This is a genomic window from Microcella alkalica (genome assembly GCF_014137945.1).
Lineage (GTDB): Bacteria > Actinomycetota > Actinomycetes > Actinomycetales > Microbacteriaceae > Microcella > Microcella alkalica.
In genome coordinates this window covers 167,430-223,025 of record NZ_JACGWX010000002.1, presented here as the reverse complement: position 1 = coordinate 223,025, position 55,596 = coordinate 167,430, and the positions used below count along the sequence as shown (strand labels likewise).

At 69.8% G+C, this 55,596-nt stretch carries 56 protein-coding genes, 2 pseudogenes and 1 other annotated feature (2 of these 59 running past the window's edge); of the genes and pseudogenes, 26 read left to right on the top strand and 32 right to left on the bottom strand.

Annotation, left to right across the window (positions count from 1 at the left end; genetic code table 11):
- The 10 genes from FHX53_RS05450 to FHX53_RS05405 form a co-directional block, all read right to left on the bottom strand.
- On the bottom strand, positions 1–542 hold the 5' end (the start) of the coding sequence (locus FHX53_RS05450; RefSeq protein ID WP_182490337.1) for an ABC transporter substrate-binding protein. Its footprint begins 619 nt before the window's first position; the window shows 542 of its 1,161 coding nt (coding positions 1–542); the start codon lies at positions 540–542; its stop codon lies off the left edge, out of view.
- Positions 543–742: 200 nt separating this feature from the next.
- Complete coding sequence (locus tag FHX53_RS05445) at positions 743–1,639, bottom strand: hydroxymethylglutaryl-CoA lyase (protein ID WP_182490336.1); 897 nt, start codon at positions 1,637–1,639, stop codon at positions 743–745.
- The gene (locus FHX53_RS05440; protein WP_182490335.1) at positions 1,636–2,874 is read right to left on the bottom strand and encodes a CaiB/BaiF CoA transferase family protein; all 1,239 of its coding nucleotides are present in this window, start codon (positions 2,872–2,874) and stop codon (positions 1,636–1,638) included. The genes FHX53_RS05445 and FHX53_RS05440 overlap by 4 nt, the downstream gene beginning before the upstream one ends.
- A gap of 12 nt (positions 2,875–2,886) precedes the next feature.
- The gene (locus tag FHX53_RS05435) at positions 2,887–3,732 is read right to left on the bottom strand and encodes an aldo/keto reductase (protein WP_182490334.1); all 846 of its coding nucleotides are present in this window, start codon (positions 3,730–3,732) and stop codon (positions 2,887–2,889) included.
- A 16-nt stretch (positions 3,733–3,748) separates the two neighbouring features.
- Positions 3,749–4,540, bottom strand: coding sequence for an IclR family transcriptional regulator (locus FHX53_RS05430; protein WP_343050839.1), 792 nt, complete (start codon positions 4,538–4,540; stop codon positions 3,749–3,751).
- A 28-nt stretch (positions 4,541–4,568) separates the two neighbouring features.
- Positions 4,569–5,792, bottom strand: coding sequence for an FAD-dependent oxidoreductase (locus FHX53_RS05425; protein WP_182490333.1), 1,224 nt, complete (start codon positions 5,790–5,792; stop codon positions 4,569–4,571).
- Positions 5,793–5,845: 53 nt separating this feature from the next.
- Entirely contained in the window at positions 5,846–6,043 is a 198-nt protein-coding gene (locus FHX53_RS05420) for a ferredoxin (RefSeq protein ID WP_182490332.1), read from the bottom strand.
- Positions 6,044–6,054: 11 nt separating this feature from the next.
- Entirely contained in the window at positions 6,055–6,399 is a 345-nt protein-coding gene (locus tag FHX53_RS05415) for a hypothetical protein (protein ID WP_182490331.1), read from the bottom strand.
- Positions 6,396–6,920 carry a 3-phenylpropionate/cinnamic acid dioxygenase subunit beta gene (locus FHX53_RS05410; RefSeq protein WP_246335497.1) on the bottom strand — a complete coding sequence of 175 codons (525 nt, stop codon included), beginning with the start codon at positions 6,918–6,920 and terminating at the stop codon, positions 6,396–6,398. The genes FHX53_RS05415 and FHX53_RS05410 overlap by 4 nt, the downstream gene beginning before the upstream one ends.
- Before the next feature lie 59 nt (positions 6,921–6,979).
- Complete coding sequence (locus tag FHX53_RS05405) at positions 6,980–8,383, bottom strand: aromatic ring-hydroxylating dioxygenase subunit alpha (protein ID WP_220476214.1); 1,404 nt, start codon at positions 8,381–8,383, stop codon at positions 6,980–6,982.
- Positions 8,384–8,600: 217 nt separating this feature from the next.
- On the opposite strand from FHX53_RS05405, the gene FHX53_RS14005 reads away from it, so the two are divergent.
- The 3 genes from FHX53_RS14005 to FHX53_RS05390 all read left to right on the top strand — a co-directional run bounded on the left by FHX53_RS14005 (position 8,601) and on the right by FHX53_RS05390 (position 10,981).
- On the top strand, positions 8,601–9,551 hold the full coding sequence (locus FHX53_RS14005) for a TAXI family TRAP transporter solute-binding subunit (RefSeq protein ID WP_206495076.1): 951 nt from the start codon (positions 8,601–8,603) through the stop codon (positions 9,549–9,551).
- The gene (locus FHX53_RS05395; RefSeq protein WP_182490329.1) at positions 9,548–10,117 is read left to right on the top strand and encodes a VOC family protein; all 570 of its coding nucleotides are present in this window, start codon (positions 9,548–9,550) and stop codon (positions 10,115–10,117) included. The genes FHX53_RS14005 and FHX53_RS05395 overlap by 4 nt, the downstream gene beginning before the upstream one ends.
- A 99-nt stretch (positions 10,118–10,216) precedes the next feature.
- Positions 10,217–10,981: a class II aldolase/adducin family protein gene (locus FHX53_RS05390; RefSeq protein WP_182490328.1), complete on the top strand. Its 765-nt coding sequence runs from the start codon at positions 10,217–10,219 to the stop codon at positions 10,979–10,981.
- Between the two features lie 72 nt (positions 10,982–11,053).
- On the opposite strand, the gene FHX53_RS05385 is transcribed toward FHX53_RS05390, so the two are convergent.
- A complete protein-coding gene (locus tag FHX53_RS05385; RefSeq protein WP_182490327.1) occupies positions 11,054–11,656 on the bottom strand; it encodes an IclR family transcriptional regulator in 603 nt (200 codons plus the stop codon).
- On the opposite strand from FHX53_RS05385, the gene FHX53_RS05380 reads away from it, so the two are divergent.
- Complete coding sequence (locus FHX53_RS05380; protein ID WP_246335496.1) at positions 11,625–12,521, top strand: integrase catalytic domain-containing protein; 897 nt, start codon at positions 11,625–11,627, stop codon at positions 12,519–12,521. The genes FHX53_RS05385 and FHX53_RS05380 overlap by 32 nt on opposite strands.
- Here the strand turns inward: FHX53_RS05380 and FHX53_RS05375 are convergent.
- Positions 12,461–13,698, bottom strand: a pseudogene (locus tag FHX53_RS05375) (IS3 family transposase). The gene FHX53_RS05380 and the pseudogene FHX53_RS05375 sit on opposite strands and share 61 nt — an antisense overlap.
- Positions 13,307–13,420, bottom strand: a sequence feature (AL1L pseudoknot). Its footprint overlaps the pseudogene before it by 114 nt.
- An 18-nt stretch (positions 13,699–13,716) precedes the next feature.
- On the opposite strand from FHX53_RS05375, the gene FHX53_RS05370 reads away from it, so the two are divergent.
- The 6 genes and pseudogenes from FHX53_RS05370 to FHX53_RS05345 all read left to right on the top strand — a co-directional run bounded on the left by FHX53_RS05370 (position 13,717) and on the right by FHX53_RS05345 (position 17,584).
- Positions 13,717–14,088 carry a transposase gene (locus FHX53_RS05370; protein ID WP_182490326.1) on the top strand — a complete coding sequence of 124 codons (372 nt, stop codon included), beginning with the start codon at positions 13,717–13,719 and terminating at the stop codon, positions 14,086–14,088.
- A 67-nt stretch (positions 14,089–14,155) separates the two neighbouring features.
- Positions 14,156–14,920 (top strand): annotated as a pseudogene (locus tag FHX53_RS05365) (IS3 family transposase); the annotation flags it as partial.
- A 373-nt stretch (positions 14,921–15,293) separates the two neighbouring features.
- Positions 15,294–15,497, top strand: a complete 204-nt coding sequence (locus FHX53_RS05360) for an antitoxin VbhA family protein (RefSeq protein WP_182490325.1) — start codon at positions 15,294–15,296, stop codon at positions 15,495–15,497.
- Positions 15,490–16,248: a Fic/DOC family protein gene (locus FHX53_RS05355; RefSeq protein WP_182490324.1), complete on the top strand. Its 759-nt coding sequence runs from the start codon at positions 15,490–15,492 to the stop codon at positions 16,246–16,248. The genes FHX53_RS05360 and FHX53_RS05355 overlap by 8 nt, the downstream gene beginning before the upstream one ends.
- Positions 16,245–16,823, top strand: a complete 579-nt coding sequence (locus FHX53_RS05350) for a recombinase family protein (RefSeq protein WP_182490323.1) — start codon at positions 16,245–16,247, stop codon at positions 16,821–16,823. Before FHX53_RS05355 ends, FHX53_RS05350 begins: the two co-directional genes overlap by 4 nt.
- Positions 16,824–16,825: 2 nt before the next feature.
- On the top strand, positions 16,826–17,584 hold the full coding sequence (locus FHX53_RS05345; RefSeq protein WP_182490588.1) for an SOS response-associated peptidase: 759 nt from the start codon (positions 16,826–16,828) through the stop codon (positions 17,582–17,584).
- On the opposite strand, the gene FHX53_RS13550 is transcribed toward FHX53_RS05345, so the two are convergent.
- From FHX53_RS13550 to FHX53_RS05320, 5 genes are all read right to left on the bottom strand, one after another.
- Complete coding sequence (locus FHX53_RS13550) at positions 17,526–17,840, bottom strand: hypothetical protein (protein ID WP_182490322.1); 315 nt, start codon at positions 17,838–17,840, stop codon at positions 17,526–17,528. The genes FHX53_RS05345 and FHX53_RS13550 overlap by 59 nt on opposite strands.
- On the bottom strand, positions 17,834–18,256 hold the full coding sequence (locus FHX53_RS05335; protein ID WP_182490321.1) for a MarR family winged helix-turn-helix transcriptional regulator: 423 nt from the start codon (positions 18,254–18,256) through the stop codon (positions 17,834–17,836). Before FHX53_RS05335 ends, FHX53_RS13550 begins: the two co-directional genes overlap by 7 nt.
- Complete coding sequence (locus tag FHX53_RS05330) at positions 18,253–20,133, bottom strand: FAD-dependent monooxygenase (protein WP_182490320.1); 1,881 nt, start codon at positions 20,131–20,133, stop codon at positions 18,253–18,255. The genes FHX53_RS05335 and FHX53_RS05330 overlap by 4 nt, the downstream gene beginning before the upstream one ends.
- Before the next feature lie 165 nt (positions 20,134–20,298).
- On the bottom strand, positions 20,299–20,790 hold the full coding sequence (locus tag FHX53_RS05325) for a DDE-type integrase/transposase/recombinase (protein ID WP_182490319.1): 492 nt from the start codon (positions 20,788–20,790) through the stop codon (positions 20,299–20,301).
- Between the two features lie 356 nt (positions 20,791–21,146).
- Positions 21,147–21,323, bottom strand: a complete 177-nt coding sequence (locus FHX53_RS05320; protein WP_182490318.1) for a hypothetical protein — start codon at positions 21,321–21,323, stop codon at positions 21,147–21,149.
- A gap of 154 nt (positions 21,324–21,477) precedes the next feature.
- Here FHX53_RS05320 and valS point away from each other — a divergent pair, with 154 nt between their 5' ends.
- The 3 genes from valS (at position 21,478) to FHX53_RS05305 (ending at position 24,869) form a co-directional block, all read left to right on the top strand.
- Positions 21,478–24,084 (top strand): valine--tRNA ligase, encoded by a 2,607-nt coding sequence (valS, locus tag FHX53_RS05315; protein ID WP_182490317.1) that lies wholly within the window; start codon positions 21,478–21,480, stop codon positions 24,082–24,084.
- 93 nt (positions 24,085–24,177) lie between these two features.
- A complete protein-coding gene (locus FHX53_RS05310; protein WP_182490316.1) occupies positions 24,178–24,630 on the top strand; it encodes a GNAT family N-acetyltransferase in 453 nt (150 codons plus the stop codon).
- A 2-nt stretch (positions 24,631–24,632) separates the two neighbouring features.
- Positions 24,633–24,869, top strand: a complete 237-nt coding sequence (locus FHX53_RS05305; RefSeq protein ID WP_182490315.1) for a hypothetical protein — start codon at positions 24,633–24,635, stop codon at positions 24,867–24,869.
- 110 nt (positions 24,870–24,979) lie between these two features.
- Here the strand turns inward: FHX53_RS05305 and FHX53_RS05300 are convergent, their stop codons facing one another.
- Both FHX53_RS05300 and FHX53_RS05295 read right to left on the bottom strand, forming a co-directional pair.
- Positions 24,980–25,201 (bottom strand): hypothetical protein, encoded by a 222-nt coding sequence (locus tag FHX53_RS05300; RefSeq protein WP_182490314.1) that lies wholly within the window; start codon positions 25,199–25,201, stop codon positions 24,980–24,982.
- Positions 25,198–25,845 (bottom strand): helix-turn-helix domain-containing protein, encoded by a 648-nt coding sequence (locus FHX53_RS05295; protein ID WP_182490313.1) that lies wholly within the window; start codon positions 25,843–25,845, stop codon positions 25,198–25,200. Before FHX53_RS05295 ends, FHX53_RS05300 begins: the two co-directional genes overlap by 4 nt.
- A 133-nt stretch (positions 25,846–25,978) precedes the next feature.
- On the opposite strand from FHX53_RS05295, the gene FHX53_RS05290 reads away from it, so the two are divergent.
- Positions 25,979–28,009, top strand: a complete 2,031-nt coding sequence (locus FHX53_RS05290) for a M3 family metallopeptidase (RefSeq protein WP_182490312.1) — start codon at positions 25,979–25,981, stop codon at positions 28,007–28,009.
- Between the two features lie 16 nt (positions 28,010–28,025).
- Here the strand turns inward: FHX53_RS05290 and FHX53_RS05285 are convergent, their stop codons facing one another.
- From FHX53_RS05285 to FHX53_RS05270, 4 genes are read right to left on the bottom strand one after another with little or no spacing between them, the layout of a single operon-like run.
- Complete coding sequence (locus FHX53_RS05285; RefSeq protein ID WP_182490311.1) at positions 28,026–29,324, bottom strand: GNAT family N-acetyltransferase; 1,299 nt, start codon at positions 29,322–29,324, stop codon at positions 28,026–28,028.
- 9 nt (positions 29,325–29,333) lie between these two features.
- Positions 29,334–30,530 (bottom strand): benzoate/H(+) symporter BenE family transporter, encoded by a 1,197-nt coding sequence (locus FHX53_RS05280; protein WP_343050836.1) that lies wholly within the window; start codon positions 30,528–30,530, stop codon positions 29,334–29,336.
- Positions 30,531–30,536: 6 nt separating this feature from the next.
- Positions 30,537–30,857, bottom strand: a complete 321-nt coding sequence (locus FHX53_RS05275) for a thiamine-binding protein (RefSeq protein WP_182490310.1) — start codon at positions 30,855–30,857, stop codon at positions 30,537–30,539.
- On the bottom strand, positions 30,854–32,179 hold the full coding sequence (locus FHX53_RS05270) for a glycosyltransferase 87 family protein (protein ID WP_343050835.1): 1,326 nt from the start codon (positions 32,177–32,179) through the stop codon (positions 30,854–30,856). The genes FHX53_RS05275 and FHX53_RS05270 overlap by 4 nt, the downstream gene beginning before the upstream one ends.
- Positions 32,180–32,323: 144 nt before the next feature.
- Here FHX53_RS05270 and FHX53_RS05265 point away from each other — a divergent pair, with 144 nt between their 5' ends.
- Genes FHX53_RS05265 through FHX53_RS05255 form a run of 3 tightly spaced genes read left to right on the top strand, consistent with a single transcriptional unit; the run spans position 32,324 to position 34,823 of the window.
- Positions 32,324–33,169 carry an ABC transporter substrate-binding protein gene (locus FHX53_RS05265; RefSeq protein WP_182490309.1) on the top strand — a complete coding sequence of 282 codons (846 nt, stop codon included), beginning with the start codon at positions 32,324–32,326 and terminating at the stop codon, positions 33,167–33,169.
- Complete coding sequence (locus tag FHX53_RS05260) at positions 33,169–34,032, top strand: ABC transporter permease subunit (protein ID WP_182490308.1); 864 nt, start codon at positions 33,169–33,171, stop codon at positions 34,030–34,032. Before FHX53_RS05265 ends, FHX53_RS05260 begins: the two co-directional genes overlap by 1 nt.
- Positions 34,029–34,823, top strand: coding sequence for an amino acid ABC transporter ATP-binding protein (locus FHX53_RS05255; RefSeq protein ID WP_182490307.1), 795 nt, complete (start codon positions 34,029–34,031; stop codon positions 34,821–34,823). Before FHX53_RS05260 ends, FHX53_RS05255 begins: the two co-directional genes overlap by 4 nt.
- A gap of 380 nt (positions 34,824–35,203) precedes the next feature.
- Here the strand turns inward: FHX53_RS05255 and FHX53_RS05250 are convergent, their stop codons facing one another.
- Complete coding sequence (locus tag FHX53_RS05250; RefSeq protein ID WP_182490306.1) at positions 35,204–36,049, bottom strand: NAD(P)H-hydrate dehydratase; 846 nt, start codon at positions 36,047–36,049, stop codon at positions 35,204–35,206.
- Between the two features lie 60 nt (positions 36,050–36,109).
- Here FHX53_RS05250 and FHX53_RS05245 point away from each other — a divergent pair, with 60 nt between their 5' ends.
- Positions 36,110–37,204: an oxidoreductase gene (locus tag FHX53_RS05245; RefSeq protein ID WP_182490305.1), complete on the top strand. Its 1,095-nt coding sequence runs from the start codon at positions 36,110–36,112 to the stop codon at positions 37,202–37,204.
- 48 nt (positions 37,205–37,252) lie between these two features.
- Here the strand turns inward: FHX53_RS05245 and FHX53_RS05240 are convergent, their stop codons facing one another.
- From FHX53_RS05240 to guaB1, 3 genes are all read right to left on the bottom strand, one after another.
- Complete coding sequence (locus FHX53_RS05240; protein ID WP_182490304.1) at positions 37,253–38,302, bottom strand: hemolysin family protein; 1,050 nt, start codon at positions 38,300–38,302, stop codon at positions 37,253–37,255.
- On the bottom strand, positions 38,299–39,621 hold the full coding sequence (locus FHX53_RS05235; protein ID WP_182490303.1) for a CNNM domain-containing protein: 1,323 nt from the start codon (positions 39,619–39,621) through the stop codon (positions 38,299–38,301). Before FHX53_RS05235 ends, FHX53_RS05240 begins: the two co-directional genes overlap by 4 nt.
- A 136-nt stretch (positions 39,622–39,757) precedes the next feature.
- Positions 39,758–41,197 carry a GMP reductase gene (gene guaB1, locus FHX53_RS05230; protein WP_182490302.1) on the bottom strand — a complete coding sequence of 480 codons (1,440 nt, stop codon included), beginning with the start codon at positions 41,195–41,197 and terminating at the stop codon, positions 39,758–39,760.
- Positions 41,198–41,328: 131 nt separating this feature from the next.
- Between guaB1 and FHX53_RS05225 the strand changes: the two genes are divergently transcribed.
- Positions 41,329–45,099 (top strand): multifunctional oxoglutarate decarboxylase/oxoglutarate dehydrogenase thiamine pyrophosphate-binding subunit/dihydrolipoyllysine-residue succinyltransferase subunit, encoded by a 3,771-nt coding sequence (locus FHX53_RS05225; protein WP_182490301.1) that lies wholly within the window; start codon positions 41,329–41,331, stop codon positions 45,097–45,099.
- Between the two features lie 69 nt (positions 45,100–45,168).
- Here FHX53_RS05225 and FHX53_RS05220 read toward each other — a convergent pair whose 3' ends face one another.
- Both FHX53_RS05220 and FHX53_RS05215 read right to left on the bottom strand, forming a co-directional pair.
- Entirely contained in the window at positions 45,169–45,411 is a 243-nt protein-coding gene (locus tag FHX53_RS05220) for a zf-HC2 domain-containing protein (RefSeq protein ID WP_182490300.1), read from the bottom strand.
- Entirely contained in the window at positions 45,408–46,010 is a 603-nt protein-coding gene (locus FHX53_RS05215; RefSeq protein ID WP_246335522.1) for a sigma-70 family RNA polymerase sigma factor, read from the bottom strand. The genes FHX53_RS05220 and FHX53_RS05215 overlap by 4 nt, the downstream gene beginning before the upstream one ends.
- A 147-nt stretch (positions 46,011–46,157) precedes the next feature.
- Between FHX53_RS05215 and aroA the strand changes: the two genes are divergently transcribed.
- The 4 genes from aroA to FHX53_RS05195 are packed head-to-tail and all read left to right on the top strand — an operon-like array spanning position 46,158 to position 50,038.
- Positions 46,158–47,573 (top strand): 3-phosphoshikimate 1-carboxyvinyltransferase, encoded by a 1,416-nt coding sequence (gene aroA / locus FHX53_RS05210; protein WP_182490298.1) that lies wholly within the window; start codon positions 46,158–46,160, stop codon positions 47,571–47,573.
- Positions 47,570–48,616: a ribosome small subunit-dependent GTPase A gene (rsgA, locus tag FHX53_RS05205; protein WP_182490297.1), complete on the top strand. Its 1,047-nt coding sequence runs from the start codon at positions 47,570–47,572 to the stop codon at positions 48,614–48,616. Before aroA ends, rsgA begins: the two co-directional genes overlap by 4 nt.
- A gap of 30 nt (positions 48,617–48,646) precedes the next feature.
- Positions 48,647–49,522: an inositol monophosphatase family protein gene (locus tag FHX53_RS05200; protein ID WP_182490296.1), complete on the top strand. Its 876-nt coding sequence runs from the start codon at positions 48,647–48,649 to the stop codon at positions 49,520–49,522.
- A gap of 3 nt (positions 49,523–49,525) precedes the next feature.
- Entirely contained in the window at positions 49,526–50,038 is a 513-nt protein-coding gene (locus tag FHX53_RS05195) for a septum formation family protein (RefSeq protein ID WP_182490295.1), read from the top strand.
- 65 nt (positions 50,039–50,103) lie between these two features.
- Here the strand turns inward: FHX53_RS05195 and FHX53_RS05190 are convergent, their stop codons facing one another.
- Genes FHX53_RS05190 through FHX53_RS05180 form a run of 3 tightly spaced genes read right to left on the bottom strand, consistent with a single transcriptional unit; the run spans position 50,104 to position 51,789 of the window.
- Complete coding sequence (locus FHX53_RS05190; RefSeq protein WP_220476212.1) at positions 50,104–51,123, bottom strand: NAD(P)-dependent alcohol dehydrogenase; 1,020 nt, start codon at positions 51,121–51,123, stop codon at positions 50,104–50,106.
- Positions 51,124–51,163: 40 nt separating this feature from the next.
- Entirely contained in the window at positions 51,164–51,385 is a 222-nt protein-coding gene (locus tag FHX53_RS05185; RefSeq protein WP_182490294.1) for a helix-turn-helix transcriptional regulator, read from the bottom strand.
- Positions 51,379–51,789 carry a hypothetical protein gene (locus tag FHX53_RS05180; RefSeq protein ID WP_182490293.1) on the bottom strand — a complete coding sequence of 137 codons (411 nt, stop codon included), beginning with the start codon at positions 51,787–51,789 and terminating at the stop codon, positions 51,379–51,381. Before FHX53_RS05180 ends, FHX53_RS05185 begins: the two co-directional genes overlap by 7 nt.
- Positions 51,790–52,113: 324 nt before the next feature.
- On the opposite strand from FHX53_RS05180, the gene FHX53_RS05175 reads away from it, so the two are divergent.
- The 3 genes in view from FHX53_RS05175 to FHX53_RS05165 are tightly spaced (at most 23 nt apart) and all read left to right on the top strand, a layout consistent with a single transcriptional unit that may run on beyond the window.
- The gene (locus FHX53_RS05175; protein ID WP_182490292.1) at positions 52,114–54,399 is read left to right on the top strand and encodes a carbon starvation CstA family protein; all 2,286 of its coding nucleotides are present in this window, start codon (positions 52,114–52,116) and stop codon (positions 54,397–54,399) included.
- Entirely contained in the window at positions 54,399–54,647 is a 249-nt protein-coding gene (locus tag FHX53_RS13810) for a YbdD/YjiX family protein (protein ID WP_182490291.1), read from the top strand. The genes FHX53_RS05175 and FHX53_RS13810 overlap by 1 nt, the downstream gene beginning before the upstream one ends.
- 23 nt (positions 54,648–54,670) lie before the next feature.
- A protein-coding gene (locus FHX53_RS05165) for a sensor histidine kinase (RefSeq protein WP_182490290.1) crosses the window boundary here: on the top strand, positions 54,671–55,596 show its 5' portion. 313 nt of this gene lie beyond the right edge of the window; only the first 926 of its 1,239 coding nucleotides appear in the window; its start codon is at positions 54,671–54,673; its stop codon lies beyond the right edge, outside the window.

Here is a 55,596-nt window from a genome sequence, read left to right as displayed (position 1 = left end):
TTGACGATGGCCCAGCCGAAGACGTAGTTCGAGGAGCGCAGCATGTACTTGCCCTCGTCGTCCATCCAGGTGGGGCCGTCGCCGCCGACCCAGTTATCGGGGTCGGTGACGTTCGGCAGGATCATCTGCGCCTTGATGTCCTGCAGCAGTCCCTGGTCGATCATCCCCAGCTCGGTGCCGCCGCCGAGCGAAACGTCGATGCTCAGCTGGTTCGCCTGAGCTTCCTGTTCCATGGCGGTGTACCGCGCGCTGGACTCCCCCGCCGCCGACACGATCTTGATTCCAGTGTCCGCTTCAAATCGGGCCGCGAAGTCGGACTGCTGAAGCTCGGGAGACGAGTCGAGGACGACCTCCCCTTCGGCCTGGCCCTTCTCAAGGATCTCGGCCCACTCGGCCGGGGCTCCCTCCTGCCAGTCCGCGACGGGCGCGGCGTCTGGGCTCTCGGCCGGCTCGGCGGAGTCACCCGACGAACATCCTGCGAGGAGGGTGAGTGCCGCCACAAAACTGGTGACGGCAAGGAATTTAGGCGTCGTTGCCTTCATGCGTTTTCCCTTCATTGGGTTCGCTGTCGTTTCCCTTGGTGCGTGGGGAATCCCACGGCAGTTGAGGCGCCCCCAGATAGGAACCGAGACTGCGTTTCGGTCCGGATTATCTCCGGGCATTCGAGAGCCTATGTTTTCTGGGAGACAGAATCAAGCCCTACTCTAAAGAACACTTCTGCCACGAGGTGTGTGATCTTTCGTCATCGCGGAAAAGGCCCGGCACCGGCAATAGCCGAGCGTGGCGCCACGCCGAGCTGCGCGGCGACCGCGCGACCGGCCTCGAGTGCCGCCGAAACGCTGATCCCGTGCTTCAGTTCGGCCCGGTCGAGCATCCAAGCGAGGTCTTCCATAGCCACGTTCCCCGCGGCGCCCGGGGCAAACGGGCACCCGCCAAGCCCCGCGAGGCTCGCGTCGAAGCGCTGAACACCCTCGCCGAGAGCGGCAAACACGTTCGCGAGCGCCGTGCGGCGCGTGTCGTGGAAATGGGCGCGCAGCGGCACCGTGGTCTCCGCGGCGACCGCGTGGAAGGTCTCGCGCACCTGCCACGGGGTTGCCACCCCGATCGTGTCGGCAAGCGCGAGCTCCGCGACGCCGAACGAGCCCGTGACGTGCTTCGCGATCCGAGCGACGGCGTCTGGCGGCACAACCCCCGCGAAGGGGCACCCGAACGCGACGGCGATGGTCACCGTCAGGGGGATGGCTGCGTCGGCAGCCACCCGCGCCGCCGCGCCGAGCTCGGTCATGAGGCCGGCGACGCTCGAGTTTTGGTTCGCCTGGGCGAACGCATCGGTGGCCGGGATGACGAAGTTCACCTCGTCGACCCCGGCGTCTGCCGCCCTCTGCATGCCCCGCGCGTTGAGGACGAGCCCCGCAATCGTCACCCCGACGTGGGGGCCGATCCCTGCGAGCACCTCTTCGGCGCCGGCCATCGCCGGAACCAGGTCGTCGCGCACGAAGCTCACCGCCTCGATCCGCCTCGCGCCCGTCGCGATGATGCGTCGCACCAGCTCCGCTCTCGCGGTCGGCGACAAGACGGTGGCCTCATTCTGCAGGCCGTCGCGGGGGGTGACATCGATGAGCTCGACGGGGGCGCTCACCGTGCCACGCCCCGTTCGGTGAGACGCCGAATTTGCTCATCGTCGAAGCCGGCGTCGCGCAGCACCTGCCGAGTGTGCTCCCCCTCGGTCGGCCCGTTCGCACGAATCACGCCCGGGGTTGCCGAAAGCTTCGGCACGATGCCCGGATGCGTAACCGCGCCTAAGCGGGGGTGCGGCACCTCGACGAGCATGTCGCGCTCGCGAAACATGTCGTCGGCCGCGATGTCGGCGACCGTGTTCACCCGGCTGTTCGGCACTCCGTGCCGGTCGAGAACGGAGAGCAGAGCGGGGGTGGTGAAGCCGGCCGACCACTCAGCAACGATGGCGTCGAGCTCGTCTTGGTTCCGCCCGCGTGCCGTGTGGTCCGCAAACTTGGGGTCCGCGGCGAGCTCGGGTCGGCCCATCGCCTTGCAGAGTCTGGCAAAGACCGTGTTTTGGTTGGCCGCGATCACCACCCAGTCGCCGTCGCCCGAGCGGTAGATGTTCGACGGGGAGATGCCATCGAGCCGTGACCCCATGGCGTGCGGCACGCGGCCGGTCGCCGCATACTCCGGCACGGCCGCTTCAAGCATCGAGAAGCACGCTTCCGTCAGGGACACGTCGACGACCTGGCCCGTGCCGCCTCGAGCATCCCGCCAGTACAGGGCGGTGAGAATGCCCTGCACCGCGTAGAGCGCGGCGAGGCTGTCGCCGAGCGATATGCCGGCCCGTGGAGGAGGGGTGTCCGGGTACCCGTTGAGGTGGCGCAGACCGCCCGCCGCCTCCGCGACCGACGCATACCCCGGTTGCCCGGACCGAGGGCCGGTCTGCCCGTACCCCGACACGCGCGCGACGATCAGGCCCGGGTTGAGCTTCATGAGTTCGTCGGGCGCGCAGCCGAGCCGTTCGAGCGTGCCCGGCCGCATGTTCTCGACGAGGACGTCGGCTTCTCGTACGAGACGGCGAAACACCTCGTTGCCCTGCGGGTCCTTGAGGTCGAGCATCAGGGAACGCTTGCCCCTCGATTGCACCGCCCACCACAGGCTCTCGCCGCGTTCCACGACGTGCCCCCACGATCGCATCGGGTCGGGCGCGTCCGGGCTTTCGATCTTGATGACCTCGGCGCCGAAGTCGGCGAGGATTCGGCCGCTCATGGGGCCCGCGATCAGCGTCCCCAGCTCGAGCACTCGAATCCCGTCGAGCGGCCGCGGCGACCGGTTGGCGGTGTGCGGGTGGGCCGGCTTCGGTGCATCCATTCGTTTCGCCCTTCAGTGCCCGTTCGCCGGGGAGTCGGAGTCGCGCGCCGCGCCCTCCCCCTGGTCGAGGGAATTCAGCCGCGCCATCGCGTCGTCGTCGAGCTCGAACCCGAAGATGTCGGCGTTCTCGGCGATGCGCCCCGGGTTGGAGGAGCGCGGGATCGGCACGATGCCCGACTGAACGTGCCAGCGCAGGATGATCTGCGTTGGCGAGCGACCGTACCGTTGCGCGGCGTCGACGACGACAGGGTGTTGGCGCAGGTCGTCCCCTCGGCCGGTCGGGCTCCACGCGACCGTGACCGTGCCGAGGCGCTCGTGTGCCGCCCGCGGGCCAACCCGCGCGATGTCGGGGCTGAGCTGGATCTGATTGACGTCGGGCACCACCCCGGTTGCATCGACGATCCGCTGCAGGTGCGCGGGCTTGAAGTTCGACACACCGATCGCGCTTACTCGCTTCTCCTCCAGCAGGCGCACGAGTCCGCGCCACGCGTCCACGTAGCGGTCGAGCCATGGCACCGGCCAGTGAATGAGAAAGAGGTCGAGGTGGTCGACCTTAAGCCGCCGGGTGCTGTCGTCGAACGCGCGGAGCACGCCGTCGACACTGTGTGACTCCTTGTTGAACTTGCTGGCGATGAAGATCTCCGAGCGGTCCACGCCGGAGTTGCGGATGCCTTCGCCGACGGCCGCTTCATTGCCGTACTTGAACGACGTGTCGATCATGCGGTACCCGCACCGGATCGCATGTGCCACCGCGTCGGCGCACTCCGGGCCGAGCAGCGGCCAGGTACCAAACCCGAGCGGGGGAATCGAGTGGCCGTTGCGAAGCGGGATGCGATCGTTGATCTGGCGCGCTACCACCGGGGTGCCTTCCTGTTCAGGAGAGGAGTTGCGTCAGCCGCTCCGCGGCCGCCTTGAGTTCGGCGGCGACCGATTTCACCTTGCCGGCTGGGAGCCGGTGGATTGGTGCGGCCATGTTCAGCGCGTAGTGGCCGTTGCCGGTGAACGGCAGCGCCACCGCGACGGAGCCCACACCCTCCTCGCTCTCCTCGCGATTGACGGCGAAGCCGTCGATGCGCACCCGCTCGATCTGTCGCAGCAGCTCCGCTCGCGACACGATTGAACGTTCCGTTACCGGCGGCAAGTCTTCGTTTGGGTAGAGGCGGTACAGCTCCTCCGCGGAGAGTGAGGCGAGGAGCACCTTGCCGGTCGAGGTGGTGTGCGCGGGGATCTGCTTGCCGAGGCGCGACGCCACTCGCACGGCCGCGGCCGGTTCGGCCACGGCAAGGAAGCGAACCCGCCCGCCGTCGAGCGATCCGAGGTGCACGGTTTCGCCGAGCCGTTCCGTGAGTTCGTCGAGCACCGGTTTCGCGATGCGCGGCACATCCATTTTCTGCAGAATCGAGAACGCGATGGTCGTGAGCGCGGGTCCCGGACGGTACACCTTTAACGTGGGGTCCTGTCTGACGAAGCCGCGCCACTGCAGCATGGCCAGCAGCCGGTGCGCGGTCGAGGACGCGACGCCCAGATACTGTCGCACGTCGGTGAGCCGCAGCTCGGTGTTCTCCCCGAAGAGCAGCAGAATCTTCAGCGCGTTGTCGACGGACTCGATGGGGTACTGCGGAGGCGGGCCGGCCTCGGGCGTCTGGCCCATGTTCAGGTTCTGCACAACAGAAACGTACCTTACCGCTCATCGTTCAACCACCAGGCCGGGCCGCTGCGGCATGCTCGCGGAGCGCCTGGGCCTGCTCAACCATGACATCCCTGGTGCCCCCGCTGGCGATCGTGCGCCGCGCGAGCATCTGCAGACGGGGCCAGTTGACGGTGACGACCCCGACCAGCGAGCCGCCATCCGCGTAGAGAGCAACCCAGCGCTCGCCGTCGATCACGACGACGACGTCCTCCGCCTGGGTGTACCCAGACATCTGGATCTTCGAACCGAACTGGTCGCTCCACACGGCGAACGACGGATGGTGGGCGGCTGCGCCCCCCGGGTCGACCACGGCGCGCGCGACCACCTGAGACTGTTCGACGGCGTTCGTCCAGTGCTCCACCCGAACGTGGGCACCGCGGCCGGGCGCGAACCAGCGCGAAACATCCCCGACCGCAAACACGTCTGGCACGGGGTCACCCCACGCGTCGAGCGCGCGCCCGGACGCATCGCAGAGCACCCCGCCGTCGAGATGAATCGGGGAATCGAGGAGCCACTCCACGTTGAGCTCCACCCCGATTCCCACGAGCACGGTGTCGGCGTTCAGGCGCCGGCCATCGCTGAGCGTGACCCTCAGCGAGCCAGCTTCCGGTGATACGTCCGTGACGCCCACACCAAACTCGGTGGCGACCTTCGAGCGGTGCCAGTCGGCGAGGAGGGCCCCCACCTCGCTGCCCAGGATGCGGGCCAACGGCGTGGCGAGAGGATCGATCAGGGTCGCCTGCACCCCGGCCGCCTGCGCGGCCGACGCCAGCTCCGCGCCGATGAACCCGGCGCCCACGATCGCCACGGTCGACCCGGGTACCAGCCGCTCACGGATGGCCGCAGCGTCCGCCATCGACCTGAGGGTGAACACGCCGGTGAGACTCGCCCAGGCGGGTCTGCGGGCGCGAGCGCCCGAGGCGATCACGAGCTGCGAAAACGGGAACCGCTCACCGGACTCGCACACGACGGTGCGCGCTCCAAGGTCGAGCGAAACGGCACGTACCCCGAGCCGCAGGTCGATCTCGAGCTCGTGCGCCTCTCCCTCGCCGAACAGGCGCACGTCGTCGGCGGAGGCCGCGCCCGTGAGCAGGTTCTTCGACAGGGGCGGCTTGTCGTAGGGCTCGGCCGACTCCGCGTCGAGCATCGTGATCGTGCCGGCATAGCCCTCCGCCCGCAGCGCCTGCGCGGTGCGCACCCCGGCGACGGAGGCGCCGACGATCACCACGCCGGCACCGCGGTCGTCAGGGTGGGCCGGCCGGGATGCGCGCGTGTCTGCCATCACGCGTCCGTCACTCGCAGCGCCGAGACTGGGCACGACCGCGCGGCCGCTTCGACGCGCTCGCGCTGATCGTCGGGCACGTCGGTCTTCAGCAGCACCACGAGCCCGTCGTCGTCGATGTCGAAATAGTCGTCGGCGGCGACGACGCAGTTGGCGTAGCCCTGACACAGTGACAGGTTCGCTGTGACGATCGCCATGTCATCTCCCCTCAGTGGTTGTCGACGCCGGAGACCTCGGCGTCATACGTGCCGGCGCCCTCGACGAACAGCGGCTCGAAGGGCCGCGCGATCATCGCCGAGAACGTATCCGGGGTCTGCCAGGTGAGCGCCTCCAGCTCGATCGGGTCGATGGCAACCCATTGGCCGGCCCGCGGCGCGTCGATCAGCAGGCGCGAGCCGTTGCGCGTCTCCACGCGGCGCACCGTGATCTCGGCGAACTCATTCGCGATCGTGATCGGGTCGCCGACCTGGCCCGCGAGCAGCCGTTCCCGCTCCTGGGCGGCCCTGCGCGCGGCGTCGCGGTCGACGGCCTCGCCCTCCCATTCGAGACTCATAGGAAGATCGCCAGGTTCTGCGTGCGCAGCACCGACTCGTCGACGAGGATGTGGCGACGCGCGAGCATCCAGCGGCCGTCTACCTTGCGCAGCAGGTCGTCGCGGCCCGCGGAGATGAGCGAGGGCTCGTTGACATCGCCTCGGCTTCGAAACAGGAGCACGGCCGAGTCGACCGCAATCTCGTTCTCGACGTCGGTGCGGAAGGTGCGGACATTGGTGATGAAGTGGCGCAGCCGCGAGGGCGGGTCCTCGGTCCAGGCGTGCTCGGTCTGGAACCGGGCGACCCGCCGTTCGAGTGAGTACCGGTTCTCGTCCCAGTGGGCCATGCCGGGCGACGTGCTGTAGCCCGCCCCGAGGGCGGTGGTGACCCGCACGGGCATGAAGTAGTGCACGTCGTGCGCGATCGATTCCAGCCAGGTGCCGTAATCCTGCGCGTCGAGCAGATACGACTCGTTGACCAGCCACCGGTGCGCCTCGAGGTGCAGCTCGTCGCTAAACGACAGCGCCTCGCCTGTGCGCATCGTGGTGGGGGCGTGCCGAGCGAGCGGGGAAGAGTTTGCGTGCGGTCGAAGCTGCGCCATCATGCTCCCTTCGAGCTGTACTGGTCGAGTTGGCCGTTGGTGATGCCGACGGCATGGGAGGGAGCGACGACGGGCGGCTTCTCGAGATGGTCCGCCCACTCCTGGAGGAAGTTCCTCTGGTTGTGCTCGCTGTAGCCGACATAGGCGCTCCCCGCCCCCGAAAACTCCTCACGGGTGAGGGCGGGGACCACCGGGGTGCCGTCGTTGAGCATGCCCATCCGGCTGTTCAGCAGCAGCCGCCGCGCCATCGAGCCCTTCGCCGTGTTGGTAAGCGACACCCAGTTCTCGACGTCGTCCTGCTCGAACATCCCCGTCGAGCCGAAGCACATCAGGTATGCCTTGTACGAGAGCTCCTTGAACTCTTCCGGCGCTTCCGCGTCGACGGCGAACCACGACATGACCTCGGTCTCGTTTTCGCTCACCGGCTGCCACATGCGGAGCGAGATGAAGGGGACGACCTCATCGCCCTCCTCCTCGACCTTCGGCCAGTTGTGCACGAAGCTCATGTTCGGGAAGAGCGAGGCGGCCGAGATCATGAAGGCGTCCTCGCCGATCAGCTGCAACTGGTCCGTCGACCACAGCTGCTTCATCCTCTCGATCATCTCGGGCGGGTAGCCGATGTAGGCCAGCCGCTCCTCCAGGTCGCCGGGTGGCAACTTGTAGGTCGTGCCGCCGCCGCGGCCCGCCCAGTACGTCATGCCGTCCTTGCGCTTCTCGGCCTTCGGTTCGCGGAACAGGCCGATCTCGACGACGGAGGTGTGGGTTTGCGGCGTGTGGTACATGTCGCCCGCAAAGTTCTCGACCCCGATCTTCCAGTTCGCCTTGATGCGCCAGCGCTGGGGGCCGCGGAGCTCGATGCCCGAGGCGCTCTGCTTGGTGTAGTAGTCCAGGTAGAACTTGAAGTCGCCGAGGTACTCGTCGAGCGGCATTGCGTCCGGGTCCATGTTCACGAAGAGCAGCCCGTTGTAGTTGGCGAGGTTCGGGGCCGGCAGGAGCGTCGCACCCTTGCGAGCAAACCCCTCTTCGCCGCCGTAGGCCTCCTTGTGAAATGGCAGGCCGATGATGCGGCCGTCGTTCCGGTAGGACCAGCCGTGGTACGGGCACCGGAAGTGGGAGGCGTTGCCCATCTCGGCCCGGCACACCTGCATTCCGCGGTGCAGGCACATGTTGAACAGTGCGCGAATGGTTCCCTGCTCGTCGCGCGAAATGATGAACGAGTCCTCCAGGACCCGTCGCACGACGTAGTCCCCGGGCTGAGGAATCTCGGATTCGTGGCCCACAAACATCCAGGCGCGCGAGAAGAGCCGTTCCTTCTCGAGCTCGAAAATCTCGGCATCGTTGTAGATGTGGGCCGGAATCATCCCGCGCCGCACGTCGGCCAAGACCTGTTGAATGGTGTCCATACGTTCTCCACTGGGGTAGTCCCCGGATGCTGGGCTGCAGTCCAGAAGTTCTGATTGTCTGTCTTACAGAATAAGACTCTACACATCAGAATGCGGTGATGCCAGTGCTTGACTTATCTGCCTCGGAGAATTATATTCTGACAGGCAGAGTAGCCGGTCTTCGCTCTCTGCACCAGAGTGAGAGTAGGAGCACGACATCAATACGACTCCCCGACACGTGAGAATTCTCGCCGCCGGCCAAAACTGGATGGACATCGGCGGGCTTGTCGCGGTCGGCATGGCCGGCTACTACAGCAAGCTCCCGGACGGATCCACCGTGGCCGCCGTCTCCGGCAACCCCGGGGAATTCTGCATGGCGGCGCCGCGACTCGTCGCCGACGGCACCTACGACCTCGCCATCACGACACCAATTTGGTACGTCGACGCCGCAATCAAGGGAATTGCACCCTTCACGGAGCCCCTCCCGCTCAGCGTCATCGGGGTGTTCCCCCACGATGACCGCCTGATGTTTGCGGTGCGCACCGAAACGGGCATCCGCAGCCTTCATGACATCCGCGAGCGGCAGTACCCGCTCAAGGTCTCGATGCCGACGCCAGAGATGAAGCACCCGGCCGGCTGGGTGGTCGAGAAGATCCTCGCCCACTACGGCATCATGCCGGGCGATATCGAGCGCTGGGGCGGCGAAATCCTGAGCGACCGCCCGAAGAACATGAACTCGCCCCATGCGACCCCGGTCGACCCCCGCTTCGACGCGGTATTCGACGAGGCGATGATGACCCACCGTTGGAAGAAGATCACGGACGACCACGACATGACCTTCCTCCCCGTCGACGACGACGTGCTCGACGCGCTCGAACGGGACGGCATGCAGCGGGGCACGGTGAGCGTGGGCAGATTCCGCGGCGTGGAGGCGCCGGTGGCGACCGTCGACTTCAGCGGTTGGGCGATGATCGCACGCAACGACCTCCCCGACGAGGTCGCCTACCTCACCGCCGCCGCGCTCATCGAACGGGCCGACGACATCACCGCGCGTTTCCAAGGACCGCACGGCGCCATGACGTCGCCCCTCACCCTCGAGACCCTGACCGATACGTCCCTGCCCCTCCACCCCGGGGCCCTCGCATATTACGAGGAAGTTCGCCACAACAACGAGAAGGAAAACCGATGACAGAATCCACGCTCCAGAACCACGACGCCGCCCCGGGCACCCGCTTCGCCCGCACCGACAATCGGTTCGGCTTCACGGGCGTCGACCACGTCGCCCTGCCGGCGCTCGACATGGACCGCATGTATAAGTTCGTCCAGGAGGTGCTGGGCGGCGAGGTCTACTACGTCGCCGGCTACAACGACGCCGATGCGGAGCTCGGCCGCTCGAAGCATGTGTTCATGCGCGTCGGCACCACCCTCGTGCAGTTCGCGTCGCCCCAGGATGGCGTGCAGAAGGTTGGCAAGGACGACTTCAACTCCTGGCCGCACTGGGCTTTCGGCTGCACCGCCGAGGGCCTGCGCGACAACGTCGAGCGCCTGCGCGGGCTCGGCATCGGCGTATTCGGCCCGGTCGAGCACCGCGGGGTCGAGGCCGTTTCGGCATACTTCACGAGCCCGGAAGGTCACAAGCTCGAACTCGTCACCTTCGAGCCCGAAGCCACGGCGTATTCGATCGGCGTCGCCGGCGCCCCAGGGGTCGGCCACCCCAACTGGACCGAGCTGTTCCACTCCTGGCCTGACGCCTGACGCCTGACCCGCGAGCGCGAGAGGCCGCCAGCGTTGCCGCTGCGCGGCCTCTCGTCGCTTCCGGCGCGTTTCCCACCACTCATCCAAGGGTAGGTAGCAATGACCGCAACAGACCTCGAGCTCGCCTACGATCTCGCTCTCGCCAACCGGATCCTGGTCCGCCACGGCGTTCTCGACGCCTTCGGCCACGTGAGCGCGAGAGCCGCATCAGCTCCCGACCACTTTCTGCTGTCCCGCAACAAGGCCCCCGCACTCGTCGAGCCAGCCGACATCTTGCTGCACGGCGCGGACGGCAGCGCGGGCCAGGGGGAGCGACTGTATCTCGAACGCTTCCTGCACGCCGAGATCTACCGAGCGCGGCCCGACGTGATGGCAATCGTCCACAGCCATTCCCCGGCCGTCATCCCGTTCGGGATCGTCGAGGTTGACCTTGAGCCCGTCATTCACACGGCGGGGTTCCTCGCCGAGGGGGTGTCCAGGTTCGACACGCGAGCCGAGTTCGGCGAGACGGACCTGCTCATCCGTAACAGCAAGATGGGGGCGAGCCTCGCCGGCTCGCTGGGGGCGTCATCCGTCGCGCTCATGCGCGGCCACGGCTCGGTGGCGGTCGGCGCCAGCGTGCAGCACGCCACCTACCGGGCCATCTACACGGAGATGAACGCAAGGGTGCTCTCCACTGCGCTGGCTCTGGGTAGCGTCGCGACCCTCAGTTCGGCCGAAGGTCTCGCGGCAGATGTCACAAACTCGGGTCAGATCGAGCGGCTCTGGGCCGTGTGGGGCGCTGACGTTCGGTTTGCCGAGTATTACGACACGCTATCGCCGGTCGCCGCGAGCGAAGGCTTTCCCGCGGGCATGCCGTCGTAGCCCAGAAGGGCCGCCACCGGCGACCGCGAATTCCTGCGAACCAGCGGGGGGAGGGACCCGCCCGGGACTGCCCTACGCCTGCGGGACGGCGCGCAAGACCTCTTCGAGCCTCGCGGCCGCGGCGTGCAACTGGCGCGCCACGTGCACCTGGTCGCGTTGCGACATCCGCGATGTGGGCCCGACAGCGTTGATCGCCGCAACCGTCTGGTCGTTCTGATCACGCACTGTCGTGGCCATGGATACGACGTCGTCAGGGCGGAAGTTGAGGGCGTAGCCACGCTGACGAATCTCAGCAAGCTCAGCCCGCAGGGCCGGCACGTCGACCCCTTCTGCCTCGATCTCGGCGAGAATCGCCTCGAGTCGGTCGTCAGGAAGGTCGGCGAGCAATGCCCGCCCCGTGGCGCTGGTGTGCGCCGGCGTGACCTGTCCGGTACGGTCGGTCACCCGGAGCGCGTTGGCGCCCTCCGCCCCGATGAGATACCGCACATTCGCGCCCTCAAGTTGGGCAAGATGAACGGTCTCGTTGAGCGAGACCGCCAGGTCGGCGAGGATCGGCCGTGCGTGCACCCGAATGTCCATGCCGCGCACCGCAGCCAGGCCCAGGTCAACGAACACCGGCCCGGCCACATAGGTTCGATCTCCCTTGACCTGGCGGACGAAGTCATACGGCGCCAATCAGCCGCCAGGGCGGGCCGCCGCGACGGTCACGGTGCTCGACCGGCGCAAGACCAAACCCCGCAGGTACTCCTACGACGCCCTCATGGTGCTCCGGCGCATCTGGGCGGTCTCCGGCGGCCTGTGCGGGAAGTACCTGGCCGCCTCGATGGCCGAGTGGATCGAGGCGATGGAACGCCACGGCGCCCTGGTCGAGGGCCAGGACCGGTACTGCCCGGTGGTGCGGGCCGAGCTGCTGGCGATGAGCGCGGCCACCACCGACCGGTACCTGGTCCCGGCCCGGGCCAAGGACCCGGTGCACGGCAAGTCCTTGACGAAGCCGGGGTCCTTGTTGCGCACCTCGGTCACGATCCGCAAGGCCGGTGACGAGGTCGAGGACGAACCCGGATTCTTCGAGGTCGACACCGTCGCCCACTGCGGGCCCACGCTCAAGGGCGAGTTCGCCCGTTCGGTGAACTTCACCGATGTGCACAACGGCTGGGTATTCACCCGCGCGATCCGCAACAACGCCCGCGTGCACATCCTCGCTACCCTCCAGACCGGATTCGACACGATCCCGTACCTGGTCAGCGGCCTGGACTTCGACAACGGATCGGAGTTCATCAACCACGACGTGGTCAACTGGGCCGCCGACAAGGACATCTTCTTCACTCGCGGACGGCCCTACAAGAAGAACGACCAGGCCACCATCGAATCTAAGAACGGGCACCTGGTGCGCCGCTACGGGTTCTACTACCGGTACGACGCCCCCGCCGAGCTGGTGCTGCTGAACCGGCTCTGGCCCCTGGTTGTTGCGCCCCGGGTTCATCGGAGGCTCGCGGTAACCCGTTCGCTGTCTGCAACGGGCGCTTGGGGTGAATCGTAATGCTCCTGCTCCGCCTCGACCGGAGGGATCATCCCGATCGCGGAGTGCAAGCGGCGGTTGTTGAACCAGTCGATGTATTCAGCAACCGCGAACTCCAGATCATCGATCGATCTCCAGGGTCCGCGGTGGCGGACGAGCTCGGCCTTGAAGAGCGAGTTGAAGGCCTCGGCCAGAGCGTTGTCGTAGGAATCGCCCCGGGACCCGACCGAGGCGACCGCGCCGGCCTCGGCGAGCCGCTCGGTGTAGCGAATCGCTCGATACTGAACGCCCCTGTCGCTGTGATGCGTCAGCCCCGAGGTGCTTCGCCCCTCACGGCGCCTGGTCCAAATGCCCATCTCCAACGCGTCCAGGGCCAGATCGGTGCGCAGGCTGGTCGAGAGTTGCCAGCCGACCACGCGGCGAGAGAACACGTCGATCACGAACGCGGCATAGACCCAGCCGGCGAACGTGCGAACGTAGGTGATGTCGGCGACCCAGAGCTGATCGGGAGCGCACGCGATGAAAGCGCGCTCCACCAAGTCCAGAGGCAGCTCTGCAGGGTTGCCGGGAACCGTCGTGCGCGGACCTCGACGCCGTGTCACCCCGCGCAGCCCATCACCACGCATCAGCCGTTCCACCGTGCACCTGGCGAACGTATGCCCCTCGCGACGAAGCTGCGCATGCACTTTGCGCGCCCCGTAAACGCCGAGGTTCTCTGAGTGCACTCGCCTGATCTCGGTCAACGCGGTCTCGTCTTTCACCGCCCGCGCGGACGGCTCGGCGGTCTTGCGCGCGTAGTACGTCGATGGGGCGATCGGCAGTTCCTCGCAGATCGGCTCGACCCCGAACTCGTCCTTGTGCGTGTCGATGTAGTCGACCATCAGCTGTGTGGGCGGTCGAGCTCCGCCGCGAAGAAAGCCGATGCACTGCGCAAAATCGCGTTCGCTCGACGCAACTCGCGATTCTCCCGCTCCAACTGAGCGATGTGCTCCGCGTCGTCCGTCGATCGTCCAGCACGTCGGCCTTCGTCGACCTCGGCGCGGTGCACCCAGCCCCGCAGCGTGTCGCTCGGGATCCCGAGCTGCTGTCCGATCCGCGTGCACGCGCCCCGGCGGCCACCGCCTTCGTCACGGGCGGCGAGGACCAAGCGCACGGCCCGCTCCTTCAACTCCGGCGGGTATTTCCTCAGCTTCGGCATGCTCCTCATCCTTTCGGGATGTCAGGAGCCTCCACCAGACCCGGGGCGCAACAGGTCAACGACCGGCTGAACTACCTCACCCCCACAAAGAAGCCCGCCGGCTGGGCCACCGACGCGGTCGGGCGGCGCAAACGCCTCTACGACACCCCGAAAACCCCATACCGACGGCTGCTGGCCTCCGGAATCCTCAGCGACACCCAGCAAGCCGAACTCCGGGCCCACCACGACAGCCTGGACCCGGTGGCCATCGCCACCGAAATCGACCGGATCCAGCAACAACTGATCCGCCTGGCCGCCGAGAAGACCCGCGAACTCGAACGGGAAGTACAGGCCGTCACCGCCCACCCCAACCCCTCGGGCATCAAGCTCCACCGCCGGCAGGCCAGCTAGATTTCCCGGGGACTTTTATCTGAGGCACGGCCCACCGTTCCCGGGGAATTGACTGTAAGGCACTACGGTCACCAAGGCCGAGCTGGCCGAGGCATACCGGGCCAACGCGCTCCTGGACGCCCACCACAACGATCCCGAGTTCGGATACCGGCTCCTCGTCGGCGAAGCCGCAGACGCGGGCGAGGCGATGTGCGAGCGGACCGCGTGGCGGATCTGCCGCGACAACCAGTGGTGGTCCGTCTTCGGCAAGAAGCGCGCCAAGAACGGCAAGCGTCCGGGACCACCGGTCCACGATGACCTGGTCCAGCGCGACTTCTCCGCCGATGACGTCAACGAGCTGTGGCTGACCGACATTACCGAACACTCCACCGACGAGGGCAAGCTCTACCTCTGCGCCAGCAAGGACGTGTTCTCCGGCCGCATCGTCGGCTACTCGATCAGCGACCGGATGAAAGCACGGCTCGCGGTGAACGCCCTGGACAATGCTGTTTCCCGACGCGGCGACGCCGCCGGATGCATCGTGCACTCCGACCGTGGATCGCAGTTCCGGTCCCGGAAGTTCGTGCACGCCCTGAACCGTCGTCACCTCATCGGATCCATGGGCCAGGTCGGTGCTGCCGGGGACAACGCCGCGATGGAATCGTTCTTCTCCCTTCTGCAGAAGAACGTCCTGGACCGCAAGCGCTGGCACACCCGTGAAGAGCTTCGGATCGCGATCATCACCTGGATCGAGAGGACCTACCACCGCCGTCGTCGGCAGGCCCGCCTGGGCCGGTTGACCCCCATCGAATACGAGACCATCATGAACCCGGCCGTGAGCCTCGCGGCCTGAAACCCGAACTGTCACCTGTTCGTGCGGCAGCCCCCACAGATCAAAACCGACGCTCAGTTCTAGGCGAGAAAGGAAGCTGCTGGCGCACCAGAGTGCAGCAGCTGCGGAACTGCCCGTCGCTCTCTGCCCCAGCCGAAACCCTCTGCCAAAACCCGGTTACGACCCACCTTTATGGCGGGCCCGATGAGGCGCACTGCAACGATCCACCGAAAACGATCGATTCTGAGCAGGCCGAGCAACGCGCGGTACACACCGCGAGATGTCGGGGAAACTTCGGTGCTCAAAACCCTTGTCAAAACCCTATTCTGCGCAAAACCTCTACTATAGGTTTTTGAGCAAGTCGGGTAGACTAGAAACAACGAGGGAGGCCACCATGAGCGTCAAGACCGCCAGCACCATCTCCGCGGCCGAGCGCGAGCTGCGCGAGCGCGTCGTGGCCGACGCCGCCCACAGTTCCGCGATGGAAGGCCTCGCGGCCGGCGCTGAGTACCGCGCCGACGCGGCCGCCTACGCGGCGGGGGAGTTCGACGTCGACGAGCTGGGACGCCGCACACGGGCCCGCTGGGGCCTTGCCTGATTTCGTCGACCCGTACCTCGAGCCCGCATCGGGCATTCTCCGCAACCGGCTCGGCTTGACCGACCGCGCCACGCTGGATCGCGCTGAAGCGGAACTGACCGAGTGGCGACGGGCCGAGATGATCACCCGCCCGGTGAAGGTCACCGGAGATCTCCGACAGCTCCAGGCAATCCACCGGCAGCTCTTCCAGGACGTCTACGACTGGGCCGGCCAGCTGCGCACCGTCGACATCCGCAAGGGCACCGACCCGGGCGCGGAGTTCTTCATGCCCGTGTCTCGGCTGGAGTCCGGCGCCGGGTTCGCGTTCGCGGAGCTCGCGGACGAGCACCAGCTGCACGGCCTGGACCGTGACCGGTTCGTAGATCGCCTGGCGCACCACTACGACCAGGTGAATTACCTCCACCCGTTCCGGGAGGGCAACGGCCGCACGCAACGAATCTTCTGGACACAGATCGCCGCCGGCGCCGGATTCGACCTCGACTGGAGCCGAGTCACCGGGGCGGAGAACGACCAGGCGTCACGTGCCGCTATGGAACGCCAGGACTTCACCGAACTGCGCGGGATCTTCGACCGCATCGTGCAGCCCGCCGCGGGAGGCCGGCTCACCCCGGAACGGATGGAGCAGCTGCGCGCGTTCGCCAACTTGAGCAGCAGCGTCGCGCCGGGACGCTCCGCACCGTCGACGTCGACGGGCCGCTCGCGCCGGCCGACGACACCCGGCCGAGAAGCGGAACAGGGGAGGGACCTATGACCGTCGTCGGATATGCCCGAGTGTCCAAGCGTGAGCAGAACCCGAAGGCCCAGGAGGCCGAGCTGCATGCGGCAGGAGCGGAGCGCGTGTTCGTCGACCACGGCGACTCCAGCCGGGTCAAGGATCGCCCGCAGTGGGTCGCATGCATGGACTACCTCCGCGCCGGCGACGTGCTGTTGGTGCGCCGCCTCGATCGGCTCGGCGGGACCGAGCGCATCCTGATCGAGACGCTGCACGAGCTGGAGGACAAGGGCGTCGACATCAAGAGCCTCACCGAACCGGTGATCGACACCACGACCCCGATGGGACGCGCCCTGTTCGGCATCGTGGCCGTGTTCGCGCAGCTGCGCGTCGACACGATCCGGGAGAACACCCGGCTCGGTCTGGAGTACGCACGCGCCCAGGGCCGCGTCGGCGGTCGCCCCACGGTGATGAGCGCCGAGCGCGTCGAGGTCGCGCGCCAGATGCGCGCTCAGACCCCGCCGGCGACGTGGGAGACGATCGCCAAGACCTTGCACGTCAGCTCCGCCTCCGTCCGCCGCGCGCTGGCCCAGACCGAGAAGGTGAGCAGGTAGCCATGTGTGGGCGTTTCGCGATGAACAAGGAGACGAACGAACTGATCGAGCAGTTCGTCGCTGAGGGCGGCCGCGCACAGGACTGGCGACCGTCATATTCGGTCGCGCCCACATCGGACGCTCCGATCGTTCGGGAGTGGGCCGGTGAGGACGGCACCGTGAACCGGGAGGTCACGCTGGCCCGCTGGGATTGGCCGAAACCTCCCAGTCGCCCTGCCGGGGCGCCGATCATCAACGCGCGGATGGAGAAGCTGCCGACCGGTTTCTGGGTGGGCGCGTTCTCGAACGCGCGGTGCATCGTTCCGATGCTGGGCTACTACGAGTGGACCGGGCCGAAGGGTGACAAGCAACCGCACTTCATCCACAGCGACGAGCTGCTGGCGGCCGCCGGCCTGACATGGACGATGGACGTTGCGGGGGAGCGGCGACGAGTGTTCGTCGTCGTCACGCGCGAGGCCCGTGACGCCAGCGGAGAGGTACACGACCGGATGCCGGCGTTCCTCACCCCGGACCTCTGGGACGAATGGCTGAGCCCGGTATCGCTCACTGTGGACGGCGACACCACACAGTCGAAAGCGCACCGCGCCGAGCTGCTGGCCGACCTCGGTCACGCCTCGTCTGCGATCGCGTCGACGATGCGCACATACGAGGTCGACCGGCGGGTGAACAACTCCCGCACGGTCGACCCCCGTGACCCGTCTCTCATCGAGCCGACGCCGTTGCTGCCTCCTCGATCACCGATTCGCGGGCGTAGCGGATGAGTCCCCGACCGAGGTCGTGGAACGTGGGCCCGACGTTCTGGCCACGCCACCGCCGCAGCTCTGCCACGTCGCGGCCGAGGATGACTGCCGCCTCGTCGGGGGTGAGCAGAACGGGCGCGAGGTCCAGGGCCCGATGGATCGTTCGGATCGCGCGCCCTTCGTCCGTGCTGTGCCCGGTATAGAGGTGCGACATCCCCATGCAGCCCAACCCGATCGAGGAGACGGTGAGATCGCCGAGCCGGATGTACCTCACCACTCCAGTATCCGTTTCAGCAGCGTCCTCAGGTTCTCCAGCTCGGTGGCGCTCAGCTGCTCGGTGAGCTTCGCATTCGCCTCAGCGACCAGCGGGCGCAGCCTGCCGACCTCCGCCAGGCCGGCGGCGGTGAGCCTTAGCGAGTATCGGCGCCGATCGCTCTCGTGCGACGAGCGCTCGATGACGCCGCGCCGCTCGAGGCGGGCGACGATGTCGGCAATTGTCGAACGGTCGAGGTCGAGGTCGGCGCCCAGCTCACTCTGGCTCGCCCCAGGCATCCGCTCGAGAACCGCGAGCACGGCGTACTGCACGCTCGAGACCTCTGCCGACACCTGCTCCTGCCACAGTGCAGCATGCCGCTGCTGCGCGCGCCGGAAGAGGTGACCGGTGTACCTGAGCGGCTCGGGCTCGTCGGTCATTTGGCCTCGAGCAAGAATCCGGCCAAGAAGGCATCGAGTTCGTCGAGGGCGTCGAGCGAAATCACATGCGCAACGTACTGGTCCGGGCGCACGATCACCAGCGCACCCGCCGTGCGATCGACACCGCGCTCGTCGAAGATGTCGATCCCGGCCTTGGTGTCGGTCGCGAAGGCCTTCTCGTAGTCGCGCAGGCCCAGCCGGCCCCGCTGGGGGCGCAGCACCTGCGGCAGGTCGATGACATTGAGTTCACGGTGCCCCTGCGGGAAGATGGCGCGCACATCCAGGACGGCATCCGGAGCGGCTCCCGCGGGTGTGAACCGCGGCAGCACGACGCGCTGCAGATGCTCGAACAGGGCCGCGGCACGCGACCCGCCCGCATCGGCGAAGGCGTAGAGGCGCCAGCGCCCATCCGCCTCGTGGGTGTGTCCGAGCTCCACGTTCTTGGCATCCCCGATGCGCACGACCGGTGCGGAGTGGAAGCGCATCCCGAGGGGGAACCCGGTCGCGAGCGACTGGTGCACTGCCTCGCCCGTGAGCACGGACGGCTCGTACTGCGTCGCCAGTCCGGCCGTGTAGCGGCCCGACTCGAGGAACGCGGCCTGCAGCTCGCCCGCTTCGATCCCGCCGAGTTCGGGATGAGCCGGATCGATGGGCTGCCGCGCGATCGTGGCCGACCACGCCTTGTCGAAGTCGATGAGGTCCTGCGCGATCGCCTGGCGCTCGGCCGAGTAGGTGTGCAGCAGGTCCGGAGCGCTGCGTCCCTCGAGTACGGCGGCGAGCTTCCAGCCGAGGTTGAAGCCGTCCTGCATCGACACGTTCATGCCCTGGCCGGCCTTCGCGCTGTGCGTGTGGCAGGCATCCCCGGCGATGAACACATGCGGCAGGCGCGAGCCGACCTCCGCGGCAGGCACGTCGTCGAATTTGTCCGTGAGGCGCTGGCCAACCTCGTAGACCGAGAACCAGACGATCTCGCACACATCGAGCTGGTAGGGGCTCAGTACCTGCTGCGCCGTCGCGATGACCTGGTCCGAGGTGATCTGCTTGTGCTCCTCGCGATCGGTCACCTCGCCGAGATCGACGTAGAGCCGCACCATGTTCCCGCCCTCGCGGGGGATGAGCAGGATGTTGCCGGCATGAGCCGACTGGATAAAGGACTTCATGCGCCAGTCGGGGTAGTCCGTCACTGCGAAGATGTCGAGCACCCCCCAAGCGTGGTTCGCGGCATCCCCGCGCAGTTGCCGCCCGATGGCCGTACGCACGGCGCTACGGGCCCCGTCGCAGCCGACAACGTACTTCGCCCGCACCTGGAATTCATCGTCGCCGCGCCGCAGGGTCACGAGCACGGGGTGGTCGCCCGTCGGCTCGACCGCGAGGGTCACGAATTCGACGCCGTAGTCGGGCTCGATGCGGGTGGGTGACTTGCGCATCCGCTCGAGGAGGTATTCCTGAAGCCGCGCCTGGTTGACGATGAGATGCGGCATCTCGGACAGGCCGTCCTCGGTGTCCTGCACGCGCCCCGTCCGAACGATCCGCGAGGGATCCGCCTCATCCGGGCTCCAGAAAACGCTTTCGTTCACCCAGTACGCCTCGGCGAGCATGCTCGTGGCGAGGCCGAAGGCCTGAAACATCTCGACGGTGCGGCAGGCGACGCCGTCTGCCTGCCCGCGCAGCAGCGGCCCCTCGCGGCGTTCGACGATACGTGTGCGGATGCCCGGGAACGCGGCTAGCTGTGCCCCGAGAACGCAGCCAGCGGGCCCCGTGCCCACGACGAGCACGTCCACTGTCTCCGGAAGGGGGTCGCCCGGGGTGTAGGCGCCGGGGGCGGCCGGGAGGAGTTCCGGGTCGCCGGGGCGATAACCGTCGAGGTAGAACTGCATGTGGGTTCCTCTGCTCTGTTGAGCCCACTATATTGTCAGCACCCCAACGATTTCAAGTGAGGTGAACTCGGCCTTCGCCGCAGCTTTACCCAATCTTCTCGATCCTCGTCGGGACTGCTGAAGGTTTGGGGGACTCTTCTTAGGCCGTTGACGCGGCCCGTGTGGTCATGATCGCTTCGAGCTCCAGCGGCGGCTGTTGCGAACTAACTTCTGCAGCAGCGCGAAGAACGACTCCATCGCCGCCTTGCCGCCCGCCGCCCCGACCCGACCCATCGTTCCGACCAAGCCGTGACGATCGAGTTCTTCATGGAAGCGCCTCGATCGGAACTGGCTGCCACGATCGGAGTGAACGATCGTGCCGGTCGGGTTGCGACGCTGGATGGCCATCCGCAGCGCCGAGACTGCAAGCTCTGAGGTCATCCTGTCCGCGATCGAGTTTCCGACGATGTGGTTGGAGAAGATGTCCTTTATCGCGCAGAGATACAACGTCCCCTCGCCGATTGGATGCTCAGTGATGTCGCACAACCAGAGCGCATCAGGGCGAGCCACGCTGAACTCGCGGTGGGCGAGGTCGTCGCGCACCGGCGGGACCACAAGGCCGTTCTTGCCGCGCTTCTTGCGCTCGAACGCGCTGGTGATGTCGATCTGCGAGCACAACCGCCAGACGCGCCGCTCCGACGCGGTGAAGCCGGCCGGCGAGCTCGTCAGCTATGAACCGATACCCGAACGCTGGGTCATCGAGCACGTCGATCGCGGCATTGTCAGCCGCGCCTCGTCCCAGTCCCGCTGCGAGACAGGATAGGCGATCCACGTGTAATAGGGATGCCTGGGGACGTCAACACCCGGCTCGTTACCGCGACGGCGATGCCATCCGCGGCGAGTTCACTCCCGAGCGGGTAGAGCCTTTTGGGCCCGAAAGATGCGCTGCGACAGATACGCCGCCGCCGGCGCAGGGTCTCATTCTCCTGCTCCAGCAACTTCACGCGGCGTCGCAGCTCACGGTTCTCGACCGCCTAGCTGGAGGTCACGCCCGGCCGGCGGCCCCCGTCGAGTTCGGCGATCTTCACCCATCGCTGAACGTCTGATTGGGAGATCCCGAGATCTTTCGCGATGTGCGCGATCGAGACTTCCCGCTTCAGCGCGATCGCGACAACGTCGTCCCGGAAGACCATCTGAGACGCTTTCGGCATTGTGCCCATCCTCTAGCAGGGACTCTCGTCGCTACAGGTCAGGAGTCACCTAGACCTTCAGCAGACCTACCTACCCCCCGATACGATAAAAGTAGATCCCACACCCAGGCACCCTTACCTCTGACACGGTGCCGCCCATACGGAGCGAGAACCCATGAGCAACGCGATCCCAGACAAGCCCGCCCTCGAGGGTCTCGAGCCGAAGTGGGGCGAGGTGTGGGAGTCGCAGGGCACCTACCGCTTCGACCGCGACGCCGCGCTCGCCGCCGGTTCCGATGCCGTCTACGCGATCGACACTCCCCCGCCGACCGCCTCGGGCTCGCTGCACATCGGCCACGTCTTCAGCTACACCCACATGGATCTCGCCGCGCGGTTCCAGCGCATGCGCGGTCAGCACCTCTTCTACCCGATGGGCTGGGACGACAACGGCCTGCCGACCGAGCGCCGGGTGCAGAACTACTACGGCGTGCGGTGCGAGCCGGCGCTGCCCTACGACCCCGACTTCACGCCTCCCTTCGAGGGCGGCGGCCAGGGGGGCGGCAAGCCCGCCGACCAGGTGCCCGTGAGCCGTCGCAACTTCATCGAGCTGTGCGAGCGCCTCACCGTCGAAGACGAGAAGCAGTTCGAAGACCTGTGGCGCGCGCTCGGCCTGAGCGTCGACTGGACCCAGACCTATCGCACGATCGGTGAGGAATCGCAGCGCGTCGCGCAGCGCGCCTTCCTGCGCAACCTCGCGCGCGGCGAGGCGTACCGAGCGGATGCGCCGACCCTGTGGGACATCACGTTCCGCACGGCGGTCGCGCAGGCCGAGCTGGAGGACAAGGAGATGCCCGGCGCGTACCACCGGGTGAGCTTCCACAAGCCCGACGGCGGCACGATCGAGATCGAGACCACGCGCCCCGAGCTCATCGCCGCGTGCGTCGCCCTCGTCGCCCACCCCGACGACGAGCGCTACCAGCCCTACTTCGGCACGACCGTGCGCACGCCGCTCTTCGGCGTCGAGGTGCCCGTCGTCGCCCACCACCTCGCCCAGCAGGACAAGGGCTCGGGCATCGCGATGGTCTGCACCTTCGGCGATGTGACCGACGTGGTGTGGTGGCGAGAGCTCGACCTGCCGACTCGCCCGATCCTCGGGAAGGACGGCCGCATCCTCGCCGATGCCCCGGAGGGCATCGAGGGCGACGCGCTCGCGGTCTACGGCGAGCTCGCCGGCAAGACCGTGTTCAGCGCCAAGGCCCGCATGGTCGAGCTGCTGCGCGAGTCGGGCGACCTGCACGGCGACCCGCGACCCATCACCCACCCCGTGAAGTTCTTCGAGAAGGGCGACAAGCCGCTCGAGATCGTCACGACGCGCCAGTGGTACATCGCCAACGGCGCGCGCGACGAGGGCCTGCGCGAGCGGCTGCTCGAGAACGGCCGACAGATCGCCTTCCACCCCGACTTCATGCGCGTGCGCTACGAGAACTGGGTCGGCGGGCTTTCGGGCGACTGGCTCATCTCGCGCCAGCGCTTCTTCGGCGTGCCCATCCCCGTCTGGTACCGCCTCGACGAGAATGGCGAGCAGACGGGCGACCCGATCGTGCCGACCGAGAACATGCTGCCCGTCGACCCGTCGTCGATGCCCGCGCCCGGATTCGACGAGGCGCAGCGCGGGCAGCCCGGCGGCTTCATCGGCGAGGTCGACATCATGGACACCTGGGCCACCTCGTCTCTCACCCCGCAGATCGCCGCGAAGTGGGAGGACGACCCGGAGCTGTTCGACCTGGTCTTCCCCTACGACCTGCGCAGCCAGGGTCAGGACATCATCCGCACGTGGCTCTTCTCGACCGTGCTGCGCGCCGAGCTCGAGCACGGCACCGTGCCGTGGAAGCACGCTGGCATCTCGGGCTTCATCGTCGACCCCGACCGCAAGAAGATGTCGAAGTCGAAGGGCAACGTCGTCACCCCCCAGGGCATGCTCGACGAGCACGGCAGCGACGCGGTGCGCTACTGGGCGGCCTCGTCGCGCCTCGGCACCGACGCGGCCTTCGACCCGCAGAACCCGAAGCAGATGAAGATCGGCCGACGCCTCGCGATCAAGGTGCTCAATGCCGCGAAGTTCGTCTACTCGTTCCCCGTTCCGGCGAGCGACGCGGTCGTCACCGACCCGCTCGACGTCGACATGCTCGCGACGCTCGCCGAGGTCGTGCGCCAGGCGACCAAGGCCTACGAAGAGTACGACCACGCTCGCGCCCTCGAGGTCACCGAGCAGTTCTTCTGGACCTTCTGCGACGACTACCTCGAGCTCGTGAAGGAGCGCGCCTACGGCTCCACGCCCGGCGATGAGGGCGACCGAGTCGATGGCCAGGCGAGCGCCGTGACCGCGCTGCGGCGGGCGGTCGACGTCCTGCTGCGCCTGCTCGCGCCGGTCATCCCCTTCGCCACGGAGGAGGTGTGGAGCTGGACCCACGATGCGGACGGCCCGAGCGGCAGCGTGCACCGCGCGCACTGGCCGACGATCGCCGAGCTCGGCGTCGACGCGGGCCCGAGCGGCCTGCTGCCCCTCGTGTCTGAGGCGCTCATCGGCATCCGGCGCGCCAAGACCGACGCGAAGGCCTCGCAGAAGACGCCCGTCGCGCACGCGACGATCTCGGCGCCGCTGCTGCTCGCCGAGGCCGCGGGCGACCTCAAGGCCGTCGGGCGCATCGACGTGCTCGACATCCAGCAGGGCGACGCGGTCGAGGTGCTCGCGATCGAGCTCGCGCCCCTGCCCGAGGCGTGAGCCGCCAGCGTTCGCCGCAGCGCTGAGTCTTCGTCGACGACGCGCGCCCGGCCGTGTCGACGGCTCGGGCGCGCGTCGTGGTTCACTGAGCCCATGACCGTTCGTCCCCTGACGATCCGTCGCATCGAGGCGGCGGATCACGAGGCGTGGCGCCGACTGTTCGTCGACTACGGCGTCTTCTACGAGACGGCCTTCGGCGACGACGTTCTCGAGGGCGTCTGGGCGTGGCTGATGGATGCCCGGCACCCGCTGACCGCCTTCGTCGCGGTGCACGACGGGGCGGTCCGCGGCTTCGCGCACGTGCGAGAGCAGCCCGACACCTTCACGGCCGGCCCCGGCTGGTTCCTCGACGACCTCTACGTCGACCCCGAGCTGCGCGGCAGCGGAGCGGGCACGGCGCTCATCGACGCTCTCGCCGCGCATGCCGAGGCGCACGGCGGCGGCACGCTGCGCTGGATCACCGCGCACGACAACGACCGCGCTCAGCGCGTGTACGACCGGCTCGCGACCCGCACGAGCTGGGTGACCTACGAGAAGGAGTGCTGAGCATGCAGCTCGGAACCCGATGGGCCGTCGGCGGCGAGCCGCCCGCCCGAGTGAGCCCCGCCGTGCGCGCGGCGATCCGTGCCGTCGAGGGCGATCTGCTCGGGCGCGACACGACGCAATGGCGCTGGACCCTCACGTGGCTCGAGGGCCGCCCGGTCGTCGAGCTCGACGACGGCACGATCATCCGCGAGGCGCACGACGGCTCGGTCACGATCTCGGCGCACGACGACGCGGAGTAGGCGCGGCACTCTGAACGCACGAACGGGCGCGCCGACCAGGAGGGATCGGCGCGCCCGTCGTTCGTGCGGCGTGGTGAGTGAGTGCGCGGCTGGGCCAGCGCACTGGTGAGCTACTGCACGAAGCCGTAGCGCAGCTGCTCGTGCGTGCGGCGCACCGCGTTCTCGGTCTCGATCGCTCGAGCCTGCTCGTCATGCCCGCGAGCCGAGGCGCGCGCGCCCGACCAGGTGAGCAGCGCGAGGCCGGCGCTGAGCGCGAGACGACGGAGAACGGGGGTGCGGCGCCGCGGCAGCTGGATGGTGATCATGCCGGTGTCGATGCCGATGGCGGTCATGCTCGGTCCTCCTTCGCGGTGTCGGTGTCGGTGGCGCCGGGGGCGCCGTCGTCGTCGGGGATCTCGACCCCGTCGACGACCGGGAAGGCGAAGAACTGCACGAGCACGGGTCGCGATCCGGGCACGCGCTGGCCGCGGTGCTTCTCGACGAACGCCATGATCGTGTCGTTGACGTCGTGGTGCAGCTGCTCGAGCTGCGCGGCGGTGACATGCACGTTGGCCATGTTGATCGAGGCCGCGTTCTGCCACTTCTCGCTCAGCGCGGTGGCGCCGTGGTCGATGAAGTCGCGCAGGTACTGCTCGCGATGGTGGGCGAACTCGCGCATGACGATGCGCGAGACCTCGCGGCCCGTCTCGGTGCCCATGGTCTCGTCGTCGCCGAGGTAGATGGGCGCCTGCACGCGCTGCCACCAGCGCTCGCGGCCGGTGCCGCGGTCGGCGACCTCGTGCACGTAGCCGTGCTTCTCGAGCTGGCGCAGGTGATAGCTCGTCGAGCCGCTCGATTCGCCGAGTCGCTCGGCGAGCATGCTCGCGGTCTGCGGCCCGTAGGTCGAGAGCGCGTCGATGATCGTCACGCGCAGAGGGTGCGCGAGCGCCTTGAGGCCTTCGAGGTCGGCCTTCGCGTTCGGATCATGGTGTCCCATAACCGCAAAGATACACTTGCAAACACACCTTTGCAAGTACATCTTTGCAGAAGAGTTTTTGCAGACGCCTCTTTGCAGAGATTTGTTTGTGGATGCTCGCCCCACGCCGCACGCCCGACCTAGGCTGGCGGGCATGAGCAATCCCTTCCTCTCCCCCAGCACGCTGCCGTACCAGCTGCCCCCGTTCGCCGAGATCGCCCTCGAGCACTACGCGCCCGCGATCGAGGCCGGCATCGAGGAGCAGCGTCGCGAGATCGCGAACATCACGCGGCGTCGCGACATGGCGACCTTCGAGAACACGATGGTGCCACTCGAGCAGAGCGGGCAGACCCTCATCCGCGTGCTGCGCGTCTTCTTCAACCAGTCGTCGGCCGATTCGAGCGACGAGCTCGCCGAGCTCGAAGAGCGCTTCGCGCCCATCCTCTCGGCGCACGACGATGCCATCGAGTTCGACAGCGCCCTCTACGCGCGCATCCGGCACCTGCACGAGAACCTCGAGTCGCTCGGCCTCACCGACGAGCAGCGCTACCTCGTCGAGCGCCGCTTCACGCGCATGACGCTCGCCGGCGCCGGCCTCGACGACGAGGCGAAGGCGCGGCTGTCAGAGCTCAATCAGCGCCTGTCGGTGCTGCAGACCCGCTTCGAGAAGAACCTGCTCGCCGACACCAACGACCTCGCGGTCGTGATCGATGACGTCGCCGAGCTCGATGGCCTGACCGCCGGTGAGATCTCGGCCGCGGCGCAGGCCGCCGCCGACCGCGGGCTCGAGGGCAAGCACCTCGTCACGCTCGTGCTGCCGACGGGGCACCCGTGGCTCGCCTCGCTCACGAACCGCGAGGTCCGCGCCCGGATCATGGCGGCATCCCGCGCCCGCGCCGCGCGCGGCACCGCGAACGACAACAGCGACGTGCTGCTCGAGATCGTGCGGCTGCGCGCCGAGCGCGCCGAGCTGCTCGGCTTCGAGAACCACGCCGCCTTCGTCACCGCCGACGGCACCGCGAAGACGCCGGCGCGCGTCGCCGAGATGCTCGAGAAGCTCGCGCCCGCCGCCGCCCGCAACGCGCGAGCCGAGCAGGAGAAGCTCGAGGCCCTGGCCGGGCACAGAATCGAGGCCCACGACTGGCCGTTCTACAGCGAGCGCGTGCGCACCGCCGAGTTCGACGTCGACACCGCGGCCCTGCGGCCGTACTTCGAGGCCGAGCGGGTGCTGCAGCAGGGCGTGTTCGCCGCGGCGACCGCGGTCTACGGCATCACCTTCTCCGAGCGCACCGATCTGCAGGGGTACCACCCGGAGGTGCGCGCGTTCGAGGTGCGCAACGAGGACGGCTCCGAGCTCGGCCTCTACCTGCTCGACCTCTACACGCGCGACACGAAGCGCGGCGGCGCCTGGATGAACGAGCTCATCGGCCAGAACGAGCTGCTCGACCACCCCACGATCGTCGTCAACAACCTCAACGTCTCGAAGCCCGCGGCGGGCGAGCCGACGCTGCTGACCTTCGACGAGGTCAACACCTTCTTCCACGAGTTCGGCCACGCCCTGCACGGCCTCTTCGCGCACGTCGTCTACCCGAGCTTCACGGGCACGAACGTGTACCGCGACTTCGTCGAGTTCCCCAGCCAGGTGAACGAGATGTGGATGCTCTGGCCCGAGATCGTGGGCGACTACGCGGTGCACCACGTCACCGGAGAGCCGATTCCCGGCGAGATCCTCGACCGCATCCGCGCGAGCGAGACCTGGGGCGAGGGATTCGCGACGAGCGAGTACCTCGCCGCGGCCCTGCTCGACCAGGCCTGGCACACGCTCAGCGCCGCCGAGGCCGCCGCCGTGACGGATGTCGCCGCCTTCGAGGCCGCGGCGCTCGCGCGCGTGGGTCTCGACAACCCCGCGGTGCCGACCCGCTACAGCTCGACCTACTTCGCGCACGTGTTCTCGGGCGGATACTCGGCCGGGTACTACAGCTACATCTGGAGCGAGGTGCTCGACGCCGACACCGTCGAGTGGTTCAAGGAGAACGGCGGCCTCACGCGCGCCAACGGCGACCGATTCCGGCAGTACGTGCTCGGGCTCGGCGGCGCGGGCGACCCGCTCGAGGCGTACCGCGAGTTCCGCGGGCGCGACGCGGTCATCGAGCCGCTGCTGACGCGTCGCGGGCTCGCCGCGTGAGTCGACCGCTCAGCCGCTAGAACCAGAAGCCCAGGCACGGCGGCACGGGAGTGACCGCCATGCCGTGCAGGCGCTCGACCGCCGCCGCGTCGCCCTCGAGGCGGCCAGCGGCGGCGAGCGCGATCGGGCTCGCGCCGCCGAGCAGCGCCGAGCTGAGGGCCGCGACGCCGAGCGTCAGGTCGGGCGCCTCGTCGGTCGCCGTCACGCGCGCGGCGCCCGCCTCGTCGACCTCGAGCGCGAACCGCCCGCCCGCGAGATCGAGGTTGTCGGCGACGTCGAGCACGAGTCGGCCGGAACGCTGCCAGGTGCGGCCCTCGAGACACCGGGGCACGTCGAGGATGCGCGCCCACAGATGGTCGGTGACCGACCTCGTGCGCACGGCCCGGGCATCCGACACCATCCACGTCACGGGCTCATCGACGCTCCGCTGGTGCGCGACGACCTCGTGCACGAGGTCGAGCTCGAGCAGGTAGCGCCAGAGCGCGGCGTAGGCGTCGGCCGTGGCGGCGACGAGGTCGATGACCTCCACGGGGTGCCTCGTGAAGTCGGCGCCGGCATCCTTGACGCGGTACGCGGCGAAGCCCCGGGGCTCGCCCGCCTCGTCGTCGTAGCGCACGGCGCGGATGTCGGCCGACTTGCTCGCTTCGGAGCGGCGCAGGCCGAGCTGGCGATCCCAGTGCCCGCGCCAGGTCGGAATGCCGCCCGCCGCACGGGCACGCTCCTCGATGCCGAGCGCCGCATCGCGGATCGCCTCGCGTGAGACGAGCTGCACGCGACCGGCGGGAGTCGGCCCGACCCAGCGCGCGCGCTTCGTGTCGATGGCGAGCTCGGCCGACCACGTCGCCGGGCCGAAGCCGTAGCGGCCGTAGATCGTCGACTCGCTCACGGTGAGGATCGCGAGCGGCGTGCCGTTCGCGACCGCCGCACGCAGCTCGCCCTCGAGCAATCCGCGCGCTATCCCTCGTCGCCGGTGCGTCGGAGCGACCGTCACGACGCTGATCGCCCAGGCCTCGAGATCGCGGCCGCCCGGCACGCGCAGCGGCGTCGGCCAGCTGTCGACCGTCGCGATCGGGATCAGCGGTTCGGCCGCGGAGTCGTCCCAGACGCCGATCGCCCGGCGCTCGCGCGACGACTCGCGCATCTCGACGAGAGCCTGCTCATCGGGCGCTCCGCCGTGGAACCCGCGCGCGACCGCCTGCGAGAAGGCGTCCTGCCGGCCCTCGTCGTCACCGACGAGCTCGTAGCGCAGCCCCTGGTCGGCGAGTGCGGCGGCCGAGGCGGGGTCGGCGGGCAGGGAGCGAAAGTCAGCGTGCATGCGCCCAGGCTAGTGAGAGTCGATGGCTCCCGACACATCCTTCGCGGCGGCCCGGCGCCGCGGGCGCCCCGTCGTCACGAGCAGAACGATCGCGCCCGCCACGAGCCCCCAGAACGCGCTGCCGATGCCCGCGACGACGACGCCCGACGCGACGACGATGAGCGTCGCCGCGGCCGTCAAGCGCGTCTCGGGCGCCTCGAACGCGCTCACGAGGCCGGTCGTGAAGGCGCCGAGCATCGCGAGCCCCGCGACGGCGATGATCAGGATGGGCGGGGCGGCCGCGACGACGGCCGTCGCGACTCCGGCAACGAGGCCCAGGAGCACGTACGCGACGCCGCCCGCGATCGGAGCAACCCAGCGGCGGCGAGGGTCGGGATGCGAGTCGGGCCCCGCCATGAGCGCCGCCGACAGCGCGGCCAGGTTGAGGGTGAAGCCGCTGAAGAACGCCGTGAGAACGGTCATGCCTCCGCTCGCCACGAGGATCGCGCGCGCGGGCACGGGCTCGTAGGCGAAGGTGCGCAGCACGGCGAACCCTGGAACGTTCTGGCCCGCCATGGTGACGATGTAGAGCGGCACTCCGAGCGAGAAGATGACGAGCGGGTCGAGAACGGGGAGGGTCAGCACGAAGGCCGGCGCGACGCTCGCGTCGAGCATCCGCGACTGCGAGGCGGTGAGCGCGATCGCCGCGACCGCGACGACCATCGCGGCCGGCACGGCCCACCGGGGCGCGAGCCGCACGAGCACGAGCCAGACCAGCACGACGGGGATCGCGAGCAGCGGCTCGTCGACGACCGCCGTCACCGGGGCGAGGCAGATGGGGAAGAGGATCCCCGCGAGCATCGCCCCGGCCAGAGGCATCGGGATGCGCGTCATCGCCCGCCCGAGCGGCCCCCAGAGCCCCGTCAGCACGATGAGCAGACCCGCGACGATGAAGGCGCCGATCGCCGCGGCGTACGAGCCCGTCGTGCCCTCGGCGGCGATGAGCAGCGCGGCACCCGGCGTCGACCACGCGAACGACAGCGGCAGCCGGTAGCGCCACGACAGCGCGATCGCGACGAACGCCTGCCCCAGGCACAGAGCGAGCAGGCCCGACGCCGCCTCGGCGGGCGTCGCGCCGACGGCGAGGAGGCCTGCGATGACGAGGGCGAACGAGCTCGCGAAGCCCGTGACGGCGCCGATGACTCCGGCGAGGATGGGCTGCAGCACGCCGGGCTACGACTCCTGGCGCTTCAGCGCCTGCTCGAGCCGCTCGACCTTGCCGTCGAGCTCGCCCACGTGGCCGGGTCGGATGTCGGCCTTGAGCACGAGGGACACGCGCGTGCCGTACTGCCCGACGGCCTCGGTCGCGCGCCGCACGACCTCCATGACCTCGTCCCACTCCCCCTCGATCTCGGTGAACATCGAGGATGTCCGGTTCGGCAGCCCGGACTCTCTCACGACGCGCACGGCGGCCGCCACGGCGTCGTGCACCGAGTCGGTCGAGGTGCCGGCTGAAGTGCCGCCCGAGGGGGCGACCGAGAAGGCGACGATCATGCGGAGCGCTCCCTGTCTGTCGTGCGGCCGACGCGGCCGTCGTGCTCCAGGGTGCCACGCTCGTCGCCCCCGCCCTCGACGGTTCGGCACAGGCGCACGAGCGCGACGAGCGCCCAGCCGAGGAGGACGACCTCGAGCGCATTGCGCGCCGTGAGCGCGACGACGATCGGGGTCTGCAGACTCAGGAGCCCGCCGTACTGGAACGGATAGACGAGCTGCGTGAGCCCGGCGATGACGAGGGCGAGCGCGGCGGGCACCGCGAACGACGCCCCGCCGCGCGCTCGCCACAGCAGACCGAGGATCACGGGCGCCGCGATCCACGCCACGAACTGCGGAGACCCGACCTTGTTGACGACGATGAGCGCCATGACGAGCGCCAGGGCGAGCACGGGCACGAGCCGTGCCTCGTCGGCTCCCGCATGGCGGGCGAGGAGCCCGAGCAGCACGATCACGACGACCACGAGCGCGAGCAGCGGCGTCGCGATCGCGGCCGCCTGGTCGGCGCCGTCGCCCATCACCTGCCAGGTGAGGATGTCGCGGTCGTAGTACACGCGCGCGCTCCACTGCCCCGCCCACGCCGCCCAGAGCCACGGCGTCGTGAGCGGCGCCTCGACCTGCAGCCCGCGCCCCGACTGCTCGGCGAGCGGCGACAGCAGCGACGCCCCCGCGCCGACCGCGAGCCCGCCTGCGACGACGAGCATCGTGACCGCGACGGCCGCGAGCACGACCCTGGCTCGCTCCCTCAGAGCGATGACGGCCGCGAGGAGGATCGCGGCGGGCCACACCTTGATCCATGCGGCGGTCGCGAGCAGCGCCCCCGCCGCGCGCGGGTGGCGGGCGAGCACGGCGACGGCCGCGATGGCGAGCGGCGCGGTGATCGAGTCGATGCGGCCGAGCGCGATCGGTCCGAGAACGGCGAGGAAGAGCATCCACCACCAGCAGGCGACGACGTGGCGCACGCGACGCGAGGTTCCCGCGATGACGAGCAGGGCTCCCGCGTTCAGGAGCATGACGAGCGTGAGCCACACGACGGGGTACGGGTCGGGGCCGAGCACGTAGGCGGCGAGCATGGGCAGCAGGGCGATGATCGGGTACACCCACGAGACGTCGACGCCGACCCAGTCGTTGCCGATGAGGCCCTGCTCGACCCAGAAGCGGTAGACGAGCGTCACATCGCCGAGCGGCAGGCCCGGCCCGAGCAGATTGAGCCCACCGAGCCACACGTGGACGACGGCGAACGCTGACCACAGAGCGGCCGGATGCGCCGCGATGCGCTCGAGCCGACCGCGCGGGGCAGGGGTCGCGATCGCGGGCTCGGTCACCGGGCCAGCGTAGTGGCGAGACTTGCTCGCCGTCGGCCGCGGAACCTGGCGTAACAATCGGGTTGACGATCAGCGAACGGATGCCCGGGCGCGCGATGATGGAGGCCGCAGCCGTTCTCCCGCCCGTCACCGAGGAGCACCCCCATGACCCGACCCCGCACCCTTCGCCGCGCCGCCGCCCTCGTCGGCGCCACCGCCCTGCTCGCCGGCCTCGCCGCGTGCGCGCCGGCCGCCACCGAGCCCGGCGCCGCCGACTCGGAGTACGTCACCGAGGGCAAGCTCACGATCGCCACGGGCGAGCCCGCCTACTACCCCTACGTCATCGACGACGCCCCCGAGTCGGGCGAGGGCTTCGAGGCCGCGATCGCCTACGCCGTCGCCGAGGAGCTCGGGTTCGCCGCCGAGGATGTGGTCTGGGTGCGCACGACGTTCGAGGCCGCGATCCAGCCCGGCCCGAAAGACTTCGACTTCAACCTGCAGCAGTACACGATCACCGACGAGCGCGCCGAGAACGTCGACTTCAGCTCGCCGTACTACGCGACGCCGCAGGCCGTCATCACGATCGAGTCGTCGCCCGCCGCGTCGGCGACCTCGCTCGCCGACCTCGCCTCGCTGCGCATCGGCGCCGCGACCGGCACGACGAGCTTCCAGGTCATCGAAGAGGTCATCGCGCCCGAGGCCGGCGCCCAGGCCTTCAACTCGAACGACGACGCCAAGCTCGCCCTCGAGAGCGGACAGATCGACGCGATCGTGGTCGACCTGCCGACCGCGTTCTACCTCACGGGCGTCGAGCTCACCGGAGGCGTGCTCCTCGGCCAGCTGCCCGACACCGCCGGCGTGAGCGACGAGTGGGGCCTCGTGCTCGCGAAGGACTCGCCCCTCACCGACGCAGTGACCGCAGCGGTGGATGCTCTGCGCGAGTCCGGCCGCCTGGCCGAGATCGCCGAGCAGTGGCTCGGTGCCGACGCGGGCGCGCCTATCCTGCAGTAGTGCCGACCCGCGACCCCGACGACGCCGCGCCGAGCGCCGTCGAGCTGGATCGGCGCGCCTACCGCCGCCGCCAGACGACGCGCTCGGTGCTGGTGTCGCTCGTCTCGACGATCGTGTTCGCGGTCGTCATCTGGTTCGCCGTCGTCAACACGCCCGGCTTCGATCGCGTGCGGCAGAGCTTCTTCGACCTCGACGTCGCGATCGCCTCGTGGCCGCGCGTCATCGAGGGCCTGTGGGTCAACATCCAGGTGCTCGCGGTCGCCGTCGTGGGCGTCGCGCTGCTGGGCACGCTCCTCGCCGTCATGCGCACGCTGCGCGGACCCGTGTTCTTCCCGCTGCGGGCGCTCGCGGCCGGGTACACCGACCTGTTCCGCGGGCTGCCGCTCATCATCGTGCTGTTCCTCGTCGGGTTCGGCGTGCCGGGCCTCGAGCTGTTCCCCCGCAATTCTGCGCAGTTCTGGGGAACGATCGCGCTCATCCTCACCTACTCGGCGTACGTGAGCGAGGTGTTCCGCGCCGGCATCGAGGCCGTGCATCCGTCGCAGCGGCTCGCCGCCCGCTCGCTCGGGCTCAGTCACGGGCAGACCCTTCGCATCGTCGTGCTGCCGCAGGCCGTGCGCAAGGTGACACCCGCTCTCATGAACGACTTCGTCGCGATGCAGAAGGATGTCGGACTCATCTCGGTGCTCGGCGTCGTCGACGCCGTGCGCGCCGCCCAGATCGAGACGGCCCAGAACTTTAACTTCACGCCCTACGTGCTCGCCGGGCTCCTGTTCGTGCTGCTCGCGCTGCCGATGATCCGGCTGACCGACTGGTACACCGCGCGGCTTCGGGAGCGCGAGCAGATCGGATCGATCGTATGAGCGGGGCCGACGTCGGAGACGGCGCCGCGGGCATCCCCCCGCACGGAGACGCGGTGCTGCGGGTCGAGGGTCTGCGCAAGTCGTTCGGGACGACGCCCGTGCTGCGGGGCATCGACCTCGAGGTGCGCGAGCACGAGGTCGTCGCGCTCATCGGGGCATCGGGGTCGGGGAAGTCGACGCTGCTGCGGTGCATCACCCTGCTCGAGAGCATCGACGACGGGCAGATCTTCCTCCGCGGCGACGACATCAGCGACCCGCGCGTCGACGCGGACCGCGTGCGTGCGCGGATGGGCGTGGTGTTCCAGCAGTTCAACCTGTTCCCGCACATCCGGGTGATCGACAACGTGACGCTCGCGGCGCGGCGCGTGCTGCGAGTGCCGCGCGCCGAGGCGGAGGCGACCGCGCTCGCGCTGCTCGAGCGCGTCGGGCTCGCCGACAAGGCGCGCGAGTACCCCGATCGACTCTCGGGAGGGCAGCAGCAGCGGGCCGCGATCGTGCGGGCCGTCGCGACGAACCCCGAGGTGCTGCTGCTCGACGAGATCACCTCGGCGCTCGACCCCGAGCTCGTCGCCGAAGTGCTCGACCTCGTGCGCGAGCTCGCCGCCGAGGGCACGACGATCGTCATGGCGACCCACGAGATGGAGTTCGCGCGCGACGTCGCCGACCGCGTCGTGTTCCTCGACGCCGGAGTCGTGCTCGAGCAGGGCCCGGCCGCCGACCTCTTCGCGCACCCGCGCGAGGAGCGCACGCGCGCCTTCCTCGCGCGCTTCCGCGGCGGCCGCGACGCCTGAGCGCGCGTGCTGCGCGGCTGCGCGCCGCGCAGATCGCGGGCGCTCACCGTCGTGCGGCTCGCCGACGCTCGCGCCGAGAGCCCGGGCGAGTCGCTGCTGCGCGCGAGCCTGCACCTGCTCGGGCTGCCGCAGCCCGAGCTGCAGTGGGAGATCCGCGGCGACTCGGGGCGGCAGTACTTCGTCGACTGCTACTGGCCCGACCAGGACTTCGTGCTCGAGTTCGACGGCAGGGCGAAGTACCTCGATCCGGCGCTGCGCGGCGGTCGCACCGCGGAGGAGGTCGTCGCCGCCGAGAAGGAGCGCGAGGACGAGATCCGCGCGCAGGTGCGGGGCAAAGTGCTGCGTTGTCATCGAAGTGGCGCGGGGCGCGCGGCGGCGGGCTACACGGGCGGGCGGGTGCTCACGAGCTGCGCGATCGTCGGACCGAGCTCGCGGCACAGGTCGAGCACCGTGAACGGGCCGCCGGCCGAGGCGCGCTGCGCCGCGAGTCCGTGGATGACCGCGGCGGCCGCCGCGAGCCGCCCGAGCAGCGCCGGCTCGTCGACGACGGCGTCGCCGTGCGTCGCGACGAGCGCTCCGAGGATGCCCGCGAGGGCATCCCCCGCCCCCGCGGTCGCGAGCCACGCGGGCGCCGTCCGCGCCACGAGCTCCTCGCCGGTGGCGCCCACGACGTGCGTCGTGTGCCCCTTCAGCAGCACGCTGACCCCGAAGCGCTCGGCCGCGCGCCGGGCGGAGCCGAGCGGGTCGGCGCGAACCGCGTCCGCCTCGACGCCCATGAGCCGGGCGAGCTCGCCCGCATGCGGAGTGATGACGGTGGGCGCCGTCGACGATGCGGCGAGGTCGAGGGCGCCGGCGTCGAGCACGAGGGGGCGCCCCGACTCGAGCGCGTGGTGGAAGCGATCGCGCGTCGCGGCGTCGCGGTCCGCGCCCTGGCCGGGCACGGGCATCCCGCTGCCCAGAAGCCACGCCTGGACGCGCCCCGACTCGGTGACCGCCTCGGGGCGCCGCTGCAGGACGAAGTCGGAGGCGCGAGCGGGCCCGAGGTAGCGCACCATGCCGACCCCGGTGCGGAGGGCCGCCTCGACGCCGAGCACTGCGGCGCCCGGGTACTGGGCCGAGCCCGTGACCACGCCGAGGACTCCGCGTCGGTACTTGTCGTCGTTCTCGCCCGGCACGGCGATGAGCTCGGCGGCGTCGTCGGGGAGGAACTGCGTCGGGCCGGTCACGCGGCCACCCTATCGACCGCGCTAGGAATACCGCAGACCGCCCTCGGCTTGCACTGACTCGTGACCTCTGCCCTGTTCTCCCCGCTGACCGTCCGCTCCCTCACGCTGCGCAACCGGCTGTGGGTCGCCCCGCTGTGCGAGTACTCCGTCGTCGAGCGCGACGGCGTGCCCACCGACTGGCACCTCGTGCACCTGGGCTCGTTCGCCCGCGGCGGCGCGGGCCTCGTGATCGCAGAGGCCACGGCCGTGACGCCCGAGGGTCGCATCAGCCCGCACGACACCGGCATCTGGAACGACGATCAGGCCGACGCCTGGGCGCGCGTGGTCGACTTCATCCACTCGCAGGGCTCGGCCGCGGGCATCCAGCTCGCGCACGCGGGCCGCAAGGCGAGCATCTACCCCGAGTGGGGCGAGACGCGCGAGGGCTTCTCGGGCCGCGGCACGATGCCCGCGAGCGAGGGCGGCTGGCAGACGGTCGCCCCGTCGGCGATCGCCTTCGACGGATACGACACCCCGGCGGCCCTCGATGAGCAGGGCATCGCGGATGTCGTGGCCGCCTTCGCCGACGCCGCCCGCCGTTCCGTCGCGGCGGGCTTCGATCTCGTCGAGGTGCACGCCGCGCACGGCTACCTCCTCCACCAGTTCCTCTCGCCGCTGTCGAACACGCGCGACGACGCGTGGGGCGGCTCGCTCGAGAACCGGGCCCGCATCGTGCTCGACACGGTGCGCGCGGTGCGCGCGGCCGTCGATGTGCCCGTGCTCGTGCGCTTCTCGGCGACCGACTGGACGGAGGGCGGCTGGGACGAGCAGCAGACCGCGCTGGTCGCCGCCTGGTCGCTCGAGGCGGGTGCCGACCTGTTCGACATCTCGAGCGGCGGTCTCGTGCGCGCGAAGATCCCCGTCGGTCCCGGCTACCAGGTGCCGCTCGCGGCGCACGTGCGCTCGGAAGGCGACGTGCCGGTCGCGGCCGTCGGGCTCATCACGGAGGCCGCGCAGGCCGAGCAGATCATCGAGACCGGGCAGGCCGACGCCATCCTCATGGGGCGCAAGTGGATGCGCGACCCGCATGCGGCGCTGAGCTTCGCGCGCGACCTCGGCGATGAGGCCGCGCTGCAGGAGCTCGTGCCGCCGCAGTACCGTCGCGCGTTCTTCTAGGGGCGCATCCCCCGCACGGACGAGACAGGGGCGGGGCTTTCCGCCGGCCTAGAGGCGGCGCCGCGTGGCGTCCTGCACCTCGCCGACGAGCTCCTCGATGATGTCCTCGAGGAAGAGGACGCCCGTCGTGCGACCCTCGGCGTCGACGGAGCGCGCGAGGTGCGCCCCCGAGCGGCGCATCACCGCGAGGCCGTCCTCCAGGTCGGCGCTCGCGAGGATCGACACGAGGCGACGGATGCGCTTCGGGGGCACGGGGTCGTCGAACTCGTCCTCGTCGAGGTCGATGACGTCCTTCAGGTGCACGTAGCCCGTCGGTTCGCGCTCCTCGTCGACGAGCACGTAGCGGCTGAAGCCGCGCTGCGCGACGGCCCGCTCGACGTCCGAGGGCGAGGCGTCCTCCGGCAGCTGGACGAGCTCGTCCATCGGCACGGCGACGTCGTGCACCTTCTTGGCCGTGAACTCGAACGCCGCAGTGAGCGCTCCTGAGCGGTCGTGCAGCAGACCCTCGCGCTGGGACTGCTCGACGATCGTCGCGACCTCCTCGAGCGTGAACGCGCTCGTCGCCTCGTCCTTGGGCTCGACGCGGAAGAGGCGCAGCACGCCGTTCGCGACGGCGTTGAGGGCGACGATGACGAAGCCGAAGATGCGCGCGACGGCGACGAGCGGCGGCGCGAGCAGCAGCACCGATCGCGTCGGCAGCGAGAACGAGATGTTCTTGGGCACCATCTCGCCGAGCACGACGTGCAGGAACGACACGAGCAGGAGCGCGATCGTGAACGCGATGCCGCTCACGACCTCGTACGGAAGGCCGGTGAGCTCGAGCGGGATCTCGAGGATGTGGTGGATGGCCGGCTCGGAGACGTTGAGGATGAGCAGCGAGCACACCGTGATGCCCAGCTGGCTCGTCGCGAGCATGAGCGTCGCGTGCTCCATGGCCCACAGCGCGGTCTTCGCCGCTCGGGATCCGGCTTCGGCGCGCGGCTCGATCTGCGAGCGCTTCGCGGAGATGACCGCGAACTCGGCGCCGACGAAGAACGCGTTGCCCGCGAGCAGCACGACGAGCCAGGCGAGGCCCCACCAGTCGGATTCGCTGATCATCGGCCGGCCTCCTCGTCCTCGGTGAGCGGTCGCGGCGTGTAGCGGACCCGGTCGATGCGCCGGCCGTCGAGCCGCTCGACGCGGAAGCCGCCCGCGTCGATCTCGACGACGTCGCCGACGGCGGGGAGGCGACCGAGCTCGGACATCATCCAGCCGCCCACGGTCTCCCACGGGCCGTCGTGGGGCACGGAGACCCCGGCGCGGTCGCGGAGCTCGTCGGGCCGGAGCATGCCGGGGAAGGTGAGCCAGTCGCGCGAGCGGACGACGCCGACGAGGACGCGGTCGTGCTCGTCGGAGACCTCTCCGACGAGCTCCTCGACGAGATCCTCGAGCGTGGCGACGCCCGCGGTGCCTCCGTACTCGTCGACCACGATCGCCATCTGGTAGCCCCGGCCGCGCAGCTCGGCGAGGAGGGTGTCGAGCATCATCGTCTCCGGAACCCGCAGCGCGTCGCTCTGCAGCGCCGAGACGGGGACGTCGGAGCGTCGGTCGTGCGGCACCGCGACGGCCTGCTTCACGTGCACGATGCCCACGATGTCGTCGATCGAGTCGTCGGTGACGGGGAAGCGCGAGAAGCCCGTTCGGCGGGCGAGCTCAATGACGGCGAGCGCGGAGTCGGAGCGGTCGACGCTCGCCACGCGCGGGCGCGGCGTCATCACGTCGGACGCGGAGTGCTGCGAGAACGCGAGCGTGCGCGACAGCAGCGTCGCGGTGTTCGCCCCGAGGGAGCCGTGCTGGGCGGAGCGCCGGACGAGGGAGGCGAGCTCCTCTGCGGTCCGTGCGCCGCTGAGCTCCTCCTTGGGCTCGATGCCCACCGAGCGGAGGATGGCGTTCGCGGTGTTGTTGAGCAGCGTGATCGCGGGCCGGAAGACCGTCGTGAAGAGCGCCTGGAAGGGGATGACGAACTTGGCCGTCTGGCGCGGGAGGGAGAGTGCGAAGTTCTTCGGGACGAGCTCGCCGACGATCATCGACAGCAGCGTCGCGATCACGACGGCGATGATCGTGCCGACGATGCCCACGGCGGCCTCGGGCAGGCCGATCGCCATGAGCGGGCCGGCGAGCATCATCGAGATCGCGGGCTCCATCGTGTAGCCCGTGAGGAGCGTGGTGAGCGTGATGCCCAGCTGCGCGCTCGAGAGGTGCGTCGAGGTGATCTTGAGGGCCGCGATGGTGGGCCCGAGCCGCTTCTCGCCGCGCGCCTGGCGCGCCTCGAGGTCGGATCTGTCGAGATTGACGAGCGCAAACTCGCTCGCGACGAAGAAGCCGGTGCCGATGGTGAGGAGCACGCCGACGCCGAGGAGGATCCACTCAGTGCCCACGGGAGCCCCCGTTCACCGGCGAGGGACTATGACTGGGGTCGGACGGCGAAGACGGCGGGTCATCCATGATGCGACGAAGTATAACCAGGCGCGCCCGGGCCGGCTGAGCGCGCGATCCACCGCGGCGAGCGCGCGCTCACCACGAGACGGGCAGCGCCTTCCCCTCCTCGTATCCCGCAGCCGACTGCACGCCGACGACGGCCCGCTCGTGGAACTCCGGGAGCGTCGCCGCGCCCGCGTACGTCATCGACGACCGCAGGCCCGAGGTGATCATGTCCAGCAGGTCGTCGATCGAGGGCCGCTGCGGATCGAGCAGGATGCGCGAGCTCGAGATGCCCTCGGCGAAGAGCGTCTTCCTCGCTCGGTCGAACGCGTCGAGCCGGCGGAAGCGCTGCTCGACCGCGCGCGTCGACGCCATGCCCCATGAGCTCTTGAACCAGCGCCCCTCCTCGTCGACCTCGATCTCGCCGGGGGCCTCGAGCGTTCCCGCGAACCACGAGCCGATCATCACGGCGGAGGCTCCCGCGGCCAGCGCGAGCGCGACGTCGCGCGGATAGCGCACGCCGCCGTCCGCCCAGACGTGCGCGCCCTTCTCCCTCGCCGCCTGAGCCGTGTCGAGCACGGCCGAGAACTGCGGACGGCCGACCGCGGTCATCATGCGCGTCGTGCACATCGCGCCCGGGCCGACACCGACCTTGAGGATGTCCGCTCCCGCCTCGATGAGGTCGTGCACGGCCTCCGGCGTGACGACGTTCCCCGCGACGAGCGGGACCCCCAGCTTCTTGCCAGCCACGGCTCGCACGGCCGCGAGCATCGACTCCTGGTGGCCGTGCGCGGTGTCGAGCACGATGACGTCGACGCCCGCCTGCACGAGCGCCTCTGCTCGTGCCGCCGGGTCGCCGTTCGCGCCCACCGCGACGGCGACGCGGAGGCGGCCGCGGGCATCCGTCGCCGGGGAGTAGAGCGTGGCGCGGACGGCGCTGCGCGCGCTCAGCGATCCGATGATCCGCCCGTGGTGCATGACCGCGACGGCCTCGACGCCGGCCGCATCGATGAGGTCGAAGGCCTGACGCGGGTCGGTGACGTCCTCGTCGTCGAGGGCGGGGACGGGGTCGCCGACGAGGTCGCCGATGCGCGAGTCGGGCATCGCCCCGCGCAGGCGGCTGACGGGGATGCACCGCGCGGGCGCGCCGTCGGCGTCGACGACGGTCAGCAGGGCCCCCTGGGTGTCGGGCGCGAGGCGCAGCGCCTCGGCGATCGTGGTCTCCGCGCCCACGGTGATGAGCGGGTCGAGCATGACGGGAGCGCTCTTCACGGCGCGGATCGCGGCGTCGAGCTCACCGAGCGGGGTGTCCTGCGGCAGGACGCCGAGACCGCCGCGGCGGGCGAGCGCCGCCGCGAGTCGCGGGCCGGTGACCGAGGTCATGTTGGCGGCCACGATGGGGATGCCGAGCGCGGTGGGGTCGTCGACGGCGAGGTCCGCGCTCAGGCGGCTTCCGACATCCGATCGACCCGGGACGAGGAACACGTCGGAGTACGTCAGATCGTGGGCGGGCCGTTCGTCGAAGAATCGCACATCTTTCAGCCTACGGCGGGCCTCGCGGGGACGGGGGACGGGTCTTCAGTGGGTAGGCTTGTCGGGCTGGGGGCCAGCGAGGGTTCCCGAGCGATCCGAGCATCTAGCGAAACGGAAGTGGGCGGTCGGCTGTGTCAAGCCAAGTGACCGGAGTGAGCCCCGACGGCGGCGCCGCGGGCGAGTTCGGTGCCAACGAGTGGCTCGTTGACGAGATGTACGAGCAGTTCAAGGCCGATAAGAGCTCGGTCGATCCGTCGTGGTGGCCGATCCTCGAGAAGTACCACCAGTCGGCGCTCGCCGACGCCCCGCCGCCCGCGTCGGGCTCGGAGCCCGCGCCGGCGCCCTCCCCCGCCCCCGTGGCGATGGATGCGCCCGAGGCCGCGCCCGCCTCCTCCCCCTCGGCGTCCTCCGTTCCGCCGGCCTCCGTCCCGATCACGGGCAGCCAGCCGGTCGCACGGACGACCTCCGCTCCCCCGCAGCGTCAGCCCATCCCGGCGCAGGCCCCTGCTGCGTCCTCCGCGCCCGCCGCCGCGACCGAGACCGAGGAGCCGACGGAGGACACCGTCACTCCGCTCAAGGGCATGGCGAAGTCCCTCGCCGCGAACATGGACGCCTCGCTGAGCGTTCCGACGGCGACGAGCGTCCGGACCATCCCGGCGAAGCTGATGATCGACAACCGGATCGTCATCAACAACCACCTGAAGCGCGCCCGCGGCGGCAAGGTGTCGTTCACGCACCTCATCGCGTGGGCCATGGTCCGCGCCCTGCGCGAGTTCCCGAGCCAGAACGTCTTCTACGACGAGGTCGACGGCAAGCCCGTCGTCGTCACCCCCGCGCACATCAACCTCGGGATCGCGATCGACCTGCCGAAGCCCGACGGCTCGCGCGCGCTGCTCGTCCCCGGCATCAAGAAGTGCGAGTCGATGGGCTTCGGCGACTTCCTGACCGCCTACGAGGACGTCGTCAAGCGCGCCCGCGACAACAAGCTCGCCGCCGGCGACTTCCAGGGCAACACGATCTCGCTCACGAACCCCGGCGGCATCGGCACGGTGCACTCCGTCCCCCGCCTCATGCGCGGGCAGGGCGCGATCATCGGCGCCGGCGCGCTCGAGTACCCGGCCGAGTTCCAGGGCTCCTCGCCCGCGACGCTCGCCGAGCTCGGCATCGGCAAGACGATCACGCTCACGAGCACGTACGACCACCGCGTCATCCAGGGCGCCGGTTCGGGCGAGTTCCTGAAGAAGGTGCACGAGCTGCTCATCGGGCAGCGTCGCTTCTACGAGGACATCTTCGCCGACCTGCGGATCCCCTACGACCCGATCCACTGGGCTCAGGACATCCACGTCGATCTCTCCGACGCAGTGTCGAAGACCGCGCGCGTGCAGGAGCTCATCAACTCGTACCGCGTCCGCGGCCACCTCATGGCCGATGTCGACCCGCTGGAGTACCGTCAGCGCTCGCACCCCGACCTCGACATCGCGAGCCACGGGCTGACCTTCTGGGATCTGGACCGCGAGTTCGTCACGGGCGGCTTCGGCGGCCGTCGCACGATGCTCCTCCGCGAGATCCTCGGCGTGCTGCGCGACTCGTACTGCCGCACCGTGGGCCTCGAGTACATGCACATCGCCGACCCGGCCCAGCGCCGCTGGTTCCAGGACCGCCTCGAGCGGCCGTACCAGAAGCCGACGCACGACGAGCAGATGCGCATCCTCGGCAAGCTCAACCAGGCCGAGGCGTTCGAGACGTTCCTGCAGACCAAGTACGTCGGCCAGAAGCGCTTCAGCCTCGAGGGCGGCGAGTCCGTCATCCCGCTGCTCGATGAGATCCTGCAGGGCGCGGCCGAGGCCGAGATGGACGAGGTCGCCATCGGCATGGCGCACCGCGGCCGCCTCAACGTGCTCGCCAACATCGCGGGCAAGACCTACGGCCAGATCTTCCGCGAGTTCGAGGGCACGCAGGATCCGCGCAGCGTCCAGGGCTCCGGCGACGTGAAGTACCACCTCGGTACCGAGGGCGTCTTCACCGCCATGAGCGGCAAGCAGATCCCCGTCTACCTCGCGGCGAACCCCTCGCACCTCGAGGCCGTCAACGGCGTGCTCGAGGGCATCGTCCGCGCCAAGCAGGACCGCAAGGGCGACGGCCAGTTCGGCGTGCTCCCCGTCCTCGTCCACGGCGACGCTGCGATGGCCGGGCAGGGCGTCGTGCTCGAGACGCTGCAGCTGTCGCAGCTGCGCGGCTTCCGCACGGGCGGCACGATCCACGTCGTGGTCAACAACCAGGTCGGCTTCACCACGCCCCCCGGCGAGGCGCGCTCGTCGAACTACTCGACCGACGTCGCCAAGACCATCCAGGCGCCGATCTTCCACGTCAACGGCGACGACCCCGAGGCCGTCACGCGCGTCGCGGAGCTCGCGTTCGCGTACCGGCAGGAGTTCAAGCGCGACGTCGTCATCGATCTCGTCTGCTACCGCCGCCGTGGGCACAACGAGGGCGACGACCCCTCGATGACGCAGCCGCTCATGTACAACCTCATCGAGGCCAAGCGCTCGGTGCGCACGCTCTACACCGAGTCGCTCGTCGGCCGCGGCGACATCACCCCGGACGAGTTCGACGCCGCGCACCGCGACTTCCAGGAACGGCTCGAGGTCGCGTTCGCCGAGACCCACGCCGCGCAGACGGGGCAGATCCCCGTCGTCGGAGCCGCCGCGGTCACGTCCCCCGCGATGGAGACCATCGCGGCGGAGCCGGAGACGACGGGCGTGCCCGTGGAGGTCATCCAGCACATCGGCGACGCGCACGACAACCCGCCCGCCGGCTTCAGCATCCACGGCAAGCTGCAGGCGATGCTCAAGAAGCGCGTCGAGATGAGCCGCAACGGCGGCATCGACTGGGGCTTCGGCGAGCTGCTCGCGCTCGGCTCCCTCCTCATGGAGGGCACGCCCGTGCGCATGTCCGGCCAGGACTCCCGCCGAGGCACGTTCGTGCAGCGTCACGCCGTCCTGCACGACCGCACCAACGGCCAGGAATGGCTGCCGCTCGCGAACCTCGCCGAGAACCAGGCGAAGCTCTGGATCTACGACGCGCTCCTGAGCGAGTACGCGACGATGGGCTTCGAGTACGGCTACTCGGTCGAGCGCCCCGACTCGCTCGTGCTGTGGGAGGCGCAGTTCGGCGACTTCGCCAACGGCGCTCAGACGATCATCGACGAGTTCATCTCCTCCGCCGAGCAGAAGTGGAACCAGCGCTCGAGCGTCGTGCTGCTGCTGCCGCACGGCTACGAGGGCCAGGGGCCCGACCACTCGTCCGCGCGCATCGAGCGCTACCTGCAGCTCGCGGCCGAGGACAACATGACGGTCGCGCGCCCCTCGACGCCCGCGTCGTACTTCCATCTGCTGCGCCGTCAGGCCTACGCGCGCCCGCGCCGGCCGCTCATCGTCTTCACCCCGAAGGCGATGCTGCGACTGCGCGGCGCGACGAGCGAGGTCGCCGACTTCACCGAGGGCCGCTTCGAGCCCGTGCTCGACGACGCGAACGTCACCGACCCGCAGTCGGTGCGCCGCGTCCTCCTGCACGCCGGCAAGATCCACTACGACCTCAAGAGCGAGATCGAGAAGCGCGGCACGCAGGGTGTCGCGCTCGTGCGGCTCGAGCAGTTCTACCCGCTGCCGGAGGCCGAGCTGCAGGAGGTCGTCGACCGCTACCCGAGCGCCGAGCTCGTGTGGGTCCAGGACGAGCCCGAGAATCAGGGCGCCTGGCCCTTCTTCGCGCTCGAGAGCGCCAAGCGCGAGGGCCGGCCGGTCCGCGTCATCTCGCGCCCGGCATCCGCGTCGCCCGCGACCGGATCGACCAAGCGCAGCGCGCAGGAGCACGCCGCGATCATGGACGCCGCCCTGAGCGACTAGGTCGCAGAACGCCGAACGGGCCCGCGCCCTCCGTCAGGAGGGGCGGGCCCGTTCGCGTGAGCGGGGGTACTACGCCGTGGCGTCGAGCTTCTCGATCGTGCCGAGGATCATCGCCCGCAGTTCGTCGGGCGCCTTCTCCTGACAGGCTTCCTTCACCTTGGTGGTGAGGGTGATGCCGACGAGATGCTCGGCCGAGCAGTCGTCGCAGTTGGCCATGTGCTCGCGGATGTCCTGGCACTGCTCGGCGCTGAGCTCGTTGTGCAGGAACTCCTCGAGCTCGGCTTTGGCCTTGTCGCAGCCGCAGTCGCTCATGTCGCGCTCCTCGTGGTGGTAGTGGTCTCTTTCAACGTCATCCCGCGCTCGCGGGCGTAGTCGGCGAGCAGGTCGCGCAGCAGTCGCCTGCCGCGGTGGAGCCGGCTCATCACGGTGCCGACGGGGGTCTTCATGATGTCGGCGATCTCCTGGTACGAGAAGCCCTCGACGTCGGCGAAGTAGACGGCGAGACGGAAGTCCTCCGGGATCGACTGAAGGGCGTCCTTCACGGCGCTCGCGGGCATCCGGTCGATCGCCTCGGCCTCGGCCGACCGGCTCGAGCTCGACGTCGCCGACTGCGCGTTGCCGAGCTGCCATTCCTCGAGCTCGTCGGTCGAGCCCTGATACGGGTCGCGCTGCTTCTTGCGGTACACGTTGATGAACGTGTTGGTGAGGATCCGGTACAGCCACGCCTTGAGGTTCGTGCCCTGCTCGAACTGGCCGAACGCGGCGAACGCCTTCACGAACGTCTCCTGCACGAGGTCGGAGGCGTCGGCGGGGTTCTTGGTCATGCGCATGGCGGCGCCGTAGAGCTGGTCCATGAACGGGAGCGCCTGCTCCTGGAACAGCTGGCGGCGTTCGGCGAGCTCGTCAGTCATCGTGAGCGAGTCTACGACCGGCGCCTCTGCGGTCGCGCCGGTGCGCGGCCAGGGGTCGAGGACAGCGGATGCGGTGCTCACGCGATCGAGGACGGCGCTCGTCATGCGGCGGCTCCCTTCGCTCGTGCTGCCGATACCCTGTAACCGATGCAGGTATTCGGCTATTCCTCACCCCGTTTCAGCCCCTACGACGACGACAGCGCCGACCACGCGGCGACGACGGACGACGACGAGGGGCCGTGGCGCGCGCCCCGAGCAACCGGCCCGCTGGATGCTCGCCTCACCCTGCCCGGATCGAAGAGCCTCACCAACCGCGAACTCGTTCTCGCCGCCCTCGCCGACGGCCCCTCTCTGCTGCGCCGGCCGCTGCACTCGCGAGACTCGGCGCTCATGATCGCCGCACTGCGCGCGCTCGGCGTCGGCGTCGAGGAGGTGCCGGGCGACGGCGCCTACGGGCCCGACCTGCGCGTGACTCCCGCGGCCGAGCTGACCGGCTCGACGAGCATCGACGTCGGTCTTGCGGGCACCGTCATGCGATTCCTGCCTCCCGTCGCGGCGCTCGCTCTCGGGCCGGTCGCGTTCGACGGCGACGATGCCGCGCGGCGGCGCCCGATGCGCACGACGATCGACTCGCTGCGCGCGCTCGGCGTCGACGTCAACGACGACGGCCGCGGCGCTCTGCCGTTCAGCCTGTGGGGCTCGGGGGCGGTGCGCGGCGGCGAGGTCGCGATCGACGCGAGCGCGTCGAGCCAGTTCGTCTCCGGGCTGCTGCTCGCCGCCCCGCGGCTCACCGAGGGGCTCACGCTGCGGCACACGGGTGAGCGCCTGCCGTCGATGCCCCACATCGAGATGACGATCGCCGCACTCGCGGCGCGCGGCGTGACGGTCTCGAGCCCCGACGAGGGCGTGTGGGTCGTCGAGCCCGGCCCGATCGCGGCGCGCGACGTCGACATCGAGCCCGATCTGTCGAACGCGGCTCCGTTCCTCATCGCCGCGGTGGTCGCGGGCGGCACCGTCGCGATCGAGGGCTGGCCGGAGAGCACGACGCAGGTCGGCGCCGACCTCATCGAGATCCTCCCCCGCTTCGGCGCGACCGTGCGCCGCGACGGCGACGCGCTCGTCGTCGACGGCGGCGAGGGTCTACTCGGCGGCCGCCCGATGGCCGGAATCGAGCTCGACCTCTCGCGCGGCGGCGAGCTCGCGCCCGCTCTCGTGGCGCTCGCGGCCCTCGCCGACTCGCCGAGCCGCATCACCGGCATCGAGCACCTCCGCGGCCACGAGACCGACCGCCTCGCTGCCCTCGCCGACGATCTGACGCGCGTCGGCGGCGCCGCGACGGAGCTCGACGACGGCATCTCGCTCGAGCCGCGCACCCTGCACGGTGCCGACTGGGGCGCGTTCGAGGATCACCGCATGGCTCACGCCGGCGCGATCATCGGCCTCGCGGTCGACGGGGTCGACATCGACGACATCCGCGCGACCTCCAAGACGCTGCCCGAGTTCCCCGAGCTGTGGTGGCGCCTGGTCGCATCGACGCGAGCGCCGGGCCCCGCCCCCGCATGAGCTGGCTGCCGCCCGACGACGACGAGGACGAGCCCTACGGCGCGTACGACGAGTCGGCCGTGCGCTCGCGGCCCAACCCGAAGGCGAACCGCCCCCGCTCGAAGCAGCGCCCCGCGCACGACGACGCCGTCGTGGGCCGCATCGTGACGGTCGACCGCGGCCGCTACCTCGCTCTCATCGACGAGGGCGAGCCCACCGAGCGCGCGGTGATCTGCACCCGCGCCCGCGAGCTGCGCAAGACCGCGATCGTGACGGGCGACCGCGTCGACGTCGTCGGCGACGTGAGCGGCGAGGAGGGCGCGCTCGGCCGCATCGTGAGCGTGCACGAGCGCCGCACGCTCCTGCGGCGCAGCGCCGACGACACCGATGCCGTCGAGCGCATCGTCGTCGCGAACGCCGACCAGCTCATGATCGTCGTCGCCGCCGCGAACCCCGAGCCGCGGCCCCGGCTCGTGGACCGCTACCTCGTGGCCGCGTTCGACGCCGGCATCTCTCCGCTGCTCGTCGTGACGAAGACCGACCTCGCCGACCCGACGGCCTTCCTCGCCCACTTCGCGGGGCTCGACGTGCGCGTCATCACGAGCTCGGCCGAGCATCCGCCGCTCGATGCTCTGCACGCGCTGCTGCGCGATCGCACGACCGTCGCGGTCGGGCACTCCGGAGTGGGCAAGTCGACCCTCGTCAACGCGCTCGTGCCAACCGCCCATCGCGCGATCGGTCGCGTCAATTCAGTCACCGGCCGCGGGCGCCACACCTCGAGCTCGACCGTGTCTCTCCGCCTGCCCGACGGCGGCTGGATCATCGACACCCCCGGCGTGCGCTCGTTCGGCCTCGGACACGTGAACCCCGACAGCATCCTCATCGCCTTCGAGGATCTCGCCGAGGTCGCGCGCTCGTGCCCGCGCGGCTGCACGCACCTGACGGATGCGCCCGACTGCGAGCTCGTCGAGGCGGCCGCGCGCGGCGAGCTCGGCGACCTCGGCCCGCAACGGCTCGACTCGCTCCAGCGACTGCTGACGACCCTCACCAGGTCCGCGTACTGAGCGGGGATCGCGACCGCTACTGTGAGAGCCGTGACCGACCTCGCCGCCGACCTGGCGCTCGCGCTCGAGCTCGCAGTACGCGCGGATTCGGTCTCGTTCGACCGGTTCCGCGCGGTCGACCTCGAGGTGACGACGAAGCCCGACCGCACGCCCGTGACCGACGCCGACCGGGCGGTCGAGCGCGTCATCCGCGATGGCCTCGCCGCGGCGCGACCGAACGACGGCATCCTCGGCGAGGAGTACGGCGCCGCGACTGGCACGGGCGACGGCGCCCACCGCCAGTGGATCATCGATCCCATCGACGGCACGGCCAACTTCCTGCGCGGCATGCCGATCTGGGGCACCCTCATCGCGCTCGCGATCGACGGCGAGCCCCTCGTCGGCGTGGTGAGCTCTCCCGCTCTCGAGCGCCGCTGGTGGGCAGCCCGCGGTCTCGGCGCCTTCGTGCTACGCACCGGCCCCGCTCCTGAGACGGATGCCCGCCCGCTGCGCGTGAGCGGCGTGCGCGACCTCGCCGACGCGTCGATCTCCTACAACAGCCTCCCCGGGTGGGACGACGAGGGCCGCCTCGACGACCTGCTCGCGCTCACGCGCGCCGCCTGGCGCTCGCGCGCGATCGGCGACATGTGGTCATACATGCTCGTCGCCGAGGGCGTCATCGACGTCGCCGGCGAGTTCGACCTCCAGCCGTACGACATGGCGGCCCTGCAGCCGATCATCGAGGAGGCCGGTGGCCGCTTCAGCTCGGTCGACGGCGAGACGGGGCCGTGGCACGGTAGCGCGCTCGCCACCAACGGCCACCTCCACGACGCCGTACTCGCGCTCGTCGCGCGCGCGGCTCCCCCCTGCGCACTCGGCGCCGGATCCCGCACAGCACCCGACTCCGCATCCGACCACGAAGATTAGCCCATGCCCGCCCCCGCTCCGCTCCGCCGCGCCCTCGGTGTGCTCGCGGTCGCCTCGGCGACCGCGGCGCTGTCGGGCTGCGCCTTCCTCTCCCAGTTCACCGGCGCCGGTGAGGCGCAGCGCGACACCGAGGGCCAGGTCGTCGAGGGCAACGAATCGACCGACGTCTTCACCCTCCGCGTCGGCGACTGCCTCAACGACTCCGGGGCGACCGAGCAGGTCGAGACCGTGCCGACGACGCCGTGCGACGAGCCGCACGACAGCGAGGTGTACGCCTCGGTCATCATGACGGAGGACGACTACCCGAGGCAGGAAGCCATCCTCGAGCGCGCCGACGTCGAGTGCCTCACCGAGTTCGAGGCGTTCGTCGGCGGCAGCTGGGACGACTCGCCCTACGACTTCAGCTACTACTTCCCGACCGAGGGCAGCTGGGGCGAGGGCGACCGTGAGATCCTCTGCGTCATCTACGACCCGGCCGGTCCCGTGACGGGAAGCCTCGAGGGCTCGGCGAGCTGACCGCTTCGAGCTGAGCGCGGCGCGCGAGAGCCCCGCGCGGGCCGAGGCTCAGCGCGGGCCGAGGCTCAGCGCGGGCTCATCGCGATCGCGACCTTGCCCCGCACCTCTCGGCGCGCGAGCCGGTCGATCGCGTCGCGGGCGCCCTCGACCGGCGCGACCTCGTCGACGGCGGCGGACATCCGCCCCGCCGCGACGTGATCGAGCACGATCGCGAGATCGGCGCCCGACTCCTTCTGCATGACCATCGCGACGCGGTGGCGCACCCACGGGCCGAGGAGCGCCGCCCGCAGCGAACGATCGAAGCCGTCGAGAACGGGCCCGCCGACGTGGTCGGCACCGACGATGACGAGCGCGCCGCGCTCGGTGAGTAGTCGCCGTAGGACCGAGAGAGTGCGGCCGTCGGCGGTGTCGATGACGGCGTCGTAGCGCCCCCAACCGTCGGGGCCCGGCTCGGCGCGGTAGTCGATCGTCCGCTCGGCACCGAGCGAGCGGACGAACGCCGCCTTGCTCGCGCTCGCGACGCCCGTCACGCGCGCGCCCGCGAGCACCGCGAGCTGCACGAGCGCCGAGCCCACGCCGCCGCCCGCGCCGATGACGAGCACTCTCTGCCCCTCGCGCACGCGAGCGACGTCGCGAACGGCCTGCAGCGCCGTGACGGAGGAGATCGGGAGGGCCGCGGCGTCGGTCGTCGGGACTCCGTCGGGGATGCGTGCGAGCTTGTGGGGCCGCGCGAGGACGAGCTCGGCGAACGCCCCAGGCGCGGATCCGGCGATGCGGTCGCCGACGGCGAACCCGACCTGCTCGGGTGTCGCGCCCGGCGGCAGGGCCTCGACGCGTCCCGCGAACGCGAGACCCGGGATCGGCTGACGGGGACGGGGCAGTCCGAGGAACGGACGGACCATCAGCGGCCGACCGGTCAGCAGATGGATCGTGCCCGAGTCGGGGCTCATCGCCTCGACGCGCACGAGCACGCGACCGGCGCGCGGAGCGGGCGCGGGCGCCTCGCCGTCGCGCAGCATCTCGACGCCGCCGTAGCCGGTCTGCAGAAGGGCCCGCATGGTCGCGGGGGTTGTGGTCGTGGTCATGATCGTCTCGTCTCGTCGTCGGGTGGGGCGGATGCGGCGCTCAGGCGCCGTCCGGGTACTGGAACACGTCGTCGAGCGGGACCCCGAAGACGCGCGCGATCTGGAACGCGACCTCGAGCGAGGGCGAGTACTTACCCTGCTCGATCGCGATGACGGTCTGCCGCGTGACGCCGATGCGCTCGGCGAGCTCGGCCTGCGTCAGCTCGCCGTGGGCGAAGCGGAGGGCGCGGATGCGGTTCTCGACCCTCGTGGGCTTCACCATGACGGCACTCCCCCGCGGTAGAGCGCGACCTTCGTGATGCCCTCGAGCACGGCCGAGGCGTAGAAGCCGACGAAGAGCGCGTGGGCGATCCAGAAGTGGTCGGCCTCGAGCATCGCGAGGACGAGGGCGGCGAGCGCGCCGATCACGAGCACGGCGCGCGCGGTGTGCTCGGCGCGCGCACTGATCTGCCGGTCGCGCACGTCGGTGCCGTACCCGTCGCGGCGGGTCAGGATGGCGACGACGATCGTCACGACGACGGTCACGACGATGCCGATGCCGATGCTCCACAGCATCGCGTCGACGTAGGGGGCGTCGACGAGCGGGCCGCCGGCCGCGCGCGCGGCGATCACGGCGCCGTAGACCACGCCCGTGACGATGCCGACGACGAGGCCGATCCAGGCCACTTTTTCCTCATAGGCCACGATGCGCTCCCTTTGATCGATCGATGCGAATGTCAAGAATATCTGACACGCTCAAGGTAAAGCGCGACGGACATCCTGTCAATGATTGTTTACATGTCCGGGATGTGCGGGCCTCGTCGGCCGCGCGCGTCCGGCTGGCCGACGCCCCCGTCGGCCGCGCGTCGGGGCTGCAGCTCGGCTCGCTGTTCGTCGCACGGATCCGCCGTTCGTCGCACCGAACGTCCGCCCGTCGGCGGTGCCCGCCAAGGTCGTGCTCCGCTTTCTAGGGTGACCTCACGCAACGACGCGACCCCCTGGAGGAGAACGATGACGTCACAGCCACCCGGATCGACCGTCGAGGCCCGGCCCGACGGACCCGAGCCCGACCCGGCCCTTCCCCCCACCGAGCTCCCCGCCGCCGAGCGCGAGCGGGAGAGCCGCTGGACCCTTCCGAAGATCATCCTCTGGGCCGCGATCGCGCTGCTCGGCGGCGTCTCGTGGACGATGCTCGCGATCGTGCGCGGCGAGACCGTCAACGCGCTCTGGTTCGTCTTCGCGGCCGTCTGCACCTACCTGATCGGCTACCGCTTCTACTCGAAGGTCATCGAGCGCTACATCACGCGACCCGACGATCGACGGGCCACGCCCGCTGAGGTCCGCGCCGACGGCAAGGACTACGTCCCGACCGATCGCCGCGTGCTCTACGGCCACCACTTCGCCGCCATCGCCGGCGCGGGCCCGCTCGTCGGCCCCGTGCTCGCGGCGCAGATGGGCTACCTGCCCGGCACGATCTGGATCATCGTCGGCGTGCTGCTCGCCGGCGCCGTCCAGGACTACCTCGTGCTGTTCTTCTCGATGCGACGCGGTGGCCGCACGATCGGCCAGATGGCCCGCGACGAGCTGGGCCGCATCGGCGGAACCGCCGCGATCATCGCCTCGCTGCTCATCATGCTCATCATCATCGCGATCCTCGCGCTCGTCGTCGTCAACGCGCTCGGCGAGAGCCCGTGGGGCGTCTTCAGCGTCGCGATGACCATCCCGATCGCGCTCTTCATGGGCGTCTACCTGCGCTACCTCCGACCGGGCAAGATCTCCGAGGTCTCGATGATCGGCTTCGTGCTGCTCATGGCCGCGATCATCGCGGGCGGCTGGGTCGCCGAGACGCCGTGGGGCGCCGAGCTCTTCACGCTCGACCGCACGACGATCGCGTGGGGCATCATCATCTACGGCTTCATCGCCGCCGTCCTGCCCGTCTGGCTGCTGCTCGCCCCGCGCGATTACCTGTCGACGTTCATGAAGATCGGCGTGATCGTCATGCTCGCCGGCGCGGTCGTGCTCGTGCGGCCCGAGATCTCGGTGCCGGCGTTCAGCGAGTTCGCCGGCGGCGAGCTCGGGCCCGTGGTCTCCGGCACGCTCTTCCCGTTCCTGTTCGTGACGATCGCGTGCGGCGCGCTCTCCGGGTTCCACGCGCTCATCGCCTCGGGCACGACGCCGAAGCTCATCGAGAAGGAGCGCCAGACGCGCTTCATCGGCTACGGCGGCATGCTCATGGAGTCGTTCGTCGCGATCATGGCGCTCGTCGCCGCGCTCTCGCTCGACCGCGGCATCTACTTCGCCATGAACTCCTCGGCGGCAGCGACGGGCGGCACGGTCGAGGGCGCCGTCGCTTTCGTGAACTCGCTCGGCCTCATCGGCGTGACCCTCACGCCGGAGCTGCTCACGAGCACGGCGTCGGCGGTCGGCGAGGAGTCGATCGTCTCGCGCACGGGAGGCGCGCCGACGCTCGCACTCGGCATCGCGAACATCATGCAGCAGCTCTTCGGAGGCCCAGCCCTCGCGGGCTTCTGGTATCACTTCGCGATCATGTTCGAGGCGCTGTTCATCCTCACCGCCGTCGACGCCGGCACCCGCGTCGCGCGCTTCATGCTTCAGGACTCGATCGGCAACGTGATCCCGAAGTTCAAGGACACGGGATGGCGCCCCGGCGTCTGGATCACGACGGCGCTCATGGTCGCCGGCTGGGGCTGGATCCTCATCCTCGGCGTCACGGATCCGCTGGGCGGCATCAACACGTTCTTCCCGCTGTTCGGCATCGCGAACCAGCTGCTCGCGGTCATCGCCCTCGCGGTCGTGCTCGCGATCGTCGCCAAGCGCGGGCCGAGCTATGTGCGCTGGCTCTGGATCATCGGCGTGCCGCTCACCTTCGCGGCGATCGTCACGATCACGGCGTCGGCGTTCAAGATCTTCTCCCCCGTGCCGCAGGTCGGGTACTGGTCGAACCACTTCGCCTTCCGCGGAGCGCTCGAAGCGGGAGAGACGTCGTTCGGATCGGCCCAGACCGTCGAGGCGATGGAGGCGGTAGTGCGGAACACGATGGTGCAGGGCATCCTGTCGATCGTCTTCGTGACACTCGCGATCACCGTCGTGATCACATCTCTCCTCGCGACGGTTCGCGCCATCCGCGCCGGCGGCGGGGAGACGCACGAGGACGCCCCCGTCGCCTCGCGTCGCTTCGCTCCGCAGGGCTTCTTCGCCAGCAGGGCCGAGCGCGAGCTCGAGCGCCGCTGGGACGAGCTGCCCGCGGACGTGCGACCCGCGTCCGCCCGGCACTGATGACCGCCATCGCATCGCGGCGCTCCGCCCGGACCCTCTCGGTCCGGGCGGGCGCCGCCGCGCTCGGGCGAGCGGGCAGGGCCGTCACCTGGTACGTGCGCGAGCTCATGGGAGACACCGCGTACCGCACCTACCTCGAGCACCACGCCGCCACGCACGGCGCGGAGGTGGAGCCCCTCACCGAGCGGGAGTTCTGGCGGGGCAGAATGGACGAGCAGGACCAGAATCCCGGGGCCCGCTGCTGCTGACGACGACGTGACGAGGAGCACCCATGCCTGACGCCGCGCTCCTCGCCGTCGCCGCCTTCGCCCTCGGGATCGCCGTGACGCTGCTCGCCCAGCTCATCCGACGGCAGGCGCGCGGCGTCGGCGACCTCGGGAGCGACGCCGAGCGCGCGACGTTCCGCACCCTCTCGCTCGCCTCGCGCGCGGCCGTCCACCTGCGCGGCGGGCTCGACGGGGAGGGGGCACACCGGGCCAGCCGCTACCTGCGCACCCTTCTCGGCAGCGAGGCGATCGCGGTCGCCGATCGCACCGGTGTCGTCTCGATCGACGGGCGCGGCGAGCTCAGCGCCGTCGCCGCCCGTGTCGCGGCGAGCGTCATCGACACGGGTCAGCGCCAGCTGCTGACAGGGCGGTCGGCGGGGGCGGATGCGCGGCGCGAGACGCTCGCCGGCGACGAGGAGGCGCCCAGCGACGGGGCACTTCAGGCGGTCGGAGCGCCCGTCTTCGTGAACGGACGCGTCGTCGGCGCGATCGTCGCGTTCGCGAACCGGGTGCAGGCGCCGCTCGTGCGGGCGACGACCGAGGTCGCCGCCTGGTGCGGCGCGCAGATCGAGCTCGGCGAGCTCGAGACCTCCCGCGCGGCCCTCGCCGAGGCCGAGCTGCGGGCGCTGCGCGCGCAGATCAGCCCGCACTTCATCTACAACGCGCTCAGCGTCATCGCGTCATACACCAGCACCGACCCGGAGCGAGCGCGCGACCTGCTGCTCGACTTCGCCGACTTCATCCGTTACACGCTGCGCTCGCAGGGCGAGTTCACAACGCTCGCCGACGAACTCACGAGCGTTCACTCGTACGTCGAGCTCGAGCGCGCGCGCTTCGAGGAGCGCTTGAGCGTGACGCTGCGGATCGAGCCGGAGACCCTGGCCACGGTCATCCCGTTCCTGAGTCTGCAGCCGCTCGTCGAGAACGCCAT

What these genes read in the sequence shown, in the direction of transcription:
- FHX53_RS05440 (WP_182490335.1), bottom strand. Translation starts at nt 2,874, where the DNA reads ATGGATGCACCGAAGCCGGCCCACCCGCACACCGCCAACCGGTCGCCG.
- FHX53_RS05420 (WP_182490332.1), bottom strand. Translation starts at nt 6,043, where the DNA reads ATGGCGATCGTCACAGCGAACCTGTCACTGTGTCAGGGCTACGCCAAC.
- FHX53_RS05415 (WP_182490331.1), bottom strand. Translation starts at nt 6,399, where the DNA reads ATGAGTCTCGAATGGGAGGGCGAGGCCGTCGACCGCGACGCCGCGCGC.
- FHX53_RS05410 (WP_246335497.1), bottom strand. Translation starts at nt 6,920, where the DNA reads ATGCGCACAGGCGAGGCGCTGTCGTTTAGCGACGAGCTGCACCTCGAG.
- FHX53_RS05405 (WP_220476214.1), bottom strand. Translation starts at nt 8,383, where the DNA reads ATGGACACCATTCAACAGGTCTTGGCCGACGTGCGGCGCGGGATGATT.
- FHX53_RS05395 (WP_182490329.1), top strand. Translation starts at nt 9,548, where the DNA reads ATGACAGAATCCACGCTCCAGAACCACGACGCCGCCCCGGGCACCCGC.
- FHX53_RS05390 (WP_182490328.1), top strand. Translation starts at nt 10,217, where the DNA reads ATGACCGCAACAGACCTCGAGCTCGCCTACGATCTCGCTCTCGCCAAC.
- FHX53_RS05370 (WP_182490326.1), top strand. Translation starts at nt 13,717, where the DNA reads ATGTCAGGAGCCTCCACCAGACCCGGGGCGCAACAGGTCAACGACCGG.
- FHX53_RS05360 (WP_182490325.1), top strand. Translation starts at nt 15,294, where the DNA reads ATGAGCGTCAAGACCGCCAGCACCATCTCCGCGGCCGAGCGCGAGCTG.
- FHX53_RS05350 (WP_182490323.1), top strand. Translation starts at nt 16,245, where the DNA reads ATGACCGTCGTCGGATATGCCCGAGTGTCCAAGCGTGAGCAGAACCCG.
- FHX53_RS05345 (WP_182490588.1), top strand. Translation starts at nt 16,826, where the DNA reads ATGTGTGGGCGTTTCGCGATGAACAAGGAGACGAACGAACTGATCGAG.
- FHX53_RS05335 (WP_182490321.1), bottom strand. Translation starts at nt 18,256, where the DNA reads ATGACCGACGAGCCCGAGCCGCTCAGGTACACCGGTCACCTCTTCCGG.
- FHX53_RS05330 (WP_182490320.1), bottom strand. Translation starts at nt 20,133, where the DNA reads ATGCAGTTCTACCTCGACGGTTATCGCCCCGGCGACCCGGAACTCCTC.
- FHX53_RS05320 (WP_182490318.1), bottom strand. Translation starts at nt 21,323, where the DNA reads ATGCCGAAAGCGTCTCAGATGGTCTTCCGGGACGACGTTGTCGCGATC.
- valS (WP_182490317.1), top strand. Translation starts at nt 21,478, where the DNA reads ATGAGCAACGCGATCCCAGACAAGCCCGCCCTCGAGGGTCTCGAGCCG.
- FHX53_RS05310 (WP_182490316.1), top strand. Translation starts at nt 24,178, where the DNA reads ATGACCGTTCGTCCCCTGACGATCCGTCGCATCGAGGCGGCGGATCAC.
- FHX53_RS05305 (WP_182490315.1), top strand. Translation starts at nt 24,633, where the DNA reads ATGCAGCTCGGAACCCGATGGGCCGTCGGCGGCGAGCCGCCCGCCCGA.
- FHX53_RS05300 (WP_182490314.1), bottom strand. Translation starts at nt 25,201, where the DNA reads ATGACCGCCATCGGCATCGACACCGGCATGATCACCATCCAGCTGCCG.
- FHX53_RS05295 (WP_182490313.1), bottom strand. Translation starts at nt 25,845, where the DNA reads ATGGGACACCATGATCCGAACGCGAAGGCCGACCTCGAAGGCCTCAAG.
- FHX53_RS05290 (WP_182490312.1), top strand. Translation starts at nt 25,979, where the DNA reads ATGAGCAATCCCTTCCTCTCCCCCAGCACGCTGCCGTACCAGCTGCCC.
- FHX53_RS05285 (WP_182490311.1), bottom strand. Translation starts at nt 29,324, where the DNA reads ATGCACGCTGACTTTCGCTCCCTGCCCGCCGACCCCGCCTCGGCCGCC.
- FHX53_RS05275 (WP_182490310.1), bottom strand. Translation starts at nt 30,857, where the DNA reads ATGATCGTCGCCTTCTCGGTCGCCCCCTCGGGCGGCACTTCAGCCGGC.
- FHX53_RS05265 (WP_182490309.1), top strand. Translation starts at nt 32,324, where the DNA reads ATGACCCGACCCCGCACCCTTCGCCGCGCCGCCGCCCTCGTCGGCGCC.
- FHX53_RS05255 (WP_182490307.1), top strand. Translation starts at nt 34,029, where the DNA reads ATGAGCGGGGCCGACGTCGGAGACGGCGCCGCGGGCATCCCCCCGCAC.
- FHX53_RS05240 (WP_182490304.1), bottom strand. Translation starts at nt 38,302, where the DNA reads ATGATCAGCGAATCCGACTGGTGGGGCCTCGCCTGGCTCGTCGTGCTG.
- FHX53_RS05220 (WP_182490300.1), bottom strand. Translation starts at nt 45,411, where the DNA reads ATGAGCGACTGCGGCTGCGACAAGGCCAAAGCCGAGCTCGAGGAGTTC.
- FHX53_RS05215 (WP_246335522.1), bottom strand. Translation starts at nt 46,010, where the DNA reads ATGACTGACGAGCTCGCCGAACGCCGCCAGCTGTTCCAGGAGCAGGCG.
- aroA (WP_182490298.1), top strand. Translation starts at nt 46,158, where the DNA reads ATGCAGGTATTCGGCTATTCCTCACCCCGTTTCAGCCCCTACGACGAC.
- rsgA (WP_182490297.1), top strand. Translation starts at nt 47,570, where the DNA reads ATGAGCTGGCTGCCGCCCGACGACGACGAGGACGAGCCCTACGGCGCG.
- FHX53_RS05195 (WP_182490295.1), top strand. Translation starts at nt 49,526, where the DNA reads ATGCCCGCCCCCGCTCCGCTCCGCCGCGCCCTCGGTGTGCTCGCGGTC.
- FHX53_RS05190 (WP_220476212.1), bottom strand. Translation starts at nt 51,123, where the DNA reads ATGACCACGACCACAACCCCCGCGACCATGCGGGCCCTTCTGCAGACC.
- FHX53_RS05185 (WP_182490294.1), bottom strand. Translation starts at nt 51,385, where the DNA reads ATGGTGAAGCCCACGAGGGTCGAGAACCGCATCCGCGCCCTCCGCTTC.
- FHX53_RS05175 (WP_182490292.1), top strand. Translation starts at nt 52,114, where the DNA reads ATGACGTCACAGCCACCCGGATCGACCGTCGAGGCCCGGCCCGACGGA.
- FHX53_RS13810 (WP_182490291.1), top strand. Translation starts at nt 54,399, where the DNA reads ATGACCGCCATCGCATCGCGGCGCTCCGCCCGGACCCTCTCGGTCCGG.